Origin of the sequence: Thiobacillus sp. (assembly GCF_030696885.1) — a bacterium.
Lineage (GTDB): Bacteria > Pseudomonadota > Gammaproteobacteria > Burkholderiales > Thiobacillaceae > Thiobacillus.
Map to the genome: position 1 here is coordinate 1 of NZ_JAUYRI010000015.1, position 56,457 is coordinate 56,457.

58 protein-coding genes (1 of these 58 only partly in view) are annotated in these 56,457 nt (G+C 60.7%); 12 read left to right on the plus strand and 46 right to left on the minus strand.

Going from position 1 to position 56,457, the window contains the following annotated elements; translation table 11 throughout:
- From Q8R61_RS07135 to ispH, 5 genes are all read left to right on the plus strand, one after another.
- Positions 1-722, plus strand: a 722-nt coding sequence (locus Q8R61_RS07135) for a bifunctional riboflavin kinase/FAD synthetase (protein WP_305535684.1), incomplete at its 5' end; no start/stop codon positions are given.
- Between the two features lie 113 nt (positions 723-835).
- A complete protein-coding gene (ileS, locus tag Q8R61_RS07140) occupies positions 836-3,664 on the plus strand; it encodes an isoleucine--tRNA ligase (protein ID WP_305535686.1) in 2,829 nt (942 codons plus the stop codon).
- Positions 3,657-4,172, plus strand: coding sequence for a signal peptidase II (gene lspA / locus Q8R61_RS07145; protein ID WP_305535688.1), 516 nt, complete (start codon positions 3,657-3,659; stop codon positions 4,170-4,172). The genes ileS and lspA overlap by 8 nt, the downstream gene beginning before the upstream one ends.
- Positions 4,169-4,606 (plus strand): peptidylprolyl isomerase, encoded by a 438-nt coding sequence (locus tag Q8R61_RS07150; RefSeq protein WP_305535690.1) that lies wholly within the window; start codon positions 4,169-4,171, stop codon positions 4,604-4,606. Before lspA ends, Q8R61_RS07150 begins: the two co-directional genes overlap by 4 nt.
- 13 nt (positions 4,607-4,619) lie before the next feature.
- Positions 4,620-5,546 (plus strand): 4-hydroxy-3-methylbut-2-enyl diphosphate reductase, encoded by a 927-nt coding sequence (gene ispH, locus Q8R61_RS07155; RefSeq protein ID WP_305535692.1) that lies wholly within the window; start codon positions 4,620-4,622, stop codon positions 5,544-5,546.
- Positions 5,547-5,571: 25 nt separating this feature from the next.
- On the opposite strand, the gene Q8R61_RS07160 is transcribed toward ispH, so the two are convergent.
- The 7 genes from Q8R61_RS07160 to Q8R61_RS07190 all read right to left on the minus strand — a co-directional run bounded on the left by Q8R61_RS07160 (position 5,572) and on the right by Q8R61_RS07190 (position 13,585).
- Entirely contained in the window at positions 5,572-6,018 is a 447-nt protein-coding gene (locus Q8R61_RS07160; RefSeq protein ID WP_305535694.1) for a type IV pilin protein, read from the minus strand.
- 24 nt (positions 6,019-6,042) lie between these two features.
- Complete coding sequence (locus Q8R61_RS07165; RefSeq protein ID WP_305535696.1) at positions 6,043-10,356, minus strand: pilus assembly protein; 4,314 nt, start codon at positions 10,354-10,356, stop codon at positions 6,043-6,045.
- A 23-nt stretch (positions 10,357-10,379) separates the two neighbouring features.
- Positions 10,380-10,877 carry a PilX N-terminal domain-containing pilus assembly protein gene (locus tag Q8R61_RS07170; protein WP_305535698.1) on the minus strand — a complete coding sequence of 166 codons (498 nt, stop codon included), beginning with the start codon at positions 10,875-10,877 and terminating at the stop codon, positions 10,380-10,382.
- 20 nt (positions 10,878-10,897) lie between these two features.
- Complete coding sequence (locus tag Q8R61_RS07175) at positions 10,898-11,920, minus strand: PilW family protein (RefSeq protein ID WP_305535700.1); 1,023 nt, start codon at positions 11,918-11,920, stop codon at positions 10,898-10,900.
- Complete coding sequence (pilV, locus tag Q8R61_RS07180; protein ID WP_305535702.1) at positions 11,917-12,357, minus strand: type IV pilus modification protein PilV; 441 nt, start codon at positions 12,355-12,357, stop codon at positions 11,917-11,919. The genes Q8R61_RS07175 and pilV overlap by 4 nt, the downstream gene beginning before the upstream one ends.
- Positions 12,350-12,910 (minus strand): GspH/FimT family pseudopilin, encoded by a 561-nt coding sequence (locus tag Q8R61_RS07185; protein ID WP_305535704.1) that lies wholly within the window; start codon positions 12,908-12,910, stop codon positions 12,350-12,352. Before Q8R61_RS07185 ends, pilV begins: the two co-directional genes overlap by 8 nt.
- Before the next feature lie 153 nt (positions 12,911-13,063).
- Positions 13,064-13,585: a GspH/FimT family protein gene (locus tag Q8R61_RS07190; protein ID WP_305535706.1), complete on the minus strand. Its 522-nt coding sequence runs from the start codon at positions 13,583-13,585 to the stop codon at positions 13,064-13,066.
- 113 nt (positions 13,586-13,698) lie between these two features.
- On the opposite strand from Q8R61_RS07190, the gene thiO reads away from it, so the two are divergent.
- The 3 genes from thiO to Q8R61_RS07205 all read left to right on the plus strand — a co-directional run bounded on the left by thiO (position 13,699) and on the right by Q8R61_RS07205 (position 17,071).
- Positions 13,699-14,802, plus strand: a complete 1,104-nt coding sequence (thiO, locus tag Q8R61_RS07195) for a glycine oxidase ThiO (protein WP_305535708.1) — start codon at positions 13,699-13,701, stop codon at positions 14,800-14,802.
- A gap of 199 nt (positions 14,803-15,001) precedes the next feature.
- Entirely contained in the window at positions 15,002-15,925 is a 924-nt protein-coding gene (locus Q8R61_RS07200) for a mitochondrial fission ELM1 family protein (protein WP_305535710.1), read from the plus strand.
- 6 nt (positions 15,926-15,931) lie between these two features.
- On the plus strand, positions 15,932-17,071 hold the full coding sequence (locus tag Q8R61_RS07205) for a glycosyltransferase family 4 protein (RefSeq protein WP_305535711.1): 1,140 nt from the start codon (positions 15,932-15,934) through the stop codon (positions 17,069-17,071).
- On the opposite strand, the gene Q8R61_RS07210 is transcribed toward Q8R61_RS07205, so the two are convergent.
- The 37 genes from Q8R61_RS07210 to cysS all read right to left on the minus strand — a co-directional run bounded on the left by Q8R61_RS07210 (position 17,055) and on the right by cysS (position 51,226).
- Positions 17,055-18,113 (minus strand): glycosyltransferase family 10 domain-containing protein, encoded by a 1,059-nt coding sequence (locus tag Q8R61_RS07210; RefSeq protein WP_305535713.1) that lies wholly within the window; start codon positions 18,111-18,113, stop codon positions 17,055-17,057. The genes Q8R61_RS07205 and Q8R61_RS07210 overlap by 17 nt on opposite strands.
- Complete coding sequence (locus tag Q8R61_RS07215) at positions 18,110-19,945, minus strand: nucleoside-diphosphate sugar epimerase/dehydratase (RefSeq protein ID WP_305535715.1); 1,836 nt, start codon at positions 19,943-19,945, stop codon at positions 18,110-18,112. Before Q8R61_RS07215 ends, Q8R61_RS07210 begins: the two co-directional genes overlap by 4 nt.
- Positions 19,935-20,873, minus strand: a complete 939-nt coding sequence (locus Q8R61_RS07220; protein WP_305535717.1) for a glycosyltransferase family 4 protein — start codon at positions 20,871-20,873, stop codon at positions 19,935-19,937. The genes Q8R61_RS07215 and Q8R61_RS07220 overlap by 11 nt, the downstream gene beginning before the upstream one ends.
- Positions 20,874-20,887: 14 nt before the next feature.
- A complete protein-coding gene (locus tag Q8R61_RS07225) occupies positions 20,888-21,814 on the minus strand; it encodes an SDR family oxidoreductase (RefSeq protein ID WP_305535719.1) in 927 nt (308 codons plus the stop codon).
- Positions 21,811-22,560: a glycosyltransferase family 2 protein gene (locus Q8R61_RS07230; protein ID WP_305535721.1), complete on the minus strand. Its 750-nt coding sequence runs from the start codon at positions 22,558-22,560 to the stop codon at positions 21,811-21,813. The genes Q8R61_RS07225 and Q8R61_RS07230 overlap by 4 nt, the downstream gene beginning before the upstream one ends.
- The gene (locus tag Q8R61_RS07235; protein ID WP_305535723.1) at positions 22,557-23,357 is read right to left on the minus strand and encodes a glycosyltransferase family 2 protein; all 801 of its coding nucleotides are present in this window, start codon (positions 23,355-23,357) and stop codon (positions 22,557-22,559) included. Before Q8R61_RS07235 ends, Q8R61_RS07230 begins: the two co-directional genes overlap by 4 nt.
- 2 nt (positions 23,358-23,359) lie before the next feature.
- Positions 23,360-24,088 (minus strand): FkbM family methyltransferase, encoded by a 729-nt coding sequence (locus Q8R61_RS07240; RefSeq protein WP_305535725.1) that lies wholly within the window; start codon positions 24,086-24,088, stop codon positions 23,360-23,362.
- A gap of 37 nt (positions 24,089-24,125) precedes the next feature.
- A complete protein-coding gene (locus Q8R61_RS07245; RefSeq protein ID WP_305535727.1) occupies positions 24,126-25,094 on the minus strand; it encodes a GDP-mannose 4,6-dehydratase in 969 nt (322 codons plus the stop codon).
- 9 nt (positions 25,095-25,103) lie between these two features.
- The gene (locus Q8R61_RS07250) at positions 25,104-26,225 is read right to left on the minus strand and encodes a glycosyltransferase family 1 protein (RefSeq protein ID WP_305535729.1); all 1,122 of its coding nucleotides are present in this window, start codon (positions 26,223-26,225) and stop codon (positions 25,104-25,106) included.
- A gap of 20 nt (positions 26,226-26,245) precedes the next feature.
- Complete coding sequence (locus Q8R61_RS07255; RefSeq protein ID WP_305535731.1) at positions 26,246-27,067, minus strand: class I SAM-dependent methyltransferase; 822 nt, start codon at positions 27,065-27,067, stop codon at positions 26,246-26,248.
- Complete coding sequence (locus Q8R61_RS07260) at positions 27,064-27,981, minus strand: glycosyltransferase family 2 protein (protein WP_305535733.1); 918 nt, start codon at positions 27,979-27,981, stop codon at positions 27,064-27,066. The genes Q8R61_RS07255 and Q8R61_RS07260 overlap by 4 nt, the downstream gene beginning before the upstream one ends.
- Positions 27,974-28,912, minus strand: a complete 939-nt coding sequence (locus Q8R61_RS07265; protein WP_305535735.1) for a UDP-glucuronic acid decarboxylase family protein — start codon at positions 28,910-28,912, stop codon at positions 27,974-27,976. The genes Q8R61_RS07260 and Q8R61_RS07265 overlap by 8 nt, the downstream gene beginning before the upstream one ends.
- Positions 28,913-28,951: 39 nt before the next feature.
- Complete coding sequence (locus tag Q8R61_RS07270; RefSeq protein WP_305535737.1) at positions 28,952-30,193, minus strand: glycosyltransferase family A protein; 1,242 nt, start codon at positions 30,191-30,193, stop codon at positions 28,952-28,954.
- The gene (locus Q8R61_RS07275; protein WP_305535739.1) at positions 30,190-30,969 is read right to left on the minus strand and encodes a cephalosporin hydroxylase family protein; all 780 of its coding nucleotides are present in this window, start codon (positions 30,967-30,969) and stop codon (positions 30,190-30,192) included. Before Q8R61_RS07275 ends, Q8R61_RS07270 begins: the two co-directional genes overlap by 4 nt.
- Entirely contained in the window at positions 30,966-31,811 is an 846-nt protein-coding gene (locus tag Q8R61_RS07280; protein ID WP_305535741.1) for an NAD(P)-dependent oxidoreductase, read from the minus strand. The genes Q8R61_RS07275 and Q8R61_RS07280 overlap by 4 nt, the downstream gene beginning before the upstream one ends.
- Positions 31,808-33,037: a class I SAM-dependent methyltransferase gene (locus tag Q8R61_RS07285; protein WP_305535743.1), complete on the minus strand. Its 1,230-nt coding sequence runs from the start codon at positions 33,035-33,037 to the stop codon at positions 31,808-31,810. The genes Q8R61_RS07280 and Q8R61_RS07285 overlap by 4 nt, the downstream gene beginning before the upstream one ends.
- Positions 33,034-33,597 carry a dTDP-4-dehydrorhamnose 3,5-epimerase family protein gene (locus tag Q8R61_RS07290; protein WP_305535745.1) on the minus strand — a complete coding sequence of 188 codons (564 nt, stop codon included), beginning with the start codon at positions 33,595-33,597 and terminating at the stop codon, positions 33,034-33,036. Before Q8R61_RS07290 ends, Q8R61_RS07285 begins: the two co-directional genes overlap by 4 nt.
- Positions 33,594-34,658: a CDP-glucose 4,6-dehydratase gene (rfbG, locus tag Q8R61_RS07295; protein WP_305535747.1), complete on the minus strand. Its 1,065-nt coding sequence runs from the start codon at positions 34,656-34,658 to the stop codon at positions 33,594-33,596. The genes Q8R61_RS07290 and rfbG overlap by 4 nt, the downstream gene beginning before the upstream one ends.
- Positions 34,655-35,428 (minus strand): glucose-1-phosphate cytidylyltransferase, encoded by a 774-nt coding sequence (rfbF, locus tag Q8R61_RS07300; RefSeq protein WP_305535749.1) that lies wholly within the window; start codon positions 35,426-35,428, stop codon positions 34,655-34,657. The genes rfbG and rfbF overlap by 4 nt, the downstream gene beginning before the upstream one ends.
- A 2-nt stretch (positions 35,429-35,430) precedes the next feature.
- Entirely contained in the window at positions 35,431-36,291 is an 861-nt protein-coding gene (locus tag Q8R61_RS07305; protein ID WP_305535751.1) for a glycosyltransferase, read from the minus strand.
- Positions 36,281-37,072, minus strand: a complete 792-nt coding sequence (locus Q8R61_RS07310) for an FkbM family methyltransferase (protein ID WP_305535753.1) — start codon at positions 37,070-37,072, stop codon at positions 36,281-36,283. The genes Q8R61_RS07305 and Q8R61_RS07310 overlap by 11 nt, the downstream gene beginning before the upstream one ends.
- 11 nt (positions 37,073-37,083) lie before the next feature.
- Positions 37,084-38,340 carry a flippase gene (locus tag Q8R61_RS07315; protein WP_305535755.1) on the minus strand — a complete coding sequence of 419 codons (1,257 nt, stop codon included), beginning with the start codon at positions 38,338-38,340 and terminating at the stop codon, positions 37,084-37,086.
- Between the two features lie 230 nt (positions 38,341-38,570).
- Positions 38,571-39,725, minus strand: a complete 1,155-nt coding sequence (gene gmd / locus Q8R61_RS07320; RefSeq protein WP_305535757.1) for a GDP-mannose 4,6-dehydratase — start codon at positions 39,723-39,725, stop codon at positions 38,571-38,573.
- Between the two features lie 111 nt (positions 39,726-39,836).
- Positions 39,837-41,072: an O-antigen ligase gene (locus tag Q8R61_RS07325; RefSeq protein WP_305535759.1), complete on the minus strand. Its 1,236-nt coding sequence runs from the start codon at positions 41,070-41,072 to the stop codon at positions 39,837-39,839.
- Positions 41,073-41,074: 2 nt separating this feature from the next.
- Positions 41,075-41,737 (minus strand): ATP phosphoribosyltransferase, encoded by a 663-nt coding sequence (hisG, locus tag Q8R61_RS07330; protein ID WP_305535761.1) that lies wholly within the window; start codon positions 41,735-41,737, stop codon positions 41,075-41,077.
- Positions 41,738-41,750: 13 nt separating this feature from the next.
- A complete protein-coding gene (gene murA, locus Q8R61_RS07335) occupies positions 41,751-43,004 on the minus strand; it encodes a UDP-N-acetylglucosamine 1-carboxyvinyltransferase (protein ID WP_305535763.1) in 1,254 nt (417 codons plus the stop codon).
- A 1-nt stretch (position 43,005) separates the two neighbouring features.
- Positions 43,006-43,242: a BolA family protein gene (locus Q8R61_RS07340; protein WP_296644136.1), complete on the minus strand. Its 237-nt coding sequence runs from the start codon at positions 43,240-43,242 to the stop codon at positions 43,006-43,008.
- A 15-nt stretch (positions 43,243-43,257) separates the two neighbouring features.
- The gene (locus Q8R61_RS07345) at positions 43,258-44,013 is read right to left on the minus strand and encodes an ABC transporter permease (RefSeq protein WP_305535768.1); all 756 of its coding nucleotides are present in this window, start codon (positions 44,011-44,013) and stop codon (positions 43,258-43,260) included.
- Positions 44,010-44,909: an ABC transporter ATP-binding protein gene (locus Q8R61_RS07350; protein ID WP_305535770.1), complete on the minus strand. Its 900-nt coding sequence runs from the start codon at positions 44,907-44,909 to the stop codon at positions 44,010-44,012. The genes Q8R61_RS07345 and Q8R61_RS07350 overlap by 4 nt, the downstream gene beginning before the upstream one ends.
- Positions 44,906-45,184 (minus strand): lipid asymmetry maintenance protein MlaB, encoded by a 279-nt coding sequence (locus Q8R61_RS07355; protein WP_305535772.1) that lies wholly within the window; start codon positions 45,182-45,184, stop codon positions 44,906-44,908. Before Q8R61_RS07355 ends, Q8R61_RS07350 begins: the two co-directional genes overlap by 4 nt.
- Positions 45,181-45,819, minus strand: coding sequence for a phospholipid-binding protein MlaC (locus Q8R61_RS07360; RefSeq protein WP_305535774.1), 639 nt, complete (start codon positions 45,817-45,819; stop codon positions 45,181-45,183). Before Q8R61_RS07360 ends, Q8R61_RS07355 begins: the two co-directional genes overlap by 4 nt.
- A 65-nt stretch (positions 45,820-45,884) precedes the next feature.
- Complete coding sequence (locus tag Q8R61_RS07365) at positions 45,885-47,246, minus strand: TolC family protein (protein WP_305535776.1); 1,362 nt, start codon at positions 47,244-47,246, stop codon at positions 45,885-45,887.
- Positions 47,243-47,710 carry an outer membrane lipid asymmetry maintenance protein MlaD gene (gene mlaD, locus Q8R61_RS07370; protein WP_305535778.1) on the minus strand — a complete coding sequence of 156 codons (468 nt, stop codon included), beginning with the start codon at positions 47,708-47,710 and terminating at the stop codon, positions 47,243-47,245. Before mlaD ends, Q8R61_RS07365 begins: the two co-directional genes overlap by 4 nt.
- Complete coding sequence (gene mlaE / locus Q8R61_RS07375) at positions 47,711-48,499, minus strand: lipid asymmetry maintenance ABC transporter permease subunit MlaE (protein WP_305535780.1); 789 nt, start codon at positions 48,497-48,499, stop codon at positions 47,711-47,713.
- Positions 48,492-49,304 (minus strand): ABC transporter ATP-binding protein, encoded by an 813-nt coding sequence (locus Q8R61_RS07380; protein ID WP_305535782.1) that lies wholly within the window; start codon positions 49,302-49,304, stop codon positions 48,492-48,494. The genes mlaE and Q8R61_RS07380 overlap by 8 nt, the downstream gene beginning before the upstream one ends.
- Positions 49,305-49,390: 86 nt before the next feature.
- Positions 49,391-49,846, minus strand: coding sequence for a hypothetical protein (locus Q8R61_RS07385; protein WP_305535784.1), 456 nt, complete (start codon positions 49,844-49,846; stop codon positions 49,391-49,393).
- A gap of 12 nt (positions 49,847-49,858) precedes the next feature.
- Positions 49,859-51,226 carry a cysteine--tRNA ligase gene (cysS, locus tag Q8R61_RS07390; RefSeq protein WP_305535786.1) on the minus strand — a complete coding sequence of 456 codons (1,368 nt, stop codon included), beginning with the start codon at positions 51,224-51,226 and terminating at the stop codon, positions 49,859-49,861.
- A gap of 121 nt (positions 51,227-51,347) precedes the next feature.
- Between cysS and Q8R61_RS07395 the strand changes: the two genes are divergently transcribed.
- Genes Q8R61_RS07395 through Q8R61_RS07410 form a run of 4 tightly spaced genes read left to right on the plus strand, consistent with a single transcriptional unit; the run spans position 51,348 to position 54,734 of the window.
- The gene (locus Q8R61_RS07395; protein WP_305535788.1) at positions 51,348-52,316 is read left to right on the plus strand and encodes a tetratricopeptide repeat protein; all 969 of its coding nucleotides are present in this window, start codon (positions 51,348-51,350) and stop codon (positions 52,314-52,316) included.
- Between the two features lie 3 nt (positions 52,317-52,319).
- Positions 52,320-53,474: a murein L,D-transpeptidase family protein gene (locus Q8R61_RS07400; RefSeq protein ID WP_305535790.1), complete on the plus strand. Its 1,155-nt coding sequence runs from the start codon at positions 52,320-52,322 to the stop codon at positions 53,472-53,474.
- Positions 53,475-53,486: 12 nt separating this feature from the next.
- Positions 53,487-53,978, plus strand: coding sequence for a peptidylprolyl isomerase (locus tag Q8R61_RS07405; protein WP_305535792.1), 492 nt, complete (start codon positions 53,487-53,489; stop codon positions 53,976-53,978).
- Positions 53,979-53,984: 6 nt separating this feature from the next.
- Complete coding sequence (locus tag Q8R61_RS07410) at positions 53,985-54,734, plus strand: UDP-2,3-diacylglucosamine diphosphatase (protein ID WP_305535794.1); 750 nt, start codon at positions 53,985-53,987, stop codon at positions 54,732-54,734.
- On the opposite strand, the gene Q8R61_RS07415 is transcribed toward Q8R61_RS07410, so the two are convergent.
- On the minus strand, positions 54,729-55,382 hold the full coding sequence (locus Q8R61_RS07415) for a hypothetical protein (RefSeq protein ID WP_305535796.1): 654 nt from the start codon (positions 55,380-55,382) through the stop codon (positions 54,729-54,731). The genes Q8R61_RS07410 and Q8R61_RS07415 overlap by 6 nt on opposite strands.
- On the minus strand, positions 55,379-56,457 hold the 3' portion of the coding sequence (locus Q8R61_RS07420; protein ID WP_305535798.1) for an O-succinylhomoserine sulfhydrylase. It continues 97 nt past the right edge of the window; 1,079 of the gene's 1,176 nt are visible here — the last part of the coding sequence; the start codon falls outside the window, past its right edge — the gene reads right to left on this strand; it ends in the stop codon at positions 55,379-55,381. The genes Q8R61_RS07415 and Q8R61_RS07420 overlap by 4 nt, the downstream gene beginning before the upstream one ends.

The following is a 56,457-nucleotide window of genomic DNA, read 5'->3' on the forward strand; positions in this document are numbered from 1 at the left end:
TGCTGCAGGGCCTGGGTGCGCGGTATGTGCTGGTGGGCGACGATTTCCGCTTCGGGCGCCAGCGCGCGGGCGACTACGCCATGCTGGACGCTGCCGGGCAAAGCCGCGGCTTTGACGTGGCGCGCATGAATTCGTACGAGGTGCACGGGCTGCGCGTCTCCAGCTCGGCCGTGCGCCAGGCCCTGGCCGCGGGCGACATGGAGGCCGCCGCCCGGCTGCTGGGGCGCCCGTACACGATCAGCGGGCATGTGGTGCATGGCCGCAAGCTGGGGCGCGAACTAGGGGCCACTGCGGCCGGCGCAGGCAACGGGTTTCGCACGCTGAACCTGCGTTTTGCCCACTGGAAACCGGCCGCCAGCGGCAACTTTGCCGTGCTGGTGCACGGGCTGGGCGCAGCCCCGCTGCCGGGCGAGGCCAACCTGGGCGTGCGCCCGACGCTCGACCCGAACGATGTGAATGGCGGACGCGTCTTGCTCGAGACCCACTGCCTGGACTGGCCCGCCGAGCTGGGCCCCGAGGGGGCGTACGGTAAAATCGTGCGCGTGGAACTGCTGCACAACCTGCACGACGAGCTGAAATACGACGGTCTGGACGCCCTGACAGCGGGCATCGCCAAGGACTGCGACAACGCGCGTGCGTACTTTGCGTCGGCCCGTGCGCCACAGCACAGCGCGCCGCTGCACACCGAGACCCGGCGCCAGACCACGCGCGACCGAATTTGAGGCGGCTGCGCCCCGCAGCGCCCGCCACGGCGGGCCCACCCTACCCACTGCCTCGCTCCAATCCCGTTCTTGCTCCGGGCACGCCCCGGAACGCCCCGTTTTAAGGCTCCCTCATGTCCGACGACAACGCCAGCACATCCTCAGCAGCCACCCCGGCCACGGACTACCGCAGCACGCTGAACCTGCCTGACACCCCCTTCCCCATGCGCGGCGACCTGCCCAAGCGCGAGCCGGGCTGGGTCAAGGAATGGGAAGACCAGGGCATCTACAAGCGCCTGCGCGACGCCCGCCGCGGCGCGCCCAAGTTCATCCTGCACGACGGCCCGCCCTACGCCAACGGCCAGATCCACATGGGCCACGCGGTCAACAAGATCCTGAAGGACATGATCACCAAGGCGCGCCAGCTCGAAGGCTTTGACGCACTCTACGTGCCGGGCTGGGACTGCCACGGCCTGCCGATCGAACTGCAGGTGGAAAAAACCCACGGCAAGGCGATTCCCCCGTCGAAATTCCGCGAGCTGTGCCGCGCCTACGCGACGGAACAGATCGAGCGGCAGAAGGCCGACTTCATCCGCCTCGGCGTGCTGGGCGACTGGGACCATCCGTATCGCACGATGGACTTCGCGTTCGAGGCCGAGCAATTGCGCGTGCTGGGGCAGATCCAGCAGGCCGGGTATCTGTATCAGGGCGCCAAGCCGGTGCACTGGTGCGTCGACTGCGGCTCCGCCCTGGCCGAGGCCGAGGTCGAGTACGAGGACAAGACCTCGCCGGCGATCGACGTCGGCTTTGCCGCAGCCGACCATGCCGACCTCGCCAAACGCTTCGACATCGCGTCGATCAATGAGACGATCCAGATCGTCATCTGGACCACCACGCCGTGGACCCTGCCAGCCAACCAGGCGGTGGCGCTGCACCCCGATTTTCAGTACACGCTGGTACGCACGTCCAAGGGCCTCTTGATCCTGGCCGACAGCCTGAAGGAGGCCGCGCTGACCCGTTACGACTTGAACGAAGGCGCCGAGGTCATCGCCCACACCACCGGCCAGGCGCTCGAAGGCGTGCTGCTGTGGCACCCCTTCCAGCAACGCCAGGTACCGGTCATTGTCGGCGACCACGTCACCGCCGACGCCGGCACCGGCGCCGTGCACACCGCGCCCGGCCACGGCCTCGACGACTACGTGGTCGGCAGCCGCTATGGGCTGAAAGTCGACAACCCGGTCGGCGACGACGGCCGCTTTTACGCCAGCGTGCCGCTGGTCGGCGGCATGAGCATCTGGCAGGCCAATCCGCTGATCCTCGAAACGCTCGAGGCCAGTGGCAACCTGCTGGCGCACGAAAAACTTCTGCACAGCTATCCGCACTGCTGGCGCCACAAGACGCCGATCATCTTCCGTGCGACACGGCAGTGGTTTATCGGGATGGATTCCAGGGGCCAGGATTCAGGGGTCAGGGGTCAGGGGGGAATGCTGCGCGAGCAGGCGATGGCGGCGGTTGATGCGACGCAATTCTTTCCATCGTGGGGCCGCGCGCGGCTGGAGGCGATGATCAGGAACCGCCCCGACTGGTGCGTCTCGCGCCAGCGCAACTGGGGCGTGCCGATGCCCTTCTTCACCCACAAGGAAACCGGCGAACTGCACCCGAAGACGCCTGCGCTGCTGGAAGCGGTGGCGAAGCGCGTGGAAGCGGCCGGCATCGAGGCCTGGTTCGCGCTCGACCCGGCCGAACTCTTGGGCGAGGACGCCGCGCTTTACAACAAGACCGGCCACACGCTCGACGTCTGGTTCGATTCGGGCGTGACCCACGCCTGCGTGCTGAAGCGCCGGCCCGAACTCGCGCATCCTGCGGATCTTTATCTGGAGGGCTCGGACCAACATCGCGGCTGGTTCCAGTCGTCGCTCCTCACCGGCTGCGCGACCGACGGCCGCGCGCCCTACGAAGCGCTGCTGACCCATGGCTTTGTCGTCGACGGCAAAGGCCACAAGATGAGCAAGTCGAAAGGCAACGTCGTCTCGCCGCAGAAGGTGATGGACCAGTACGGTGCCGACATCCTGCGGCTGTGGGTGGCGACGACCGACTATTCGGGCGAGCTCACGATCTCGGACGAAATCCTCAAGCGCGTGGTGGAAGGCTATCGCCGGATTCGCAATACCCTGAAATTCCTGCTCGCTAACCTGTCTGATTTTGATCCCAAGGTGCACGCGCTACCGGTCGAGGACTGGCTGGAAATCGACCGCTACGCGCTGGCGATGACGCGCCAGCTGCAGGGTGAACTGCAGGCGCACTACGACGCCTACGAATTCCACTTCATCGTGCAGAAGCTGCAAAGCTTCTGCTCCGAAGATCTTGGCGGCTTCTACCTCGATATCCTGAAGGACCGTCTTTACACCAGTGGCGCCGACAGCAAGGCACGGCGCGGCGCGCAAAATGCGCTCTATCACCTGACGCATGCGCTGACGCGCTGGATGGCGCCGATCCTGTCGTTTACCGCCGAGGAAGTGTGGGCGCAGCTGGCCGGGGACGATTCGGTGTTCCTGCATACCTGGCACAACCTGCCGGTGCCAGTCGGCGAGGCCGACCTGCTCGAGCGCTGGACCCGCATCCGCGCCGTGCGCGCCGAGGTGCAGAAGGAGCTCGAGACCGTGCGCGTCGCCGGCGGCATCGGCTCGTCGCTGCAGGCCGAAGTGACACTACACGCCAGCCCCGGAACGCAAACCCTGCTGGCGCCGCTGGGCGACGATCTGAAATTTGTCTTGATCACCTCGCAGGCACGGATGGCCGCGGCCGACGCTGATCGTGTCGAAGTCACCCCGAGCACAGCCAAGAAATGCGACCGCTGCTGGCACTACCGCGACGACGTCGATACGCATGCCGAGCATCCCGGCCTGTGCGGACGCTGCGTCAGCAATCTCCATGGTGAAGGCGAGGTGCGCAGCCATGCTTAAATCAATCGACCCGGCACTGCGCAAATGGCTGGGCCTCGCGCTCGCCATCATCGTGCTCGACCACCTGACCAAATGGTGGGTGTCGGCCACGCTCGACTACCAGGAGTTCATCCCGGTGCTGCCCTTCTTTTCGCTGGTGCGCGTGCACAACACCGGCGCGGCATTCAGCTTTCTCGCCGACGCGGGTGGCTGGCAGCGCTGGTTCTTCATCGCCATCGGCATCGTCGCCACCGTGATCATCGTGCGCCTGCTGAAACGCCACGCGAACGAGACGCGCCTCGCATTTGCGCTGGCGCTGGTGCTCGGCGGCGCACTCGGCAACGTGATCGACCGCGTGGTGCTGGGCCATGTGGTGGATTTCCTGTATTTCCACTACCGCAGTTTCGCCTGGCCGGCGTTCAACGTGGCCGACACCGCCATCAGCATCGGCGCCGCCCTGTTGATCTGGGACAGCCTGCGCAGCAAGCCTGCCGTGAACGGGGACAAGCCCGCGCAGGAAAAAACATGACCGCGCGCACCGTGTCTCCCGGCGATACCGTCCAGCTCCGCTATGCGCTGCGGCCGCGCGGGGGCGACGATCTCATTTCCAATTTCGACGACGCCGAACCGGAAACGATCACGCTCGGCGACGGCACGCTGGCGCCGATGCTGGAGCAATGGCTGGTCGACATCGTCCCCGGCGAACGCCATGTGTTTCTGCTCGACCCCTGGCAGGCCTTCGGCGACAGCCAGCCCGAACTGGTGCAAACGCTGCCGAAAACCGATCTGCCGGCCGATATGGAATTCGCGGTTGATCAACTGGTCGAATTTGCGATGCCCAACGGCCAGACGCTGGCTGGGCACATCCTGGAAATCGGCGACGACACCGTGAAGGTCGACTTCAACCATCCGCTCGCCGATCTGTGCATCGAATTCGAAGTGGAAATCGTCCGCATCCTGTGACACTGGAACGCCCATGACACCGACCATCCTGCTTGCCAATCCCCGCGGCTTCTGCGCCGGCGTCGACCGCGCCATCGCCATCGTCGAGCGCGCGCTGGAGAAATTCGGCGCGCCGATCTATGTGCGCCACGAAGTCGTCCACAACACCTACGTCGTCAACGACCTCAAGGCCAAGGGCGCCATCTTCGTCGATGAACTCGACGAGGTGCCCGCCGGCGCCACCGTCATCTTCAGCGCACACGGCGTCTCGCAGGCTGTGCGCGAGGAAGCCGAGGCGCGCGGGCTGAATGTGTTCGACGCCACCTGCCCGCTCGTCACCAAGGTGCACGTGGAAGTCAGCAAGATGCGCGACAAGGGTTATGAAATCGTGATGATCGGCCACAAGGGCCACCCCGAAGTCGAAGGCACACTCGGCCAGTCAAAGGGCGGCATGTACCTGGTCGAAACGCCCGAAGACGTCGCCCGCCTGCAGGTCAACGACTCCGACAAGCTCGCCTACGTCACACAGACCACGCTCTCAGTCGACGACGCCGCACGCGTGGTCGATGCGTTGCGCGCGCGCTTCCCGGCTATCGTCGGGCCGAAAAAGGACGACATCTGCTACGCCACGCAAAACCGGCAGGATGCGGTCAAGGCACTGGCGCCGCAGTGCGACGTGGTGATCGTGGTGGGCTCGCCGACGAGTTCGAATTCGAACCGGCTACGCGAGGTGGCGGCGAATCTGGGCGTGCCGGCCTACATGGTCGACAATGCCAGCGAAATCGATCCGCAGTGGGTAACCGAGAAAAAGAAGATCGGCGTGACTGCTGGCGCTTCAGCACCGGAAATTCTGGTGCGTGCTGTCATCGATAGGCTACATCAGCTGGGCGTCGAAACGGTTTCCGATCTGAGCGGTGTACAGGAGAAGGTCGGCTTTCCGCTGCCTAAAGGCTTGAGCTAGCTTTCTATTCAACAGTTCGGCCCGTCTATCTTCCCCAGCATTCCGCTACGGACAAGGACGGAGATCCGGATAGCCCTTGCACCCCTGTATTCGTCAGTGTGAAGTTGGCGCACGCATCGTTTGTCATCGATCCTGTCGGGGTGGCCGTCAGGGTAAAGCTTTGTGAAGCCGCTACCACGGTCATGGTGTATTTTGCTGCGCCATCAACAGGACTCTTGATTCTTGGCAATGCTGCGCTATTGATTGTCGCCCCGGCACTCGTCTGATCATAACGATTGGCCATCGTGTAATTTCGCTCCAGAAACTGTGCATTCTCAAGCATCAGCCCACGCGCCTCCGCCCGGTTCGCGCGCTGCACATATTGCGTGTAGCTGGGATAAGCGATTGCCGCCAGTATCCCGATGATCGCCACGGTGATCATCAGCTCGATGAGGGTAAACCCTCCGGTTTTTGTCGCACGCTGTTTTTTCATGATGGCTTTCCTCTACTGGCTGAATCAGGGTGCGAAAATTTGCCGCCAGGACGTACGGGGTGAGCCGGTCGTGCCTTTTTCGGTCACCACCACAATGCCGCCTGCGGTGCCGCTGCCCACCTTGTACTCCACTTCACCCGCGCTGATGACCGTCGGGGATTTCATCAGCCCCTCGCTCGCGAGCTTTTTCGAGCTGACCGGGTTGGAAGCCGGCAAGCCCGGCGCCGCCGCCCAGGCCGCGTAATCAGCCGCATCGAAGGTCCCGTCCCCGTTGTAATCGAACACGCTGTAGGCCAGCCGGGCGCCTGTCATCGCGTCGAGTTCGGTGATCCAACTGTAACCGCCCTGGTCACATGGCGCGTCAGACGGCACGATCGAGGTGAGAATCACACGACCAAAGCGCAGCAGGGGCACACTGACGATACGTTCACCCAGCGCCGCAGGTGTGTTGGGCGACAGCAGGTCCAGGTACCAGCCGCGTTTAGCGCCCGTCCCGGTGTAGGCCACTGCATTGTCGCTCGCCACCCGGATCTGGCTGCTATCGGTCGCTGTGCGTACCCCTTCGTACACGAAACTCTGCGACTGGAGCGCGCTCCGGCCCGTGATCGCGCTGCCGGAATCGAGGAGCCCGTAAGCCGTCTGGACTGATTTATCGCCGATATCGGTGTTGCCCAGATACTTTCCGGTGCCGAAATAAATCATGTAATCGCCCGCACCACTTGGGGGTGCACCGATTTCCAGCGGCCCGGTAATCGGCTGCGGATTCGAGGACGCGTCGGTGGCCGTAAAGAGAACCATCCTTCTGCCCGCGTTAGTCCAAGTACCCGCATTGGTGGGCGACACGTCGAATTTCCAGACATTCCCCTTCAAATCGCCCGCATAAATGGTATCGATGATGCGGTCTCCGTCCTCATCCAGCAGGGCCGGCTCGGACAGACCGTTGTCCGAGCCAACACCCGTATCAATTTTTATAACGGGCAAACCCAATAACCTGTCCAGCGGCACCAGGTACAGCACTGCCTTGCTGGCTGCGCCATTGCTGTTGTAACCGTTTCCAAATACCGCATACCAGTGTCCATTATTCATGCGCGCGACGTGGGCACGCCCCATGATGTGGCCCAGATCAGGATCCGTGAACTCCCACATCACCTTGGTGGAATCGAAGCTGTCTGGGTCGGTGACATCCAGCGCGAAAACCGCCTTGCCGCCCGCGCCAAGCGTACCCAGCAACACGGTTCTCCACTGGCTATTCAGGTAGGCATCACCCGAGTTGGGCGATCCATCAACATAGAAAACATGCTGATAATTGGGGTCTGACAACAAGCTCAAGTTCGGAATCACTGCATTGGGCACATACGCGAACATCTCGGTACCGCCGCCCAGTGCGGTGGTATTGGCGGCATTGAATGCATGCAGCATGCCGTCGTTGGCGCCGACATACAGCATCTTCTTGCGCGTCACCTTCGTGACCCCCGTCACCCCCGTGCGGAACACGGTATAGGCGGCTTGTTCGGCCGCAGCCAGGCCACTGCCCGGCTGATCGTAGCCGTAACTTTCCGTTGCCACGTAATGGGGATCGGAGTTGACGATATCGCCCAGCAGGGTCGCACGCTGGCGGTAGGGGCCGCCGGGCTTCTCGTTGGATTGATCACCGCGCAGATAATCGAAGACCGCCGAACTGCCGATCGCAGTCTGCTGTGCAGACGTCAGACTGGCCCACAGGAAATCCCGGCCCCCATTCGCGGCCACATTCCATGCCTGGCCATTCCACGTCTTGATGTTCGTGCGCGCACCGGAGGGAATCAAACTGCCGGCCTCCCAGGACGCGGTAGAGACCACACCGCTGGCGCCCAGCGGAATCGCCCTCAGTTCACCGGTCCAGGCCGGGCTATTGAAGACAGCCTGATAAATATGGGTTGTGGTATCAAGACGCGTCGAGTTGCTGGCGATCGCCGAAGCCGACGCATCTGCGTTGGCCGCCTTTTCAAACACTTTGCCCAGCGCGGAGAACAATCCTGCCGGGTTGGTCACCTTGAAGAAGTTGTCGGGGATGCCGTCTGTACCGCTTGCGCCTGTCGCATTGATTTCAGTGTCCCAATTCGAACGTGCGTATTTGGCGGCATACCACAACGGGTTTTCCAGCAGCTTGGCGGTTGATGTGCCGGCTGCAAAGGTGCGTGAGGTGGGGGGCGTCACCGAACCCGGCGCAGGCAGGGTGGTAAAGTTGGCGTTCCCGGGACGCAAAATATCCAGGTAGGTCCCGTCCGCAGCAAAGGTTCCCGTCACCGTATAGCCGAAACGCAGGGCATGACCCGCTGCTGCACGCGTCGCTTGTGCGGTGATCTTGATCTGACCGGCACCAATGGCCGGGGCACACGCAGCGCCCACACAAAAATCGAGCTGGGCCACGCCGTCCATGTCATAGTCATTGCCCCAGGTGGAGTCTTCCCAGGCCGCGTCAAGACTGCCGGAAATGGGCTCGCCGGCGGCGTTGGTCACCAGATTTGTAATTCGGAGATCCGTCAGCGAGCAGACGCGCCAGCCAGACGAGGCCGCGGTTGCTGTGCCCGTTGAATTCGCCTGGCACGCCGGCAAGAAAGTGATGGTTCCCCCTGCAACAGGAATCTCGAACTTGGGCAGGCTTTCGGCGAGAGCGACCGTAAAGGTTGCCATGGGCTGGCGGGCGGCGAAATCCGCGTTGGGATTGGTGCTTGTCGTACCCCAGCGCTGGTCGCGGCTGGGTTGATACAAGGGGCGCAAATCCACCGTCTGGTTGGCGTAAGCCAAACCTGCAATATGGTAGCCGCCTTCCAGGCTGGGCACTTCCGGGCAGATACCGCTTGCAGCGCTCAGATTGGCCAGCACCTTGCCGGTACACTGGTTATCCCCCGAGGTGGGATTGCCGCCAATCAAATACGTACCGCCGTTCACCCCCTCCAATGTCCCCACCTGATCAGTCAGCGCGGTAATATCCAGCCCGGCAATACCGTGGCCCGTCAATTGATCGCGGTCAAACGAGTTGAGGCCGGTGGAAAGCACAACCGTATTCGACAATGCGCACCATTGGTTGCTGGGCAAGGGGTCTGTCCAGGTCACCTTGGGCAGGGAAGGCAAATGGGTTTGCTCATTCGAATCGCTATCGAAAGCGGACATCGGGCCGGATGCGCCCGAGAAATATCGCAAGGTCTCCAGATACATCTCGCCCAGGGGGTTGCCCCAGTCCACGCATTGACCATCGCTGAATGAGGTGATGCCGGGGTTGTTGCAACTGTTCTGATGCTTGCCGGACGAGTAATCCCATCCTGAAATGCGGATACGGTTGATGGTATTGATGATCCCTGTACTGGTGGCTGTCTGGTTGATGAATTGACCGGTGCTGGGGTTGATTTCATTGTCCGCAGCCGTCGCATTATTGGTCAGCCAGGAGGTGTTCTTGCGCAGCACGCCCCCCGATTTGTTCTTGGAGTAGCTGCCGGTCAGCAAGCCGAACTGCACCCGCGCCAGCGCTTCTTTTTCTCCGTATTTCTGCAACAATCCTGTCGGCTTGCGGTTTGTGGCGCCGTACTGCGTGCAGTTGTCTTCGAGCATACCCGGCACACACACTGCCACCCGGACGGTAAAAGTGGCGGTCAGCGATCCCGGCTTGTCCCCGCTGCCGGTGCCGCATTGCGGATGCTCGGTCATCGCCCAGCGCGGATAATCCCCCGTTGCCACCTGGAAGATCGGCTCAGTCGTACTGCTGCGTGAAAATCCCGACCCCAGCGTCACATTGCAGAACGACATGGCGGCATTGCTGTAGGGCGTGTATTTCGCCATATCCGTTGCGCCACCGGCCGGCGCAAATACCTTGGAATAGGCATGGACATCGTTTGGCAACAGCGCGCGTTCGAGCACGGTATCGCCCAGCGCGGCGCCATTGTTATCAGTAGAACGCAGACCGCCGTAGAGGGTTTTACGCAGCACATCCATCCGGGTCATGCTGACCCAGTTGAGGAAGTTTCCGCTCCACTGACTTGAGCAATGGTGGGAGTTGGTTCCGGTTGCGGCGGCGACAGGATTAAAGCGTCCGCTACTGTATGTGTAACACTTCTTCGGGTCGAAATACCCGTAATAATCGACGGTGTCGGTATACGTCGTCTCAAGTGCCCCGTCGCCGTCGAGGTCGCTGTGGTCGTTGTAGGCTTTTTTCGATAACTCGTGGTCGCGTGACATGACCAGCATCACGCGCGGGTCGGGCGGATTGAGAAAAACGGGTTTCTGCGCGATATCGATCGCGAACGCCGGCATGATGCCCAACATCAGCACGATTCCGAGAATGCCTGAGCGAACGTGGTTCATGGCGGTTCCTTTTCTCTTTTCCATCAGCGACGGTAAGTGGTTTGCACATACCTCAGGGTGTTGGGATTACCCCCAACGCCGCGGGCAATGACACGGTAATAGCCCGTTTCCGGGATCACGCCGGCTTTCTTGCTGAAACCGGCGGCAGGGACTGAGGGCAATTCCTCTATGACAAAACGCGGGGCCAGCGCAGCGCCGGCCGGCACACTCGAATACGCCACGGAGTCGGTTGCCCAGTTATGGGTATTCAGCCAGTAGGCGTCGTTGCGGCTCCCGACTGACAGGTAGGCGCCGGTCAGCGCAAAAACCGGCGGCGTGGCCTGGTTCAAAACCTGCTCGCCTGCTCTCAATGCCGCTTCCGCGGCCTGGAAAGCCAGATCGGCGTCGCGCGCATTGCCCGCCATTTTTTCTTCGAGCAGGGTGCCGCGCATCGCCGAGACGACGAGCAGGGTCAGCACCACCATGAAAATCAGCCCGGTAACGAGCGCCGCACCGCGCTGCGAGGAGAGGGGTCGCATCATCTGAGTATCCATCCCGTCATTCATGGCGCGCGATTGCGCACCGCTATGGTGGTGCCGAGCACCTGGAAGAGCCGCCTGTCGCCCACTGCCGCCGTCTCCGGCGCGCCGTTGAAGTTGTAGGTCTGCAGCGAGGGTACGATATTGTTTTCAGGGCTGACCAGCAGCAGACTGATGCGGGCGCTCACCACCTGCGCCCAGTTCGCCCCCACTGCGGTAGCAGCGCCATAGGCATCCGCGGCGCCGTCGCCGTTGGTGTCCCGGCCATACTCGATCTGCATGTCCCAGACGTCCTCGACCAGCTCCACCGTGTCTTCCGGTACGCCTTTAGCCAGATTGGTGCGGTAAAGCGCGCGCTTGCCCGTCGTCGGGTTGGTTCCAATGAAATAGGTGAAGCGAGCCATCTTGAGGACAATGCCGTCGGAGCCATACGAGCCGACCCGGTTGCCGGTGTTTGTGGCATTGGAGTGGGACATGGTGACCGACCCCCCGCCAGATACGGTAGTCGGCCGAAAAATATCGGCATTTTTGCAATCGGTCACCATCAGCACATCGCCCACTACAAAATTGTAGGGGTTGCCGTTTATCTGAATGTTTGCATTGGAAGGGGCCAGGTTACCGACCAGATTGACGCCACCGCCAAAGGCCCCCATGACCGAGATCGTGTCACCTGCAGGGCGGGTAATCGTGGTGCCGGCATAGTTGGCGACGGCTGCCGCGAAATCCTCCCCGGTGATCGCGGTGGCCATCGACATGACGGGGACCGGCGCGTTGGCAATGGTGGTGACCGTGGCATTCTTCAGATTGCCGCAGCCCACATAGCCGGCCATGCGCACGTCGCGCGCCAGGGTCTCGATCGCCAGGCGGCCGTTTTCCTGCATGCGGGACATGCTGTCGGTCAGACGAAAAGACTGGCGGCTGCTCAGATAGACATAGCCGACCGCGGCCACCACGATAAAGCCGATGGTCATCGCCACCATCAGTTCGACCAGGCTGAAGCCCTGCTGGTGGGGACGGTCAAGAGGGACAAGTCTCGGCTTATTCATAGCTGGGTATCCACCCGCAATTGTTGGGCATTGCTGCCGCCTGTTCCGCGTGAGTCATTCCATTGAATGATGACGGTGACCTCTCGATTCGCATCGACATCGACGGAGCCATCGCCGGCCGGGAGCGCATTCGCCAAGTCGGCTTTCCAGTCTGTTATGTCCGCACCCGCCAAGCCTGCCGACCCGGACGCCGCGCCAATCAGGACGTTGTAGTTGTCCGACGATGCGATCGCGGCTGGGCGATTGACCCGCATGCGATCGATCACATCGTAGGCAAGCCAGGTGGCCTGGGTTCGCTGCTGGGCGCTGTGGTTATTGCGGATGCTCGATGCCATCAGACCCGCCAGGCCCAACAGGCCAATCGACAGAACCAGAATGGCAACCAGCACTTCCAGCAAGGTGAAACCGGATTGACGCATCATTTTTTCCTCACGCACACGCCACTGCGGGTGGCCTCTGGACGCGGGCACGACCCGTGTTCGAAATCTGGATATCGCGCCCTTCCACGGCCGCCGGGCTGGGCGGGCACAACGTAAGCGTGCCGACGACCGTCCCATATCCCGTTGCCCTGTAGGCAATAAAGTCGGCGACCCCCGCGCTGCCTGTCAGCGTGGTTGCGCCTTCCAAAGCCCCCCGCACCTGAATGACCGCGTCCGTGCCATCAAACGTCCCGACAGTGCCGCCGTCGGTAAAGACGATCCAGCCTTGAGCCCAGCTCCCGCCCGTGGTGCAGCTTGTGCCGTTGGCGCTTTTGCACAGGCTGACCCCGGTTGCGCGCTTGATCGCCTCGCTACGCGCCAAGCCGATCGCGGTCATGAAGTCATTCGCCTGCGTCGACATGCGGCTATTCAGCACAAACATCCGGTAGTTCGGTATGGCGACCGTCACCAGAATGGCCACAACAGCCAGCGTGACCAGCAGTTCGATCAAGGTAAAACCGCGCGACGTTGCCGGGGCATCAACCATGGGATTCAAGTTCTCTTTTTTCACATTTGCAGGTTAAGTAAAGGGGCTCGACGCTGTCCACCCTTAAAGGACGAATGGCAGAATGAAGCCTACGAACGGCTCCAGCTTTACCCAGTGCGTTCAGAAGATCACGGTAATTAACGTCAGGAACAGGGCCAACTTGAATGTTCGAAACGATCAACAGGAGGTGGACTCAAGCCGCACTCGGCCGGTATTGCTAATAATGACGTCGCGTTGATTGCCTCCCAGGCAAATATGCAGTTTGCCGTTGAACAAATGACCCGAGCCCTGGCTGACGCCATTGGACCGATAGCTGACAAAGTCACTGAAGTTGCTGCCTGCAGTGATTGCACCCGCTGCAAGCGGGCCGTGCACCCACAGCAGTGTGTCGCCTGCATCGATTGCTCCGCGCACGCCGCCGTCGACAAAGACCAGCCAGCCCTGTTGCCAGCTGGCTGCAGTGTGGCAGGCTGGCGAAGCCGCCATGGGGTTGCTGGACTTGCATACGGTGACCCGGGTGCCGCGCTTGATCGCTTCGGAACGCGCCAACTGGAGTGCCGTCACAACATCGTTGGTCGCCGCTGCCAGCCTGCTGCTGTTCACGAGAAATGCATAGCCGGGAGAGGCAATCGCCAATAAAATTGCCCCCACCGCCAGCACAACCAGCAGTTCAACCAGTGTGAATCCACGTTTATCCATTTTTCATCCCTCCCCCGTTGTATTCAGGAGATTCAGCTTGGCACGCTGGCGGGGACGCATCTATACAACTTTAGTCGTAGGCGCCGCCTGTGCATGAGCCTGACCCATCCGGCGTGAAAACCTCGGCCGTCATCCTGGGTGCAGGCGTTTCCGGCCTGAGCGCGGCGCTGATCCTGCTCAAAAGGGGCTATACCGTCGCACTGCTGGAACGCGGCGCCGTGGGCGGCGAATCCTCGTGGGCGGGAGGCGGAATCCTTTCGCCGCTGTTGCCGTGGGCGTATGGCGAGGCGGTTGCCGCACTGGCCTTGCGCTCGATGGCGGGCTATGCGGACTGGGTGGCGGACATCGAGAGGCATTCGGGGCGCGATGCCGAATTCTGGCGCTGCGGCATGCTGGCACTGGATGTTGCAGCGCCGGACCCGGCGCTGGCATGGTGTGCCGCACATGGCATGGCGGCGCAGCGGGGATATCCCCAAAGCGTGTCGCTGCCGGCCGGCCTGTCAGCCCGCGCACCAATCTGGCTGCCCGGGGTGGCTCAGGTGCGCAACCCGCGCCTGGTTGCGGCGCTGCGCGCGGCGGTGGTGCGGCACGGCGGCACGATCCACGAGCACTGCCCGGCCACCGGCGTGCTGGCGCAAGGCGGCCGGGTGACGGCGGTGCTGACGGCAACCGGCACCTTGCCGGCGGATCAGGTGGTGCTGGCAAGCGGTGCCTGGTCCGGGACGGGACTAGCCGGCCTGGCGGCCGTGCCGAACATACGTCCGGTTCGCGGCCAGATGCTGTTGTTCAAGCTGGCGCCGGGTGTGCTCGAGACGATTCTGTACTGCGACGGGTTGTATCTGATCCCGCGCCGCGACGGCCATGTGCTGGCAGGCAGCACGCTGGAGGACGCCGGTTTCGACAAGTCGACCGACGGCGCCACGCGCCTGCGCCTGCACGCCGACGCGGCCGCGCTGCTGCCCGCGCTGGCGACGATCCAGCCGGTGCAACACTGGGCCGGGCTGCGTCCGGGGTCGCCGGACAATATCCCGGTCATCGACCGCCATCCGGATTTCGATAATGTGTTCGTCAACACCGGTCATTACCGTTATGGCGTGACGATGGCGCCCGCTTCGGCGGAACTGCTGGCCGATCTGATGGAAGGCAGGACACCCTCCCTCGACCCCGCACCCTACCGCTGGCAGGCTGCGCTGGAACGCGGATGGCACGACGCTTGATGGCACAATGCAGGCTGGCGGTGCCCGGCCTGGCAGGACAGGACGATTTACACGCCAGACTCCACCTACCAAGCTGCGCGATCATGACACGCATTTTTCCCCCAGCGGCCGCCGATCAAGGCGCGGCACGATACAGTACCCGCCCTCGTGACAACCGCATTGCAACGCGGCTGCCGACCGGATGATGCCGGACGCGCCCATGCCCGACCCCGGCCGCGCCGCGACGCCGCGGGTGGTTTGGATCGTCAGCGACGGCAAGCCTGGACATCTCAACCAGTCGCTCGGCCTGGCCGAGGCGCTGGCGCGCGCTACGCCCACCACGATTCACACCCTGCCCGCGCTGCCGGCTTGGCGCGCCCTGCTGGCGCTGCTGTTGAAACGCGTTCCCGGACCCGCCCTGCCCGCGCCCGACCTGATCTTGGGCGCCGGCCATGCCACCCACCTCACGCTGCTGGCGGCGCGGCGCGCGCGCGGCGGCCGCACGGTGGTGCTGATGAAACCCAGCCTGCCACGGCGCTGCTTCGACTTGTGCATGGTGCCGCGTCACGATGGTCTCGCGGGGGATGCGCATACGCTGGTGACCGAGGGGGCATTGAACCGCATCCGCCCGGCCGCGACCCACGATTCGAGCCTAGGTCTGATCCTGGTGGGCGGCGTATCCAGGCATTTCGACTGGGACAGCGATGCGATCCAGCTGCAGATCAAGAGCATCCTCGCGCGCACGCCCGACACACAGTGGACGCTGACGACTTCGCGCCGCACGCCGGCGGATTTTCTGGAGGCGCTGCCGACCTTTCCCAACCTGAGCGTGACGCCCCACACCGCCACCTCGCCCGAGTGGCTGCCCACGCAGTTGGCCCGTTGCGGCACGGCGTGGGTGACGCCCGACAGCGCCTCGATGGTGTACGAAGCCTTGACCGCAGGCGCCGAGGTCGGCGTGTTCGATCTACCGGTCAACCCGAAAAGCCGCGTCGGCTGGGCGATTTCAGAACTCGCCGATGCGCAGCGCATCACCCGCTTCGTCAGCTGGTGCGCTCATGGTGTCCTACATCCCGATGTACACCCGCTGGCCGAGGCGGACCGCTGTGCGGGCTGGATACTTGAATGGCTGGAGAACACATAAAAACGCATGACTGAAAACAAAAAACTGACCGTCCTGCAACTGGTGCCCGCGCTGGAATCGGGCGGCGTCGAACGCGGCACCCTCGAAGTGGCCCAGGCCCTGGTCGAGCATGGCCACCGCGCGCTGGTCATGTCGGCGGGCGGGCGGCTGGTCGCGCCGCTGGACCAGTGTGGCGCAGAACACCATACCTGGCCGATCGGCACAAAATCGTTCAGCACGCTGAGGCTGGTCGGCAAGCTGCGCAAATTTCTGCTGGAGCAGAAGGTCGACATCGTCCATGCGCGTTCGCGCGTGCCGGCATGGATCGCCTGGCTGGCCTGGCGCCGCATGAACCCGGCCACGCGGCCGCGTTTTGTCACCACGGTGCACGGCATGTATGGGGTCAACCGCTACAGCCGCATCATGACGCAGGGCGAACGGGTGATCGCGGTGTCCAACACCGTGCGCGATTACATCCTGCGCGAATATCCCGACACGCCGGCGGACCGCATCCAGGTCATCCACCGCGGCGTCGACGAGCAGGCGTATCCGTACGGCTGGAAACCCGACCTAGTGTGGCAGCAAGCATTTTTTGCCCAGTTTCCGCAGGCCGCGGACACGCTGCTGCTGACCCTGCCCGGCCGCATCACCCGGCTCAAGGGCCACGAGGATTTCATCGAACTGATCGCGCGGCTGAAGCGGCGAGGGCTGCCGGTGCACGGTCTGATCGTCGGCGGCGCAACGGCTTCCAAGCAGCGCTATCTGCAAAAGCTGCGCTATCGCGTGCGCAGCATGGGGATGGCGGCCGACATCAGCTTTACCGGCCAGCGCGACGACCTGAAAAACATTCTGGCGATTTCCAGCCTGGTGCTATCGCTGTCGACCCAGCCCGAGTCGTTCGGCCGCACCACGCTGGAGGCGCTGCGGCTGGGGGTGCCGACAGCAGGCTACGGCCACGGCGGCGTCGGCGAAATTCTGCGGACCATCTACCCTGCAGGGCTGTTACCGCTCGGCCGCATCGACGACGCCTGCCAGCGCATCGCGCAACTTTTGCAACAGCCGGAACCCGTTCCGGCTGGGGCGTTTTTCCCGCTGCAGGCGATGCTCGACCAGACCCTGGGCCTGTACGCGGAACTGGCGCAGTCGCCCGTCAGGACCGTCCGCTAAGTGCGGCGGGCAGGTGCAGCAGCCGCCCGCGCAGCTTCCCAACCAGATCGCGCAGCGCCACCGCCGGGCTCGACCGTCGCATGGCGCGGCGCGACAGCAGCACGGCCCCGGCTTCGGCGGGCGCATCTGCCCGATGCAGCCGGGCGATTTCACGCGCGGCCACGGCAAACAGGTTGTAATCGAACATCACCCGCCGCCGTGCTTCGATCAATGCCGGCAGGCGCTTTTCATATTCGTTGCTGGCGATCGCCGTGCGGATGATGTCGAGCGCGCCGGCGGGGTCGCGGATGTCGATGCGGATGAAGCTATCGGCGGGAAAATAGTCTGCCGCATTCGGGCAACCGTAATAGAACGGCAGCGTCAGCCCAAGAAACGGGTCGGCAAGTTTCTCGGTCCAGTGATGCGCGCCAACGAAATTCTCAATGGCAACGTGGTAGCGGTAGGCCCGCAGGCAATCGGCCTTGTCGTCGAGTGCGCGGGGCGTTTCACGACCGAAGGTGTCGAGCTCGGGCATGTGTTCGACCAGCCAGCGCATGAAACGGGCACGCCGGTAATGCAGGGTATGGCGCATCGCCTTCGGCGAATACACCATCGAAACCTCATGGCTTTTGTCAGCGGGGGACTGCGCGAGCATGCGGTCGAACGGCACGATCTCGCGGCTGCCGACGCCATAAAACCAGTGCAGCGCCGGCTGCGCATGAATCCGCTGCGGATGCGGCAGCGCCCATGCTGGCTGGCTGGTGAGCACTGCGCCAAACTGGCGGGTGTAGCTGTCGCCATAGATCTTCACCGACGACGGCTCGGTGGTCACCAGCAGGGTATGCGCGCGCGGGCAGGCCAGCGCTTCCTGTGTGGTTTTCTTCGGCTCGCCCGCGCGCGCGGGCAGGTCGTCGTATACCAGCAGCCAGTCATAGTCGCGCGCATCCCGCTCGAAGACGAATTCGCACGCCCCCCACACGGGCACGTCATGCGGAAACTGATGCAGCCAGATTGCGTCCGGCAGCGTGCTGAGCACTTTCACGCGCAGGCGCGCCGTGGTCATGACATCCCCGACTCGGGCTGGTACTCCGGCACCCAGGCTTTCAGTTGGCGCTTGACCGTTGCTTCGTCATGCAGACCATTTCCGTCGAGCCAGGCCATGCATACGGCAAGCCAGGCGGCGTCGGCTGCGCGCGCCTGGGCCACCCGAAGCTTGGGATGAGGTGTCGGCAGCGTGGATTCGTCGTCGGCCAGCAGTTCTTCGTAAAGTTTTTCGCCGGGGCGCAGGCCGGTGTAGTCGATGCGGATCTGACTCTCATCTGCCCCCGACAGGCGAATCATCAGCTTGGCCAGCTCGGCGATCTTCACCGGCTCGCCCATGTCGAGCACGAAAATCTCGCCGCCCTCGCCCATCAGGCCGGCCTGCAGCACCAGCTGCGCTGCTTCGGGGATCGACATGAAATAGCGCGTGATGTCGGGGTGCGTCACTGTCACCGGGCCGCCCGCCTCGATCTGCTTCTGGAACTTGGGAATCACGCTGCCGGATGAGCCGAGCACATTACCAAAGCGCACCGACACGAAGCGGGTGCCGCTCGCTTGCTGCATCGCCTGGCACGTCATTTCGGCGAGCCGCTTGGTGGCGCCCATCACGTTGGTCGGGTTGACCGCCTTGTCGGTGGAAATCATCACGAACTTGCCGACACCATGCGCCTGCGCCGCTGCGGCAACCACCTGCGTACCCAGCACGTTGTTGCGCACCGCCTCCCACGCATTGGCGTTTTCCATCAGCGGCACGTGCTTGTAGGCGGCGGCATGGAACACCACGCTCGGGCGCTGCGCGGCCATGACCTGATTCACCCAGGCGGCGTTTTTGGCGTCGCCGATCACCGGCACGATCTGCATCCCGGGATAACGCTGCGGCAGCTCCTGCTCCATCGCATAGAGCGCCAGTTCCGATTGTTCGAACAGCACCAGCTTCGCCGGCGCATAGCGCGCAATCTGGCGGCACAGTTCCGAGCCGATCGATCCGCCCGCTCCGGTCACCATCACCACCTGACCGGTCAGCAGCTGGTGCAGACCGCTGTCATCGAGCTGGACCGGGTCGCGCCCGAGCAAATCGTCGAGCTCGACACGACGCAGGCTGGCTACCGACACCCGCCCCGCCACCAGGTCTTCCAGCGACGGGATCGTCATCACATTCAGCCCCGCATCGGCACAGGCCTGGGTGATCCGTCTGCGCACCTCGTGCGCGGCCGACGGCAGCGCCAGCACGATATCGTCGACTTCCATCTTCTTCGCCACAGCCGCGACGTCGTCCAGCACACCCAGTACCGGAATCCCCTGCACCAGCCGCCCCTGCTTGTCGCGACTGTCATCAAGCAGCCCGACCACGTGGAAACCAGCCGGATTACGAGCCAGCTCGCGCAGCAGAAAGTCGGCAGCCGATCCGGCGCCCGCCACCAGCACCGGCTTGCTGTCCGGATGCAGCACGCTGGCCAGACGATGTTCCTTCCACGCACGGTAGGCCAGCCGGCTACCACCCATCAGGACAACCAGCAGCAAGGGATCGAGGATCAGCACCGAACGCGGCACCACCGCACTGACGCGGAACAGCACAAGCACCAGCGGAATCAGCAGCGCTGCCAGTCCGACGGCAAGAACGATGCGCTTGAGATCGGGCAGGCTGGCGAAGCGCCAGAGGCCGCGGTACAGGCCGAAGCGCCAGAACACCACAGCCTGCAGCGGCACCACCCAGGCCAGCGTGGACAACGCCGCCGCCTGGTACTCGGGCGGCATCGACAGATTGAAGCGCAGCCAGTAGGCCGCCAGCCAGGCGAGGGTCGCCACCAGAATGTCATGCAGGATGATGGCGAGGGTGCGTGGACTAAAGTTCATTGCGGGATCGATACCAACGAAAATCGATGGCGGTAAAAATCACTATATAAGGTGCGGCCGACAGTATAAGCAGCCAAACAAGCTGTTGTGGAAAAACCAGGTGCGCGAAGGCCAGCGCAGCCATCACCAGCATCAGCGCATAGGCGGCCAGCGCCAGCTGGCGATGCGACGCCCCCAGCAAGACCACGCGCTGATAGTAATGGGACCGATGCGCCCGCCAGATTTTCTCGCCACGCAGCGCGCGTCGTCCCAGCGTCACGCTGGCATCCACGATAAAGGGCGAAAACACCAGCAACGGAAACAGCCACGGCCACACCCCCTGCATGGCGCCCAGAATGCCGAGCGTAGCCGCCAGAAATCCCAGCGGGATCGACCCCGCATCGCCCATGAACACCCGCGCAGGTGGAAAATTGAAGCGCAGGAAGGCCAGCGCCGCCGCGGCAATCGCTGCACAGAATGCAGCCAAGTCCGGCGCATCGCCCAGCCATGCCGCCAGTGCCAGCGCGCCAAATCCGATGGTGGCCATGCCGCCCGCCAGTCCGTCTGAGCCATCCATGAAATTAAAAAGGTTGGTCACCCAGACCACGGCCAGCGTCGCTCCGACCAGCGCCCAGCCGCTCAATCCGATCGCCAGCAGGCACGCTGCCGCCGCAACAAAATGCGCCAGGAAGCGCAGCGCCACCGGCAAGCCGCGCAGATCGTCCAGCAACGACAATGCGGCCAGCGCAAACGCGGCCAGCATCACGGGGAATAGCGCTGCGTCCGCCAGCCACAGACTGGCCGCCCCGACCCCGGCCAGGATGCCTAGACCACCGATGCGCGGCGTCGGCGTCGCATGCAGCGAACGCTCGTTGGGATGGTCCATCGGCAGGCTGCCGCGCCGCAACAGCCAGGCGAGCGTCAGCCAGCAAGTGATGAACGCGGACATGACAGCGAGCCCGTTCATTTTGCTGCAGCCACCGTCGCCGCCAGTCCCGCTTCCATTGAATAGGGCGGCGTCCAGCTCAAACGCGAGCGAATCAACGAACTGTCGACCCACAGCGAACCTGTCAGCCGCGACACGGCCGTGCGCTTGCCCAGAAGCGTCCCCATGAATTCCAGCACGCTGACCGGCACCCACAGCAAACGTGCGGGACGCTCCATGGCATGCGCTACCGCACGGACCAGGTCAGGCGTCGAGACGGCCTCGCCGTCGTCCAGCAGGAAGGTCTGCCCCGCGGCAGCCGGATGCTCGACACACAGCCGGATCGCATCCACAAAGTTGCCCAGATACAGCAGGCTGCGGCGATTGCGGATCGCCCCCAGCGGCAGCGGCCAGCCGCGTTCCACGGTGCGCAACAGGCGCAAAAAGTTCGCTTTCACCCCGGGACCATATACCAGCGGTGGCCGCAGGATGACGACCTCCAGCCCAGTCTCCGCGGCTATCTGCTGCAAGCCCTGCTCGGCTTCCCACTTGGAAATCGCATAGGCATCCTCTGGCGCAGCCGTATCGGTTTCACGATACGGCGTAGCACGCCCTTCTCCATTGACCTTGATGGTGCTGATAAAAACGAAGCGCTTCACCTCTGCACGAGCTGCCTGGCGGGCGAGATTGAGCGTGGCTTCGGTGTTGATGGCACGGTACCGTTCAAGCGGATCCTGTTCCGTATCGTTCATGACGTGGACGCGTGCGGCGAGGTGGACGACGGCATCGCAACCGGTGAGCGCGACCGCCCAGTCGTTCGTGCCGCGTATGTCACCCACAACAACTTCTCCCGCAAGGCCAGAACCACGACGCACGGCTGGAATCGCGACGTGACCATGCGTACGCAGATGTATGCACAACGCGCGACCGACAAAACCATTGGCGCCCGAAACCACAATCCTCATCGATGCAAGAACTCGAGCAACTTGGCCGGGTATTTTGAAAGGATTTTCGGCAGGCTGGTCTGGATGCCGTTCTCCCGGCAGGCCCGCAACACCTCCCGATTGAGCAGGATGGTATTGCGCCATCCTCCCGTGCTGACTCCGCCGGTTCGCATCCGCACCAGCACTTCCGGAAGGTGGCGGTAGCGCAGCGTCCCGCCATGGAACATGCGCGCCACCAGTTCGAAATCGCCGGCGATCCGATAGTCGGTCCGAAAACTGCCGAAACGTTGATACACCTGCTGCCTTAGAAAAAGCGCCGGATGTGCTGGCATCCATCCCCATGCAATGCGCTCGGGGCAGAATCTTTCCGACCGGTAGCGACGCACGGAGCGGTCTGGTCGAGTTGGGCTGACAAACTCGGCATCGCCAAACAGGGCGTCGAGTTTCTCCGCGTCCATGATCGCGGACACCCGCTCCAGCACCCCCGTATCGGCATACACGTCATCGGCATTGAGAAAACCGATGGTCTCTCCTGTCGCCAGCAGAAGGCCTTTGTTCATCGCATCGTAAATCCCCTGGTCCGGTTCTGAAACCAGTCGGGCCACACGCTTGCCATGACGCTTGATGACATCCAGCGTGCCATCCGTTGAGGCGCCATCCACCACGATATGCTCAATGCCTGGGTGGGTCTGAGTTGCGACTGACTCCAGCGTGTCAGCGATAGTGTTAACAGCATTGAAGCAAACGGTGATGACCGAGACCTTCATTTGCTCAGCCCGGAAGCGCGGCGCCTAAGGCCCCGAATTACATATCCGAAATGGCCGTTAGCAAGTGTCAGAAACAATCGCCGCGCACGGTAAGCGTTCTTTTTCCATCCTGGCATTACTCTGCCATTAATAATGCGGCGGTATTCGGCATCGAACAGAGGCTGGCTTCGGCTGGTCTTGGTTGCATCGTGATAACGCAAGGCGCCCAAACAATAAGGCAGATGTACAGCCTGATTCGTTTCTCTCAGTACACGCAAGAACCATTCGTAATCAAAGCCATAATGCAGCGACTCATCGAGAAAACCGATTCGCGAGTGCAGACCACGTCGCCAAAAGGCAGCCTGATTGGTTAATACCATGCCTTCAGCGAGCAACGCCTCATAGGTTGGCCGTACATATTTCATCTCCCGAATCACCCTGTCCGATTCATCGATCAGATTGATGTCACCGGTTATCAAATCCACCTTTTGATAGCGCTTGGCTGCCACCGCAACACGCTTGAACGCGTCTGGGTAGAAAATATCATCTGAATTTTGCCAAGCCACCCAGTCACCCGTAGCCCGCTTTAACCCTTTGTTGATGGCATGGGACTGCCCCTGATCTTCTTCACTAACCCAGAACGCAAGGTGGCTTTCGTACTTGCGGATGATGTCCACACTGCCGTCGGTAGACCCGCCGTCGATGACGATGTATTCAAGATCAGGATAATCCTGCTCCAACACCGACAAAATCGTACGTTCCAGGAATTCAGCCTGATTGAAGCTTGGTGTAATGATTGAAATGCGTGGCCAGTCCAAGTTCATTGCCTAAAGAACAGTCCGTTCCACTGCATGGTTCGCCCATTTATCGGATCGACGAATGCGGGCTCGAGCGACCACAACACGAAGCCCGCGCTCTCCAGGCGCTCGACGCATTCCCGCCAAAGACGCTGCCCTTGATACAGAGGAAGAAGGGACAATTCCATCAGGATTCCACTCACCTTAGGCAAGGATGTCATTGCCCCGTCGAGAACCTGCCATTCGTAGCCCTGAGTATCAATCTTCAATAACGGGGCGCGTGAACCGGCGAAATAGTCCTGCGACATGGAGTCGACGGTGATCAGAGGAACCCGTTCACGTCCAATGTAAGCTGACTGCGGTGCCGCCGCACTGTGTGCCGCCAGCATGGGAAGGACTGAGCTGCTAACTGAGTTCCCTGAAATATTTATATCGATTTCCCCCATGTGATCACCCAGTGCACAGCGTGGATGCACCAACCAGGCGCGATCGTGCTTGCTCAACGTCGACAGTTTGTCAAAAGCCTGCGCCAAGGGCTCGAAGGAGACAATCCGGCCCTGATACCCGCCTTCACGCAACTCCATGGCAAACTGGCCTTCATTGGCACCGATGTCAAATATCAGATCAATTTCAAAGGCGTGTATCGCCGCCATGAGGCGTGCCAATGGTGACGCTGTGGGATGGTAGCGATGCGCCTCGATCCCCAACGTATGCAGCAATTTCTTAATTTTATGTTTGGGAAGATTCAGCATCACGCACTCAAAGTTAAACGACACATATTTCAGCCTGCTATTTCACCTCGGCCAATTGCAACTCATAACGGACCATCTCGCGGATCACATCGCGCATCTTCTTCTGGGCTGACCACCCCAGAATGCGCCGTGCCTTCTCCGCGTTGCCACAGTTGTATCGAATCTCGGATGGGCGAAAAAGGCCCGGGTCTTGAACCACATGCTGACGCCAGTCCAGGCCCAATTGGGAAAAAACTGATGCAACGAACTCTTCGAGGGAATTGGACTCCCCCGTTGCGATCACGAAATCCTCTGGATGATCGATCTGCAGCATCCGCCACATCGCATCCACGTATTCAGGGCTCCATCCCCAGTCACGCTGAATCGCCATATCCCCAAGCGTCAGCTTTTCAGCTGCGCCCTGGGAAATGCGCACAGCTGCCCGCACGATCTTCCGCGTCACAAAACGAGTCGGCCGCAGTGGCGACTCATGGTTGAACAAAATCCCGGTGCAAGCATAAAGCCCGTAAGCAGACCTGTAGTTGTCGACCAACCAGTGAGCTGTGGACTTAGCCACTGCATAGGGACTGCGCGGATGGAAATGCGCATTTTCGTCAGCAGCTCCAGCTCCGATATCGCCAAAGCATTCGCTGGACCCCGCGTTATAAAACCTGACCGGGGTGCCAAGAAATCTGATGGCCTCGAGGAGATTGAGTGTGCCCGTCGCGATACTCTCGAGCGTTTCCGCTGGTTGTTCAAAAGAGAGGCCAACTGAACTTTGCCCCGACAAATTGTAGATCTCGTCAGGTTCACTCTGGCTGATCGCCTGCAGCACACTTCTGAAGTCGTTGGCTGCCATGGAAACTGTCTTGATGCGACCAAGTATTCCAAGGCGTGACAAGTTGGCGAACGAGGAGGCCTGTGCATCACGCGATGTCCCCCAGACTTCGTAGCCCTTATCCAGAAGAAATTGCGCAAGATAGGCCCCATCTTGCCCAGAAACTCCGCATATCAAAGCACGTTTCATCTTTCGCCCTTAAACAAGACGCCGATACACGCCCAGCGTTTCCTTGGCACAATGATCCCATGAGAAACAAGCGAGGCGAGCTCGGCCCTTCTCAATCAGCACCTTGCGATGGCTTTCCGAACTCACCACGCGTTCGATTGCCTCCCGCATCGAATCAACATCGGCTGGGTCGAAATACTCGCCTCCATCTCCCACCACCTCGGGAATGGAACTGGTAATACCACAGATGACCGGACAGTCGTGCGACATCGCTTCCAGGGGTGGTATTCCAAAGCCCTCGTATAGCGAAGGATAAACGAACGCATTCGCGCGGGCATAGAGTTGGGACAGTAACTGATCACTTCCGCCCAATTGGATCACCTGGCCGCTATCCAGGCCCAATCGCGTAATCCTCTCCTGTTCGTCCGCACTCAATGCGCCGCCCCCGAAACAGACTAGCTTGAATCCGGCACGAAGTTGCAGGGATGACGCATAAGCCTCCAACAGGCCGAGAAAGTTCTTGTACCCTCCACGATTCCCCACATAAAGAAGGAAGGGCTCGTTAGTTACGCTTTTCTCATTCATGAGGCCATCCTCCCCGCCCTTCATCAAGTCGAATCCGAGATGGATCACGGAGGTCTTTTCCGGCGCCAACCCAAGAATTTCGATGGCATCCCGTCGTGTCGATTCTGAAATGCAGATCACATGGTCTGCCCGCTTGGCAGCCACGGCCTTGTGCCTGGTTGTCTTGTCAGCAAGCGGAAAGTCCGACGGAAAACGCTCGTGGATCATGTCATAAATGGTGAGCACGCGGCGCGCTCGACGTGGTCCGAGCGGATAGGCCAAGTAATAGGTTTCATGGACGATATCGGGAAACTGGGTGCGAAGCACAAGATCCCCTAGAACGAGGCCCACCCCCCGAAGAAACAGGCGAGGGTAGACCGATTCGAAGCGGTCGGCTCGAGGCCCACGAAATCCCGTCACGATACCTGGCGGCAAGTGTTGCAGATAGGCATTGATATGCAGCGGTGCTGCAATTGAGACTTCAAGCCCCGGAGTCTGCGCCAAGCGGGAAGCAATCTCGCAAAAATAACGCGATACGCCACCATAGGTCTGCGCACAGAATATCTGCGAATCGTATCCGATCTTCATTGGTTCAAAATCAAGCCGGTTTAGCCGATTTTCTGCAGCATGAGTTCATGGTCGCTAAGCGTCTTCGATCCCAACCTCCTGCGTATCCACCAGGGAGCAACCCGCGACACCCATCGCCCGGTTGCGATTCGCAGCATGGATTCATCAATCCGGCGATCTGAAAAAATGTGGATCCCATTAGCACTGAAAAAATGCAGGCCCAGTTTTTCCCCAAGTGTTTCCAGCGTCCGACGCTGGAAAAATCCGATATGTTGGCCGGTAGCAAACGCGTAGTACCACCACGACTCGGGTGCAGGTGGATCACCGGTATACAGTTCAGTCGTGAAAATCAGCGTCCGGGCGCCGGAAAACGCCAGCGTTTCCTTGATGAACGCAGCCGGATCAGTTAGGTGTTCAAACACCTCGATTGCCGTGACGGCATTGCACGGACCCTGCTCTGGTTTGTATTCAAAGCCCGGAACAAGCTGGTTGCTGCAGTATTTGTCAGCCCAATAGAAATCAAACCCGAAATCACGCATCAAGCGGGTCAGCATCCCGTATCCGCCCGCGGCGTCGAGATAAAGTCCTTTTCCGCGCTCGCCCAGAACCCAGTAAAGCACGCCGGCCAACTTGCTTGCGACGGCAAGATTCCGCATCACCAACCCGGTATCGGCGGCAGCAATGGCACTTGAGTAGGCCTCATTCAGCCAGTGTGGATCATGGGCGCGCAGGTAGCCACATTGATCACAGACTTCATAGTCAGCCTGATACCTGCAGAGGACCTGTGCTGAAAAACAGTGTTTCATCGGCCCAGAACAGACCGGACAGCCGACACCATCGCCACCATGGATTTCAGCGGTCATCTGAGCAGGCCTGCGAGCTTGTTCCGGATTCGCTTTGCCAACGGAATCTGGAAACACTTTTTTTCACTGTATGAATCCGCCTGCATGTTTCTGATGACGCCGACAGGATGCTTCAGCGGAAACACAACAGGCTGGCTTGCCAGATTGGCCAATTCACTGTCACCGGTGGTATGCGTGGCATTTGCGTCAAATCCAATATTTGAAATCAGGTTCGTAGCCGGCAGGACCGTCGACCTGCCTTCTACCCAATTGGCAAACACCCATTGGTAATCCCACGTGTCGATCTCGCCACGATACACACGCTCAAAAATCTTGTTCCAGAAAGCTGCTTCGCGCTCATTCCCCAACATGTCTGCCAGCCAACCCTCTTCCCGGATGCGCGGCCATTTGGCCATGGACACATCGTAACTACCAGCCCAACGATCACGCCAAGTGGCCCATCCCCAAATATGGACATACTTCGAGAAGTAATAGCTGTCGTCATTGCGACGTCGACCGAACTGGAAATTATCACCGCTGATCAGTCCGATGCGCTGATCATGGCGATAACGTTCCAGAAGTTCCTGGCAATATCTGAAGAAAGTCGGGGCGGGCAGGCAGTCATCTTCAAGAATGATGGCCTCTTCAACCTGCGCGAACACCCAGTCGATGCCACTGGAGACCCGCCGCTTACACCCCAGGTTGCGATCCGAGAAATTCCTAACCACCTCGCAATCCCAATCAACCCGATCGATGATCGCCCTTGTCGCGGCACATTTCTCCGCTTCTCCAGCCCGATTTTCTCGAGGGCCATCGGCCACCACCAGGAGCTTGGGCGGTCTGGCTTTTGCGATCTCGGCAAAAACGCGTTCCGTTGTATCCGGGCGGTTGAAGATGATGAAAGCAACCGGGGTTTTCAACTGCCAATCAGACATTCAGGGTCTTCCGGAAATAGGCCACGGTTTCCTTCAGTCCGTCTTCAAGAGCAACTTTCGGCTCCCAGCCGAGTTTCTCTTTCGCCAAAGTGATATCTGGCTGACGCTGCTTGGGATCATCTGTCGGCAGCGGGTGAAACGCGAGTTTCGATTTACCGCCCACCAGCTTCAACACATTCTCGGCCAGTTCAAGCATCGTGAACTCACCAGGGTTACCCATGTTGACGGGGCCAGTGAAGCCAGGCTCGCTGTCCATCATGCGGACAAAACCTTCGATCATGTCATCCACATAGCAGAAGGAACGGGTTTGCCGTCCATCACCGTAGATGGTGATGTCGTCGCCCTTCAAGGCCTGAACAATAAAATTGCTGACGACGCGCCCGTCATTCGGATGCATGCGCGGCCCATAGGTGTTGAATATACGCACGACCTTAATGTCTAGGTTGTGTTGCCGCTGGTAATCGAAGAACAGCGTTTCGGCACAGCGCTTGCCTTCGTCATAGCAGGAACGCGGACCAATAGGGTTGACGCGCCCCCAGTAGCTCTCCTGTTGCGGATGCATTTCAGGATCGCCATACACCTCACTGGTGGATGCCTGAAAGATCCGTGCCTTCACACGCTTGGCCAAACCCAGCATGTTGATCGCCCCATGTACGCTGGTTTTGGTGGTTTGGACCGGGTCATGCTGGTAATGAATGGGCGAAGCCGGGCAAGCCAGGTTAAAAATCCGGTCAACTTCAACATAGAGCGGGAACGTCACGTCATGGCGCATCAACTCGAAATACGGATGACCAATCAGATGCGCAATATTGGTTTTGCTGCCCGTAAAGAAGTTGTCTACACAGAGCACATCGTGGCCATCCTTGATGAGACGATCACACAGGTGGGAACCGAGAAATCCCGAACCGCCGGTTACAAGCACTTTACGCATCACAATCTATTACCTCCCAAAGTTGAAATAGGCATACCACTAGAAACCCATCCTTTGCTTGAGGATAGCTTTAATGAGGTCTCTGCTAGTGGTCACCATGCCTTTTCGCTGCTTCTCGAGCAACAGGTGGGCCACCAGCGCTGCGTCGTCGATATTATTGACGCCCACGTCCGTTGATCTTTCAACTGCCACCGGTCGCGGCGAAATCAGATTAACAAGCACGCGGTTAATCATTGAAAAAACATCGGAATGTCGAGTTTTTTTACGGTAACTCACCTGCCTAATGTTTACGCCAAAATTGACAGCCATCTTAGCGACAGCATTTTTTATAACATCCTCGGTTCTTTCATTCGAATTTGCGGTTGCAGCAGCAAGCATGGCTTCGTAATTAATATGGTATGGCTCACACAAATCCGGAAAAGCCTTTTCAAGTTGGGCATAGGCCTCAGCCGCTATCACTTCATAGCTGGGGCAATTAATAAACCCTTCACTGAACTCGATGTCATTTTCCTGAAAAAACTTGGTTGCTTCGGAAGCATCCCCTACTGGGTGCATCGCAGACGCCCCATTGCTCTTGCTCGACGCTCCCGCTATGGAAAACGGCCTGTAAGAAAATGCATACTTGTCGATGAAAATTGCTGTCGCAAATGCCGAGTAGGCATCGGGCGTAATTGAGCGGAAATACTGCCCATCCTTGTATGCCTTGTCGATAACCCGCTTGTGGACAAACCCACAGTAAAGATTCGGCAAATCAAAACAGTAAGGAACCTGGAAATTAAGTGTCTTTTCTAGCCACTCGCTCGATCTGCGGATCTCCACGTGGTTCCGCAAACCTCCAAAGGTTAAACGACTGGCAATCTGTTCGTCAGGAAAGTCGGGCCACACGTACGTTGCCTGGCTGCATGAGACCGCATCGACCTGGAATTTCTTTACGATTGAATCTACATAATCGATAGCACCGGGCATGATTCCATCATCGGAACCAATGAACATGACAAATCCTTCTGTCACATGCCCCAATGCGAACTCGAAATTTCCCGACATGCTCAATCGTCGCCCGGGATTGATGTAGCGAATGCGCGGATCATTGAAGCGCTCTACAATTTCCTTGGTGTTATCGACGCTGCAATTATCGCTAACAACAATTTCGTAGTATTTATAAGCCTGCCTCAGGCAGGTTCGCAGAGTTGCCTCCAAAGTCTCCGCACGATCCCTTGTCGGGATAATTACTGTGTATTTTTCCATCGGTTCAAATCGGATCAAACGGGTGGTCAGCTTCATCCCACGCGTTTCAAGTATCCATCGGGGGCCACAGTAATTAGCAACTTGTGTTGAATGCCTTTGTCGATTTCGAATTCAGAATGGCTTTTGATGTACTCCCAGACAGCAGTTTTTGGGTTGTTCCCCGGCCCCCATGGGCGATCGGGGTACATATCGGCGGGCAGGTCCTCGACGATGGTGTCGAACACCACGCAATAGCTTCCTATTGAAGTCAGTGGCGCATACGCCTCCAGTTCAGCCAAAACGTGCTCGTGGGTGTGATTTGAATCAAGGCAAACAAGGATTCGGCTGTAGCCCGATGCTATTTGCTTGACCTGTTCGATGATTTCTGGCGCGATACTCGAGCCTTGGATCATCTGGATGCGAGAGGCCATGGGGTGAGCTTCGATGGCAGCCCGGTTGTGGGCACGGATGTCGATGTCGATGCCCAGCGCCTTGCGTTGGGACTCCTTGGGGTTGAAGCTCATGCCGGACTCGATTGCATCACACATGTCGAGTTGCGCTAGCATCGAGGCGCTGAAGACAAGCGAACCGCCATGGGCGATGCCAGTTTCAATAATCAGATCAGGCTTGATCGACCAGACCAGTTCCTGCATGGCAATCATGTCTTGCGGATACTGAATGATTGGCCGCCCCATCCAAGAGAAATTGTATGAGTATTTCGGTTGGGTGCTTGCGCGCACAAAGTCATCTGCAGCGCGCTGAATCTCCGAGTTTGGATAAGAAGCAACTCTAGATCGACATTCTTCCTGGAATTCGTTGTATTTGTTTGTCATGTGGCCTGACCAATAAGCGTTGAAAGTTTCGTTGAATCACCCCAAAAAGCCATAGGCTCGTAATCAGGATAAGGGTAGTAGCCGAGATTGAGCCTGATCGCCCAACCATTTTCCTTAATCCAGCCCTCTACAAGTCCACGAACAGAAATTGGGGTTCCTGAGCAGACGTTGACAGCACCGACATCTTGCATTGCAAAAGCCAATGAAACCAGGTATCTAGCAGCTTCATCAACACGCAGATAATCGCGCAATTGCTCCCCGCCAGACATATCGAAAGCCGGATCACCCCGCTCAACCGCCTGCCTTAGCTGCGGCAACAACGAGTTTTCCGCCTGCCCTTCGCCATAGAGATAAAAGAGACGCGCCCAAGTCAAATGGAACGGGTGGATTTTCCTGAAGTATTCAAGCTCGGACCGAAGTGCATCCTTGGCAAAGCCATAGGGATTACTCGGATTCGGCGCAACGCTTTCGCTCAACGGCCCGGACTGCATGCCGTATTCAAAACAGGTACCCGCAACTACTAAGTTCTGCAAACCGGCTTCTATTAGCCCTTTAAGGAAACGGTATTGCGCCGGTAGTTCCGTCTCAAAGTGATGCAGGGACTTGTAATTGGGCAAGCCATCCCATGCCAAATGAATCAGCACATCAGGGCACCCCAAGACCTCGAAAGCGTTGGCAGGCGCATCATGCAAATCCAGTGAAACGACCTTGCCCGCCGGGAGCGCCAGGGTTCTCGTCGACGATGGCCTGACGACCGCAACAACCTCGACGGCATGTTCCGCCAACTCAGCGACCACATGCCTGCCGATGAAACCCATTGCGCCTGTGACAGCAACTTTCATGACACGGTCCGCAACTCAGGGACTGCGGTGACAAAGCGGCCACCCCAAGCCCTGATGTAGTCGAGTTGCCGCATGACTTCATGCTCGAGGTTCCACGGCAGGATGACGACGAAATCCGGCTTTTCCTTCTCAAGCAGCGATTCGTCGACGATGGGGATCCGGCTGCCTGGCATGTATTTCCCCTGCTTGGCTGGGTTGCGGTCCACCACAAACGAAATGAGATCAGGGCGAATGCCGGCGTAGTTCATCAGGGTATTGCCTTTTGCTGCGGCGCCATAAGCGGCCACGCGTTTTCCATGGCGCCTGGCTTCCACCAGGAAGGCAACGAAGTCATTCTTGACACGGTTGGTCTTTTTCTGAAAATCTGCGTAATAGCCGGCAGTGAGCATTCCCGCGTCTACTTCGCGTTGCAACAGTTCATCTACCCGGGTGCTGCGCGACTGCTGCCCGGTGTCGCTTCGCTGGGCAAATACGCGCAGGCTGCCGCCGTGGGTGGGGTGTTCTTCCAAATCGAACACGCTGAGGCCATTGGCAGAAAAGATGCGCTCGACTGCGGTGAGCGAGAGATACGAAAAGTGCTCGTGGTAGATGGTGTCGAACTGGTTTTCCGAGACCAGCTTGAGCAAGTGGGGAAATTCGAATGTAGCCACGCCCGGCGGCTTCAGCAGCAAGGCAAAGCCCGCCACGAAGTCGTTGATATCCGGCACATGGGCAAGCACGTTGTTGGCGGCAGTGAGATCGGCCTGCTTGCCCTGGGCAGCAAGTTCCTTGGCCAGACGCACACCGAAAAAGTCCTCCACAATCGGGATTCCTTTAGCCCGCGCCGCCGCGGCAGTGCTTGCAGTGGGCTCCACCCCAGTGCAGGGGATGTTGCGCGCCTTGACGTATTGCAGCAGGTAGCCATCGTTGGCGGCGACCTCGATCACATGGCTGTCAGCAGTCAGGTTGAAACGCGCCGCCATGTCCGCGACATAGCGTTCGGAATGGGCCAGCCAGCTACTCGAAAAACCGCTGAAATAGGCATATTCGGCATCGAAGAGTTCATCTGCCTGGGCAAAATCTTCTGTTTGTGCCAGCCAGCACTGTTCGCACACCAGCACACGTAGCGGAAACCATTTTTCCGGCATATGCAGGGTCTGCTCGGTTAGATAGGCGTTGGAAGGCGGCGCGCTGCCAAGGTCCACCAGTGGCAGTTTGAGTTCCGCCCCGCAGTGACGGCATTTCATAGGGTCAACCCGGCAAAGTTGTCATCCAGAAAGGGATGTGAAGCGTCGCGCGGCGACAGGCCGGCAACCGGGAGCGGCCATTGGATGGCAAGGCGGGGGTCCTGCGCATTCAAACCGCCTTCCGCCCCAGGCTGGAAAGCGGCGGTATGGAAATACAGCATTTCGCAATCGTCGGTGAGGGTTTGAAACCCGTGGGCAAAGCCCTTCGGGATGACGAGGGTTTTGTGGTTGTCCGCGCTGAGCAATTCAGCATGCCAGCGCAAAAAGGTCGGCGAATTATGGCGCAGGTCCACGGCAACATCAAAGACTTCGCCACGCAGGCAGCTCACATACTTGATCTCGGCATGGGGCGGATGCTGGAAATGCATGCCGCGCACCGTGCCGCGGCTCGCCGTCAAAGTATGGTTGATCTGCGCAATGTGCCTGCCCGGGGCGAGCGCATGCAGTTCCTCGCTGCAGAACAGGCGCTCCAGATAGCCCCGGCTGTCGCCAATGGGTTTGCGTTGCAGGACCCGCAGGCCCGAAAGAGGCGTATCCAGTATGTCGAAGCGGGCGCTCATGCCTGCCCTGCCGCCATCCTGTACTCTTGGATCTGCCGCACGCTGACGGCGGCCATGTCGCTCCCTTCCCTCCAGGCCTGATGCCAGGCCAGCGTCATCCCAAGCGCGGTGTGCAGATTCCAACGCGGACACCATCCAAGCCTGGCCTTGGCCTTGGAACTGTCCAGCTTGAGGGTATTGGCTTCATGTGGCTGCGGCGAGGCATCGCATTCCCAGGCAGCACCGGGTACCTGCTGGCAGAGTCTTTCGACTATCCATTGCACCGGCCTGGCGTCAACTTCCGCCGGGCCAAAATTCCACGCCTCGGCAAAGCCCTGCCCTTCGGTAACCAGCTTTTCAGCCAGAACAAGGTAACCCGACAACGGCTCCAGCACATGCTGCCAAGGGCGCGTGGCCAAAGGTGAGCGGATGACAAGGGTCCGCCCTGCATCCAGCGCCCGCAGAAAATCAGGAACAAGCCTGTCGGCCGCGCAGTCGCCCCCGCCGATGACGTTGCCGGCACGAGCGCTGGCAAGATGCACTCCGGCAGGTTCCAGGAAGGAGCGGCGGTAGGCCGCGGTCACCAGCTCGGAACAGGCCTTGCTGCTGGAATAAGGATCAAAGCCTCCCAAGGCTTCGTTCTCGCGGTAGGGCCAGACCCATTCACGGTTCTCGTAGCACTTGTCGGTCGTGACGTTGACCACAGCTTTCACGCCGGGTGTCTGGCGCACCGCTTCAAGCAGGTTGACCGTCCCCATGACATTGACGGCATACGTCTCCACGGGCGCCACATAGGAATAGCGCACCAGCGGCTGGGCGGCCAGATGGAAAACGATGTCGGGCCGGGCCGCCTGCATGGCCCGGGTAAGCGAATCCGCTTCACGTATGTCGGCTATCGTGCTGCGGGCCAGACGGTCTTGCAGGTTCGCAACCGTAAACAGGTTGGGTTCCGTGGGAGGGTGCAGTGCATAGCCATGTACTTCGGCGCCCATCTCGGTCAGCCACAGTGTCAGCCAACCACCCTTGAAGCCGGTGTGGCCGGTCAGGAAGACGCGCTTGCTGCGCCAGAAGTCCGGGTTCATTGCCACACTTTCCACGGCGCCCTGCCGGACACCCACAACTCTTCAAGTAGGTTCTTTTCCCGCAGCGTATCCATGGGCTGCCAGAAACCATCATGCTCGAACGCCATCAGTTGCCCCTCTGCCGCCAGGCGCGTCAGAGGCCCTCCCTCCCAGCTGGTCTGGTCTCCGGCGATCAGGTCGATGCACCTGGGCGATAGCACGAAGAAGCCGCCGTTGATCAGGCCGCCGTCACCTCGCGGTTTCTCGGTGAATCCCGAAACAACGGCGCCCGCCATCTGCAGCGCACCGTATCGTCCAGGGGGCTGAACCGCAGTGATGGTTGCCCATTTACCGTGCTGCTTGTGGAATGCGATCTCACGCGAGATATCAACGTCCGACACCCCGTCACCGTAGGTAAAACAGAATGCCTCTTCATCCTTCAGGTATTCGGCCACTCGCTTCAGGCGCCCTCCCGTGAGGGTTTCTTCGCCCGTATCGACCAACGTCACACGCCATGGCTCGGCCTTGCGCTGGTGGACCTCCATCTGATTGTGTTCCATGTCGAAGGTGACATCGGACATGTGCAAAAAATAGTTGGCGAAGTATTCCTTGATCAGATATCCCTTGTAGCCGCAACAAATCACAAAATCATGGACCCCATGGGCGGAATACATTTTCATGATGTGCCACAGGATCGGCTTGCCGCCGATCTCGATCATGGGCTTAGGCCTGAGATGGGTCTCTTCGGAAATGCGGGTACCGAGGCCCCCGGCCAGAATTACAGCTTTCATGCCTATGTCCCCATCCCCATTCGATGGCTGAGTCTTTTGGCCTTTCTCAGCAGTCTGTCAATTACAGTTAACGGCCTGTATCGGCTGCCGCCCATCCGCAGCCAGGCCTTGTAGTTGCTGTCCCACTGGTCGTTTTGAAGGCCGTTCCAGAATTTGGGTTGCCCATACGCATGGATGATTTTGGCATGCTCAGCGTGGACGGGATCAGTCGGGTGCGGGGAATAGACTTTGACATCAATGGTATCCGGCTGCAACCGGTATTCCTGGAGCATGAAATCAAAAATGGCTTGCTCTGGCATGTACAAGATTTCCGCGTATTTTTCCAGTTTTGCGTAGCAGAATTGGTGCATCTCCTTGTAATTTTTCAGGTTATCCTGAAACACGAATATGCCAGCACTCACCCCTTCAACGTCCATGTCGTATTCGTCAACAGCTTCGTGCAATTGCCCTCTGACCGGAAGGCCCCCCGGCACCATCTTGATACCCGGGACACAGGTTGAAAAAAGCTCTGATATATCCGATTTGATAACTATGTCATAGTCTGACCACATGACATTCTTATAGTCATCCAAAAGCCTGAGGCACTCAAACTTAGTAAAAACCATCTTGGTGAACTGCCTCACCGCCCTTGCATCGAGCACCCTGCAACTTTTCAAAGGAAAGTCATAATGAATGAAGCGGGTTGGAAGAATTGTCCCGAGTAACTTTCGATCCTTTTCCCTGATGCCATCATGAATGATGACCACTTCATCGACCAGGCCAGGGGAAAGCCTTCTGATGTCCATCATCACGCATGCGACCGCGAAGACATGGTCGGCAGTCAAGCCGAACACGACGGCATTGTTCTTTTTTTCAATACCCATCGTTTGCCGCTCTGGCAATGTAGCGTTTCTGGACCCAGAAGGAATCAGACTGCACACCGTCGTCCGATAAGGAGAAATAAATCAATTCGAAATTGTTTTTCCTCAGAAGTTGTTCGATGTCCCAATAAAGCTTTTGGCCCTCCCAGTATTGCCGATATTCCCCTTCAACTTGTATCGCCTTTACCCTTGAGAGTTCGTCACCAAAGCCTTCCAGAACTTCGTAATTGACGCCCTCCACATCGAGTTTGAGAAAGTCGACGGTTTCGATTTTGTTCTCTCGGATGAAGGTATCCATCCTGACCACGGCAACTTCGATATCAATAAAATTCTGGCTATGGGTCGTTAGCCCTTTTTTAAGCGAGGAGATGCCGCTGTTTTGGTATTCGTTATTTTCCACGTCAATGGCGTGAAATATCGCTCTGCCATTGTGGTTAGAAATCGCGATGTTATAACTATTAAAGTTGTAGAGTTCCCTTACCGCTTTGATGATTTCAGAATGCGGCTCGAAAACAAAAATATCGGGCTCTTTCAGCCCAAAACGCTTCCTCAAGTATTCGGCATCTTGAGCATAATTTGCACCGATTTCAAATACGTTCGACGGTTTGAACGTGCAGAATTTATCCGTGAGGTCGGCGTATAGCGCCATTGCCCTGCCATCGGACACCGCTTTCGGGTGCAGCCTGATCTTCACACGTGGCCTTCTCTTGAAAGCTATCTCTGTACCAGTTGCTACCTCGGCCAAACTGCGAATCTTTTTCAGCAAGAAGACAATAAATTTCATAGGGAAGGGCTTTATTTCCTTTTAAGAAAAATTCCGGTTTTTAAGTTGAGGATAAACAAGGAGAGCAGTGTCGCCCCCACAGCCGTTGCCAATGTAGCGAACGCCGCCCCCATACCTCCGAACATAGGTATTAACATGAAATTGAGCAGCAAATTCGAAGAAACAGCAAAAACCGACACCAAAAATCCAACTTTCAGCAGCCCTTCTATATAAAACATCTGGTTTAAAACGAAAAACACCAAATAGGGCACGCCGGTCCAGATATAAATTGCCAGATAATTCCCGGCGGAAGCGAATTGCTGGCCGTAGACAAGATGAACAATGTGATTGGACAGCAGGGAAATGATTACAGCCACAGGCAACACGCCTGCAGCCATTAGTTTGGTGGTCTGCAGAATTCTCCGCCGATACAGCTCCTCGCTTTTTTCTTTTGCCGCGATGATAGCAGGGTAGATCGACGAACCAATAATGCCCGGAACGATCAGCCATACCTCTGCCAAACGCACTGCTGCAGAATAGTTGCCGACAACCGTATTATTGACCATCGATCCGAGCATCACCTGGTCCATTCGCATATTGATCATGGAAGCCATGGATCCAAGAATCAGCGGCCAGCTTTCCATAAGCAAACCTTTTGCACGCGACAAGTTTGCGCTCCAGCGCGACAGCGCTCCAGCTTTCCTCGAATAGATCAACAGCAAGAACACTCCGGCCAATACAGTTTCTGCCAATGCGGCCCACACAAAAGCCAGGAGCGGCGCCTGGTTCAGGATCAGGACGACCCTGACTGCCGCCAAGGCGAGGAAGACGCAATGTTCCGCCCATACGGTGTACTTGGACTTAACCTGAGATTCAAACCAATACTTCACCACCTCGGCTGACTTGAATACCAAGGCAAATCCCAATATTGCGACCATTGTCCTGGCGAGATCGTCAGCCGGGCGCATGATGCTGATGGCAGCGACAGCCAGGACAAAAGCCAGGAAGCCGCCAATCAGTTGCAATACGAATGCCGTACCCAGGGTGAGGCTGGTCCCCTCGGGCTTCCGCACCAGGTCTCGCACGACGATGCCGTTCAGCCCCAGCCCGGCTAGCGCTCCGAACAAGGCGACAATGGCCATCGCGTAATTCATGGCGCCAAATTGCTCGGGGCCCAGATAACGCGCCACCCACACGCCGACAAGCAGCCCCACCCCCATACGGAGAATCTTGTCGCCCAACAGCCAGCCCGTATTGGTGAGCATTTTTTGCAGATTTGGACGGTGCACGATTCTTGCCCACAGGGGGGCTGACAGGAGCTTGAGCCAAGCGGGGATCACCTTAATGAGAGCCCCCCAATTGGCTTAGCCCAAGATGCATGAGTTGCGCCAAGGATCTCACAATGATCTTTTAGCCACTGTAGTCAATCATGAATTCCACGAAAGCTCACCCTCACCGCTCACAATTACTTGGAGGAGAGCAGACGATACAGCGATATCCAACAGCGTTGTCCATGGCCCTACTCGTGGTAGTCCATGGCCTTGTAGCCATGCTTCTTCACCAGCTCGTCGCGTTCGGCCGCCTTGAGGTCCTCGCGCACCATCTCGGCCACCAGTTCGTCGAAGCTGATCTTCGGGGTCCAGCCGAGCTTGTCCTTGGCCTTGCTGGGATCGCCCAGCAGGGTTTCGACTTCGGTGGGGCGGAAGTAGCGCGGGTCGACGGCGACGATGCATTTGCCTGCTGCGCCCTCACCCCCTGCCCCTCTCCCGGCGCCCTCACCCCCAGCCCCTCTCCCCGAGGGCGAGGGGGGCACAAGGTAACCCTTCTCGTCGACGCCCTGCCCTTCCCAGCGGATGTCCATGCCGAGTTCCCTGGCGGCGGCGTTGACGAAGTCCCGGACCGAGTACTGCACGCCGGTGGCGATGACGAAGTCTTCGGCCTGGTCCTGCTGCAGCATCAGCCACTGCATTTCGACGTAGTCCTTGGCATGGCCCCAGTCGCGTTTGGCGTCCATGTTGCCGAGGAAGAGACACTCCTGCAGGCCGAGCTTGATGCGGGCGAGCGCGCGGGTAATCTTGCGGGTGACGAAGGTTTCGCCACGGATCGGGGATTCGTGGTTGAACAGGATGCCGTTGCAGGCATACATGCCGTAGGCCTCGCGATAGTTGACGGTGATCCAGTAGGCGTACAGCTTGGCGCAGGCGTAGGGGCTGCGCGGGTAGAAGGGGGTGGTTTCCTTTTGCGGGATTTCCTGGACCAAGCCGAAGAGTTCGCTGGTGGACGCCTGATAGAAGCGGGTTTTCTTTTCCAGGCCAAGGATGCGGATGGCTTCGAGGATGCGCAGGGCGCCGAGGGCATCGGAGTTGGCGGTGTATTCGGGTTCCTCGAAGCTGACGGCAACGTGGCTTTGCGCAGCCAGGTTGTAGATTTCGTCGGGCTGAACCTGCTGGATGATGCGGATGAGGCTGGAGCTGTCGGTCAGGTCGCCGTGGTGCAGGATGAACTTGCGGCCGGTCTCGTGCGGGTCCTGATACAGATGGTCGATGCGGTCGGTGTTGAACAGCGACGTACGGCGCTTGATGCCGTGGACTTCGTAGCCCTTGCCCAGCAGGAATTCGGCAAGGTAGGCGCCGTCCTGGCCGGTGACGCCGGTGATGAGGGCTTTTTTGGTCATGATTGCTGTAATGGGGGCTACTAAAATGAATCGAGGCGATAAGTTGCCAATTATCCTACCCCGTCCGAAAAACACCTACAAAACGTGTCAGATAGGCATAGGCAACCCAACTCATGGATTTGGAGCATCAGCCAGCCGGTCACGCGCGAACGAAATCGCAATCAGCCAGCCGAGCAGCAATGACCAATACGCTGAATAAAGAGCGGTGTGTGTATTAAAGGGAAACAACCAGACAAACGCTCCCAGCCATGCGGCCCACGTTAGCGAACGGCCGGATACGCCTCGACTAGCCCGGATCAGGATCACAAAGACCCCCACCAATCCTGCAAGGCCGATCATCCCGGTTTCCGACCCCACCTCAAGCAAGAGCTGATGAGCGTAGATCATGCCTGTGCCATCGGGGCTGACATAAGGATCATTCGCTTCTGCATACTTGGCATAGGCGTAACGATAGCTTCTCACCCCGGCTCCGTTGAGCGGGTGATTTTCCAATACCGTCGCTGCGTTTTTCCACAAATGCAGCCGTAAAGAACTGGCTACGTTGAGGCTTTCGTAACTGAAATCCAGGGCACCGATCGACTGATCGACACGCTGTGCAAACTTGGGGTTGGCCTGATAAGCACCTGCGCCTGCCACTGCCGCAATCAGCACAATGGGGCCCAGAAGCTTCAGCGGGTGGAATCCCAGCCGCCGTGCATACACCCATACCCACATCACGGTGGCGAGAGCAAACACGACCCAGCTTTCGCGATTGCTCGCCAGCAGCACGACGGTCGCCGTACCCAGCCAGGCCAGCGCCAAATGCCATTTTTCCCCATTGCGCGAGACATATTCCCACACGATGGGCGACAGCATGGCAAGGGTGAGGCCGAGTTTCCAGTTCTTGGGGCCGAACAGGCCATTGAGGCGGTCGGGGTAGGCATAGCCCAGCAGGTTGTAGCCGACCACCGCCTGAATCAGCGCATCGACCACCCAGAACAGCAGCAGCCACGCCGCCAACTTGAGCAGGCGCTGGCGCGGGAGTTCTTCGCGCAGCATCCAGATCAGGAAAATGCCGGCCAGGTAGATGCGCGGGTAGGTCAGCGTGGTGCTGAGCGATTTCTCGAACCACAGCGAATCGGGCACCGACAGTGCCATGGGAACCCAGACGCACAGGAACAGCAGGCTGAACGTCCTGGCGCCGCCTTCCCATACGGCCTCTTTACCGTGCTTCCAGATCAATACGCCGCCGAGGATGGCCATGATGAACATGGGCAGTTCGGACGAGCGACTGAAGGGCAGAAGCAGCAGGAACGACCAGGCGAGGACGACGGGTGTCCACGCGGCTGGATTGAATACGGCCTGCACGACTAGGCTGCGTCGCGGTTGCCGACTGCCGTTGAAAACGCATCGATCACCGGCTGGATCAGGCTGCGCTTGAGCTTCAACGCGGCCTGGTTGACCACCAGCCGCGAGCTGATGTCGCAGATATGTTCCACTGCGACGAGGTCATTGGCCTTGAGGGTGCCGCCGGTGGAGACGAGGTCGACGATGACGTCGGACAGGCCGACCAGCGGGGCCAGCTCCATCGAGCCATACAGCTTGATCAGATCGATGTGCACACCCTTGGACGCAAAGTGGTCGCGCGCTGCGTTGACGTATTTGGTCGCAACACGGATGCGCGCGCCCTGCTTCACCGTGCCGGCGTAGTCATAGCCTTCGCGCACCGCAACCATCATGCGGCACTTGGCGATCTGCAGATCCAGTGGCTGATAGAGGCCGTTGCCGCCGTGTTCGTTCAGCACGTCCTTGCCGGCAATGCCGAGGTCGGCGGCACCGTATTGCACGTAGGTCGGCACGTCGCTGGCGCGCACGATGATCAGCCGCACGTCGGCACGGTTGGTGCCGATGATGAGCTTACGCGAGGATTCGGGGCTTTCGGACGGCGTGATGCCGGCCGCCGCCAGCAGCGGCACGGTTTCTTCAAAAATGCGGCCCTTCGACAGGGCCAGCGTGATGCCTGAATAGCTCATATGCAATGTCTGCTCAATGCACGCGCTTGATGCGCGCCCCCAGCTGGGTCAGTTTTTCCTCGATGCGTTCGTAGCCGCGGTCGAGATGGTAGATGCGTTCGATGGTGGTCTCGCCCGCCGCGACCAGTCCAGCCAGGACCAGACAAGCCGAGGCGCGCAGGTCGGTGGCCATGACGATCGCGCCGTCGAGCCGCGGCACGCCGCGCACCAGGGCGGTATGCCCGGACACTTCGATATTGGCGCCCAGCCGGCGCAGTTCCTGCACGTGCATGAAGCGGTTTTCGAAAATCGTTTCGGTGACGCTGGCCGCCCCCTCGGCGATGGTGTTCATCGCCATGAACTGCGCCTGCATGTCGGTGGGGAATGCCGGGTGCGGCGCGGTGCGCACGTCCACGGCTTTCAGTTTTCCGTCGGACGCGACCTCGATCCAGTCGTCGCCCACGCTCACCTGGGCGCCCGCCTCGCGCAGCTTGGCGATCACCGCTTCAAGTGTCTCGGGCTGGGCGTGGGTGGCACGCACACGCCCCCCTGCCATGGCGGCGGCGACCAGAAAGGTGCCGGTCTCGATGCGGTCGGCCATCACGGCATAGTCCGCGCCGTGCAGCTGATCGACGCCGTGGATGGTGATGACGTCGCTGCCCGCGCCTTCGATTTTTGCGCCCATTGCGATCAGGCAGCGCGCGAGATCGACCACTTCGGGTTCGCGCGCGGCGTTTTCCAGCACCGTGGTGCCGTCGGCCAGTGCGGCGGCCATCATCAGGTTTTCGGTGCCGGTCACGGTCACCATGTCCATCACGATGCGCGCGCCCTTGAGACGCTTGCAGCGGGCATGGATGTAGCCATGCTCGATGCTGATGTCGGCCCCCATCGCCTGCAGGCCCTTGATGTGGAGGTCGACCGGGCGCGAGCCGATGGCGCAGCCGCCGGGCAGGCTGACCCGCGCATCGCCGAAGCGCGCCAGCGTCGGTCCCAGCACCAGGATGGCGGCACGCATGGTTTTCACCATTTCATACGGCGCCTCCTTGTGCGGGATGGATTCACCGCACAGGGTGACGTGGTTCTGGTCGTCCAGCGTCACCCGCACGCCCATGTGGCCGAGCAGCGCCAGCATGGTGCTGATGTCCTTGAGGTGCGGCACGTTGGCGAGCTTCAGTGGACCGGCCGACAGCAGGCTGGCGGTCAGGATCGGCAGTGCGGCGTTCTTGGCGCCAGAAATGCGCACTTCGCCGGCCAGCGGGTTGCCGCCGTGTATCAGCAGGGCATCCATTTCAGCGGGCAGCCCAGTCTTCAGGGGTGTAGGTCTTCATCGACAGCGCATGGATCTGCGCGTGCATGCGGGTGCCGAGCGCGTCGTACACCAGACGGTGCTGCTGGATCATGTTCTTGCCGGTGAAAGCCGGGCTGACGATGACCGCCTGGAAATGTTGGCCGTCGCCGTCGAGTTCGATGTGGTCACACGGCAGTTTCTCGGTGATCCAGCCTTTGATGTCGTCGGGGGTAACCATGCTTGTCGTGCCTCTTCAGTGTCTGAGTTTGTAGCCGCGCTTGAGCAGCACCAGGGTAATCGCGGATATTGCCACAAAGCAGGCACTGGCGACCAGCAGACCGAGCCAGGGGTCGCTGTCGGAGTGGCCGACAAACGCATAGCGAAAACCGTCGATCAGGTAGAACACCGGGTTGGCGTGCGACACGCCTTGCCAGAAGGCAGGCAGCGAATGGATCGAATAGAACACCCCGGACAGGAAGGTGAGCGGCAGGATCAGGAAGTTCTGGAACGCCGCCAGCTGGTCGTATTTTTCCGCCCAGATGCCGGCCACGATGCCGATCGCCCCCATGATGGCGCAGGCCAGCAGCGCATAGGCCAGCAACCAGCCCAGGTGGGGCGCCTGCCACGGCGCGAACCACAGCGTCACCAGCCACACTCCAAGGCCAACCACCAGACCACGGATCACCGCCGCCCCCAGGTAGGCCAGGAAGAACTCCAGATAGGACAGCGGCGGCAGCAGCACGAACACGATGTTGCCCTGCATCTTCGACTGGATCAGGCTCGACGAGCTGTTGGAAAACGCGTTCTGCAGCATGCTCATCATCACCAGCCCCGGCACCAGGAAGCTGGTGTAGGAGACGCCGGGATAGACCTCGATGTGCGCTTCCAGCACGTGCGAGAAGATCAGCAGATAGAGCAAGGCAGTGACCACCGGGGCGACCACAGTCTGCACCATCACTTTCCAGAAGCGCAGCATTTCCTTGTAGAACAGTGCCGAAAGCCCGCTCATGTCCGTTTCATGATGTCGGTAAAGACATCCTCCAGGTCGGGTTCCTGCAGCTGCATTTCGATCACGCGGATGCCGGCGACGCGCAAATCGGCGAGCAGGCTTTCCAGCTCGGCATACTCGCTGAAATTGATGCGCCAGCTGCCGTCGGCGCCGGCTTGCAGGCGGCCCTGCCAGGCAGCCGGCGCAGCTGCGGCATCGATCCGCAACTGCGCGCAATGCTCGTTGGTCAGCTGCAACAGATTGCGCGTCGTGTCGCAGGCGACCACGCGCCCGCTTTTCAGCATGGCGATGCGGCCGCACAGCGCCTCGGCTTCTTCCAGATAATGCGTGGTCAGCAGGATAGTGTGCCCCTCGCGGTTGAGGCGGCTGATGAATGCCCACAGCGATCGGCGCAGGTCGACGTCGACCCCGGCGGTCGGCTCGTCGAGCACGATGACCGGCGGCTTGTGCACCAGCGCCTGCGCCACCAGCAGGCGGCGCTTCATGCCGCCCGACAGGCTTTGCGTGTTTTTGTCCGCATGCTGGGCGAGATCGAGGTGATGCATGATCTCGTCGATCCAGCCGTCATTGTGCTTCAGGCCGAAATAGCCGGACTGGATGCGCAGCGTCTCGCGCACGTTGAAGAAGGGATCGTAGACCAGCTCCTGCGGCACCACGCCCAGCGCGCGGCGCGACTGGCGATAGTCGCGCACCACGTCGTGGCCCATGATTTCAGCGTGGCCGGCATCGGCGCGGGTGAGCCCGGCGAGAATGGAAATCAGGGTGGTCTTGCCTGCCCCGTTGGGGCCCAAGAGGCCGAAGAACTCGCCTTGCTGGATGTCGATCGAAACGCCGTCGAGTGCCTGGGTGGTGCGAAAGCGCTTGCGCAGCTCGCTGACCCGGATCGCAGGGGTCATGCCGGCAACAGCTCGGCCACTCCGTACAATTCGGCCAGCGTGGTGAAGCTTTCGGGCAAACCGGTGCAGGTCAGCGTATGGCCCGCTTGCCTGGCCTGCCGCATGGCACTGAACACCAGCGCGAGGGCGGCCGAATCGACACTCTCGACCGCACTGAAATCCAGCGTGGCCAGACCGCTTGCAATGCGCGGCTGCAATTCGCGCAACAGGCCGCCGACACTGTCGACGGTCACTGCGCCGCCGATATGGCAGCAGCTGTCATCGCAGGTGATCACGATCCGGAACGCGGGGCCGGGGCCGGGCTGGCCGCGCCATGCGCGGACTGCTCGGCCATCGTCTTGATCAGGCCGTCGATGCCATGTTGGCGGATGGTGCTGGCAAAAGACGCGCGGTAATTGGTCACCAGGCTGACGCTGTCGATCGTCACGTCATAGACCTTCCAGCCGAACGAGGTCTTGTACATGCTGTAGTCAATCGGAATCGGCTGCCCGCCCGGCTGGCGGATCTCGGAACGCACGGTCACATCGGTGTCAGTCGGTTTCAGCGTCAGCGGCTTGAACTCGACCGTCTGGTTCGAAAACGCGGTCAGCGAACTCGAATAGGTGCGCACCAGCAGGTTGCGGAATTCCGTCACCAGTTCCTGTTTCTGCTTGGCGGTGGCGCGTGGCCAGTTTTTGCCGAGCGCAAGCTGGGTCATGCGGTTGAAGTCGAAATTGGGCAGGATCTTGGCTTCCACCAGCTGGTGGAGCTTCGCCCGGTTGCCGTTCTGCAGTTCCTTGTCCCGCTTCAGAATTTCCAGCACTTCCTGGGTGGTGGTGCGCGCCAGCACGTCGGGCGCGGTGTCGTTGGCCAGTGCGGGCGCATTGAATCCCAGCAGCAGCGCAAGCAACGGCAAAAATGATCGCAACATGTTCAGCTCTTCCTGTATGTAAAATCGGGGTTAAAGAGTTCGGTCCTGCGTTCGACGCCGACCGTTTACTTCAGTTCACCCGTCAGGCGCGCCAGCTGCGCCACATTCATGTTGTAGTCGTTGATCGTGCGCAGATATTCGGTCTGCGCCAGCGTGTAGTTCTTGATCGCGTCAGCCACCTTGTCGCCGCTTTCGAGCCCGGCTGAAAAATCAGCCAGCGAGGCCACCATCCAGCGGCGCGCCGCGGCAGCGCCTTCGGCGAGATCGCGCTGCGCCTCGAAATTGGCCTGCGCATGCGCATAGGCTTCGCCCACTTCGAACGGAATCCCGGCCAGCGCAAAGGCCTTCTTGTGATTCAGCGCTTCCAGCTCGGCCTGCGCCTGGTTGACGCGCGCACTGGTCACGCCAAACACCGAATCCCACTTCACGCCAACCACTGGCGTGATGCCGCCGCCGTTGAAGGGGTCGCTAAGATAGGGATTATCGAGTCGCTCGCGCTGCGAAGCATAGTTGAACTGTCCGATCACGCCAGCATAGACATCGGGCATGCGCTCGGCCTTTTTGGCGGCCAGCAGGGCACGGCGGGCGCGCAGACCGGCTTCGAGCTGCTGCATTTCGGGACGGTCCTGCAACGCGCGCGCCTGGAAATCGGACAGCTCGATCTGCGGAAAGCTGACCGGCACGATGCGCTCGTCGGCCACCTTGAGGTCGGATTGTAAACCGACGCCCGTCAGCACTTTCAAGCCGTCGAGGCTGATTTTCTCGACCGCGCGCGCCTGGTGCACGTATTTGGCCAGCAGGCCGCGGGCCGTTTGCAGCGCATACAGGTCGGACTGCTTCGATTCGCCGCTTTCCTCCTTGAGGTTGCGTTCGACCGAGGTGATGGACTGGTTCAGGCGACTCTGCATGTCCACCAGGAAGAAGCGGATATCGCGCGCGGTCAAGTAACCGAAATAGGCGCGCTTGGTGTCGTATACCGTGTCGGTACGGCTCTGCTTGAGTTCGCCGCGCTTGAGGTCGATATTGCCCTGCGCCGCCTCACCATAGCGCTCGACCTTGCCAAAGGTGTAGAGCGGCTTGATCAGCGCGAAGTCGAGGTGGGTCCATTCGGAAATGCGGTCGAGCTTGCCGCCGTCGGTGCGCGGCGTGGTGCCGCTGTAGGCGCCGTTCTGGTAGAACCCGCCCTCGACCCCGGGCGCCAGCCCGATAAAGGCATTGGCGGTGACGCGCCAGCCGGCATTGCCCTGCACTTCTTCCAGCATGCCGCGCGCGGCTTCGACCACCTGCTCGCGCTCCTTGATGCGTGGATCGGCCGCCAGGCTCATTTGCACGGCCTGCTGCAGGTTGATGGTTTCTGCCTGTCCGGGCAGCGCGGTCAGCAGCACGCCGGCTGCCAGAAACGTCTGGATGAGTGGCTTGATTTTCATTGTGGCGCCCCTTCTTGAGCTTTACCGTAGATAAAGTGTCCGATCAGATTTTCCAGCACCACCGCCGACTGGGTGAGGAAAATCCGGTCCTGGTCCTTCAGGGCCTGGGGGTCTCCGCCCGCCTCCAGACCGATATATTGCTCGCCCAGCAGCCCCGACGTCATGATCGCGGCCGAGGTGTCCTTGGGAAAAGCATAGCGCTTGTCCAGCCGCAGGGTAACGGCGGCTTCGTAGGTTTCGTTGTCAAAGCGGATGTCCGCCACCCGCCCCACCACGACCCCTGCGCTTTTCACCGGTGCGCGCGGCTTGAGGCCGCCGATGTTGTCGAAACGCGCAACGACCTCGTAGCTGCTCGATGTTTTTACGGCACTCATGCTGCCGACCTTGAGTGCGAGGAACAGCAGCGCCACGATGCCCGCAATGACGAATAATCCCACCCACAAATCGAGTACGGTTTTGTTCATTTAGCCCAACCCCCGGAACATGAATGCAGTCAACACGAAATCCAGCGCCAACACGGCCAGGCTGGAAGTCACCACGGTGCGCGTGGTGGCGCCCGACACGCCCTCCGCGGTCGGCGGCGCGTCATAACCCTCGAACAGCGCGATCGTGGTGATGGCAATGCCGAACACCACGCTCTTGATCACACCGTTCAGAATGTCCTCTTCAAAGTCGACCGCGCTCTTCATCTGCGACCAGAACGCGCCTTCGTCAACCCCGATCAGCTGCACGCCGACCAGATAGCCGCCGAAAATGCCCATGGCCGAGAACAGCGCCGCCAAGAGCGGCATCGAAATCACGCCGGCCCAGAAACGCGGCGCCACCACACGGGCGATCGGGTCGACCGCCATCATTTCCATCGCCGACAGCTGCTCGGTCGCCTTCATCAGCCCGATTTCCGCGGTGATCGCAGACCCGGCACGGCTGGCAAACAGCAGCGCCGCCACCACCGGCCCGAGTTCCCGCACCAGCGACAGGGCCACCAGCACCCCGAGCGCCTCTTCCGAGCCGTAGGTCTGCAACGTCTCGTAGCCCTGCAGGCCGAGCACCATGCCTACGAACAGGCCCGACACCAGGATGATGATCAGCGACAGCACCCCGGTGAAGTACATCTCGCGAATGGTGAGACCGAAGCGGCGGAATGCAGTGCCCGAGTGCAGCAGCACCGCCACGAAGAAACGCGCCGCGAAGCCGATGCGCCAGACGCCCTGGATCGTGCGGTTGCCGAGATTTTCGATGGATTGCTTAAGCACTCGCCCCTCCCAGTTGTAAATCTTCGGCGTAGGGCGGCGCCGGGTAGTGGAACGGCACCGGACCGTCGGGCTCGCCATGCACGAACTGGTGCACGTAGGGCAAATCGGACGCGCGAATCTCGTCCGCCGTGCCTTCGGCGACGATCATGCCTTCCGAGACGAAATACACGTAATCGACGATTTTCAGCGACTCCTGTACGTCATGCGTCACCACGACGGAGGTCAGCCCGAGCGTATCGGTCAGGCGCCGGATCAAGTTACCGGTCACCCCCAGCGAAATCGGGTCGAGCCCGGCAAAGGGTTCGTCATACATCATCAGCATGGGTTCCAGCGCGATCGCACGCGCCAGCGCCACCCGCCGCGCCATGCCGCCGGACAGCTCGGCCGGCATCAGGTGCGCCGCGCCGCGCAACCCCACCGCATGAAGCTTCATCAGCACCAGGTCGCGGATCGCATCTTCCGGCAGGTCGGTGTGCTCGCGCAACTGGAACGCCACGTTGTCGAACACCGTCATGTCGGTGAACAGCGCGCCGAACTGGAACAGCATGCCCATCTTGCGGCGCAGCCGATACAGGCCCGCTTGGTCGAGCTCACCCAGCGACTCGCCAGCCACGCGCACGTGCCCCTCGCCGGGCCGAATCTGCCCGCCGATAAGGCGTAAGAGCGTGGTTTTGCCGCAACCGCTGCTGCCCATGATGGCGATGACCTGGCCGCGTCGGGCGGTCAGGTTGATGCCCTTCAAAACCGGCCGGTCACCATAGCCAAATACGACATCCTCGATTTCGACCAGTGTGTCGTGTTGCAAGAAATCGGGCCTGTGCTTTTTATTGATCGGCCATTTTACCGGAGCGCCGCGGCCTGCCGTCATTCACGAACTGCGGCGCGAAAATTTTAGTAGCCCATCACCTGCCTCAGGGTATCGACCTGCTCGAGCAGGTCGATATTGCCGCTGCGGCTGAATACGAACAGGGGCTCCCCGCTCGCCGCCTGCCGGGTGATGCGCTGCGCCAGCAGACGCAGGTCGGGCGCCTCGTCCAGCCACCAGACGTGTTCGGCCTGCCAGGCCGGCGTGGCCGCCAACACCCGCGCGGATTCGGGTATGCGGGGACTTGACTCGGCTGGCTCCAGCACGAAATGGAATTCATCCCGGGTGTCATACAGCCAGTGCGCCCAAGTCGCCTCGGACGCGGCCTGCCAGACGGCAGCCGGCAGGAAAACCGCTGTAAATCGCGTGTTGTAATAAGACAACAGCCAGTCGTCCGGCAGATCGTCGGGGTACAGGCGGCCCCGCCAGGCGGGATGCTGCCAGTCCACGGCGCCGATCAGGACAAGCGCGCGCGCGGTCATCGGGCTGGCGCCTCAGGCGCGACGCCAGGTGGTGCCGCCCGCCCCGTCTTCCAGCACGATGCCGGCTGTGGTGAGCACGTCACGGATGCGGTCAGACTCGGCGAAGTCCTTTGCCTGGCGCGCGGCCCGGCGCGCCGCGATCAGGGCGTCGATGTCGCTTGCGGACAGGCTGCCGTCTGCGCGCCCCGCCTGCAGGAAATCGGCCGTATCGCGCTGCAGCAGGCCGAGCACGCCACCGAGGCTGCGCAAGGCCTGCGCCGCCGCAACATCGCCCCGGTTGGCCTCGCCGGCCAGTTCGAACAGCACCGCGAGGGCTTCCGGGGTGTTGAAATCGTCGTCCATCGCCGCACGGAAGCGCTGTGAGGCGGGCTGGGTCCAGTCGGGCGGCGGCGCCTCCGACGGCGCGTGCTTCAGCGCGGTGTAGAGCCGTGTCAGTGCGCCTTTGGCGTCGTCAAGGTGGGCATCCGAGTAATTCAGCGGGCTGCGGTAATGGGCGCGCAGGATGAAGAAGCGCACCACTTCGGCGTCGTATTGCGCCAGCACTTCGCGGATGGTGAAGAAATTGCCCAGTGACTTGGACATTTTTTCATTGTCCACCCGCACGAAACCATTGTGCAGCCAGTAATTGACGAAGGTGCAGCCGTGAGCCCCCTCGGACTGGGCGATCTCGTTTTCGTGATGCGGAAACTGCAGATCCTGGCCGCCGCCGTGGATGTCGAAGTGCTGACCGAGCAGGTCGGCGCTCATCGCCGAGCATTCGATGTGCCAGCCGGGGCGGCCCGGCCCCCAGGGCGACTCCCACGCCGGCTCGCCCGGCTTGGCGGCTTTCCACAATACGAAATCCATCGGGTCGCGCTTGCTGGGGTCGACTTCGACCCGCTCGCCGGCGCGCAGCTCGTCGAGGCTCTTGCCGGACAGGCGGCCATAGGTCGGGAAGCCGCGCACGCTATAGTAGACGTCGCCGTTGGGCGCCGGATAAGCCAGGCCCTTGTCGATCAATTGCCCGATCAGCGCCAGCATCTGCGCCACATAGTCGGTGGCGCGCGGCTCGTGGTCGGGCGGCAGCACGCCGAGCGCGCGTTCGTCGGCGTGCATCGCGTCGATGAAACGCCCGGTCAGCGCGGCCGGGGTTTCCTTATTTTCCTGCGCGCGCCTAATGATCTTGTCGTCGATGTCCGTTATGTTTCTTACGTATTCGACCTGATAACCGCTCGCGCGCAGCCAGCGTGTCACCATGTCGAACACCACGAACACCCGCGCATGGCCCAGGTGACACAGGTCGTAGACGGTCATGCCGCAGACGTACATGCGAACCTGGCCGGGCACCAGCGGGACGAAGGCTTCCTTGGTACGCGTGAGGGAATTGGTAATGTGCAGCATGGATGCGAGCGGGCTACGAACAGAATGGCGACTGGCGGGAATCAAGCGGCTCGCCCACTGTCTCAGCCGGGTCGATAATTGTTAGAATGCCTGTTTCCCCAAGATGATTCGAGCATATCACATGGCCCTGCCACGTTTCTTAGCCGCTGTTGCCACCTGCATCATTCTCGTCAGCGCGCCGGTACTGGCCAATGAAGTCCAGGAAATCAACCAGCAGTTCCGCAAGGGCGACCTCGCGGGCGCCCTTGACCGCGCCAACCGCTATCTGGTCAAAAACCCGAAAGATGCCCAGGCACGCTTTCTCAAGGGCCTGATTCTCGCCGACCAGGGCAAGACCAACGATGCCATCACCGTGTTCACCGCGCTGACCGAGGACTATCCCGAGCTGCCCGAGCCCTACAACAACCTGGCCGTGCTGTATGCCTCGCAAAGCAAGTTTGACGCCGCGAAGAACGCGCTGGAAATGGCGATCCGCACCCATCCCAGCTACGCCACCGCGCACGAGAATCTGGGCGACCTCTATGCCAAGATGGCGTCGCTCGCCTATGACAAGGCGCTGGCGCTCGACAGCAAGAATGCCGCCGCGCAGACCAAGCTGGCGCTGATCCAGGACATGATCGGCGGTCAGCCGCGCAAACCCGCGGCCACCCGCCCCGCCGCTGCCACCAAGCCTACTGCGGTAGCCGCCGCCGCGCCCAAGCCCGCCGTTGTCGCGGCCAAACCGGTCGCCGCGCCGGCTGCCGCCCAGCCCGCAGCGGCGAACGCGGGCATCGAAGCCGCGGTCACCCGCTGGGCGCAAGCCTGGTCGGCGCGCGACGTCGATACCTACCTGGCCGCCTACGCCGGCAATTACGCGCCCGCCGGCATGACGCGCAGCAGCTGGGAGGCCCAGCGTCGTGCCCGCATTACCGCGCCGAAGGAGATCGACGTGCAAATCAGCGATCTCAAGATCGAGCAGCAGGGTGATACGGCCAGCGCCAGCTTCCGCCAGGCCTACCGTTCCGACCGCCTCACCTCCACCGTCACCAAGACGCTGAAGCTGGCCTTGCAGGGCGGCGCCTGGCGCATCGTCGGCGAGACTTCCCGATAAGCCATGTTCCGCGCCTTCCTGTCCCTGCTGCTGATCGCGCCTGCGTTTAACGCCGCCGCCATGGACGCCGACCGCCAGATGGCCAGCAGCCTGCTGGCGATTTCGCAAAGCCGGATGCCGGAGGCGCTCACCGCGGTCGATCTGCTCACGCAGCAGCACCCGAATTTCCGGCTGGCGCAGCTGATCAAGGGTGACCTGCTGCTGGCGCGCGCCCAGCCCCTGCAGACGCTGGGCAACACCGGCGGCACCCGCAATGCCGACCTGGAGCAGCTGCGCGACGAAGCCCGTCAGCGGGTGCGCGCCCTGACCGACCCGCTACCCAATGACAAGGTGCCAGCCTACCTGCTGACGCTCGGGGACCAGTACCGCCATGCGCTGGTGGTCGACGCCAGCCGCTCGCGCCTGTATGTCTACGCCAACCGCGCCGGACAGCCGATCCGGGTGGCCGATTTCTACATCACCATTGGCAAGGCCGGCACCGGCAAGCAGAAGGAAGGCGACAACCGCACGCCGATCGGCATCTATTCGATTTCCAGCTTCAAGTCGCCGCGTGAGCTCACCGACTTTTACGGCAGCGGCGCCTTCACTTTGACCTATCCCAACGAATGGGACAGGCGTCAGGGCCGCAACGGCCACGGCATCTGGATACACGGCAGCCCGAGCAATACCTACAGCCGTACGCCGCGCGCCAGCGAAGGCTGCGTGGTGCTGGCGAACGACGACCTGAAACGGCTTGGCCAGTACATCGAAATCGGCAACACGCCGGTCGTCATTGCCGAGCAGGTCGAATGGGTCGCCCACGACGTGATCAATGCACGCCGCAACGACCTGTCCGCTGCCATCGATCAGTGGCGGCAGGACTGGGAAAGCCGCGATGTCTCGCGCCTGCTCGATCACTACAGCGCGTCGTTTCGCGCCGGCGCGCAACCCCTACCGGCCTTTGCCGCCAACAAGCACAAGGTCAACGCCGCCAAATCCTGGATCAAGGTCGGGCTCGACAACGTCAGCCTGATGCTCTACCCGGAGCGCCCGGATTTTGCGCTGGTGAGCTTTGTGCAGAACTACCAGAGCAACAACCTCAGCGACCGCACCGCCAAGCGCCAGTTCTGGAGCCGCGAGAACGGTCGCTGGAAAATCATCCACGAAACCTCTCTTTAGGACTCCGCATACATGGTCAAGCTGCACACCAATCACGGCATCATCACCCTCGAACTCGACGCCGAAAAAGCCCCCAAGACAGTGGAAAACTTTCTGCAGTACGTGCGCGACGGTTTTTTCGACGGCACGATTTTTCACCGCGTGATTGACGGCTTCATGATCCAGGGCGGCGGCTTCGAACCCGGCATGACGCAGAAGCCCACCCGTGAGGCGATCGAGAACGAAGCCGGCAACGGGCTGAAGAACGAGGCCTACACCGTCGCCATGGCACGCACGCCCAACCCCAATTCGGCCACCGCGCAGTTCTTCATCAACATCGCCAACAACAGCTTCCTCAACTTCACCGCGCCCACGCCGCAGGGCTACGGCTACGCCGTGTTCGGCAAGGTGGTCGAAGGCACCGAGGTCGTCGATGCGATCAAGAAGGTGAAGACCGGCAACCGCGCCGGGCACCAGGACGTGCCGATGGAAGACGTCATCATCACCAAGGCGGAAATCGTCTAAAGGCCCGTGAGCCTGATCGCGTCGGACAAAACGGGGCGCACCTATTTTGTCGCCGACCTGCATCTGACGGACGAACGCCCGGTCGCCACCGGGCGTTTTTTTCGCTTTCTGCTGGAAGACGTCGCTGGCACGGATGCGCTCTACATTCTGGGCGACCTGTTCGAGGCCTGGATCGGCGACGACCACGACGAGCAGGTGGCGCATGAAACCGCGCGCGCCCTCAAGCTACTGACCAATGCCGGCACCCCAGTGTATTTCATGCACGGCAACCGCGATTTCATGCTGGCGCAGCGGTATGCCGCCCTGTCGGGCATGACGCTGCTCGCCGATCCGGTGCGCATCGACCTCTATGGCGTACCGACGCTGCTGATGCATGGCGACACCCTGTGCACCGATGACACGGCCTACCAGGCCTTTCGCCGCCGCGCGCGGCACCCGCTGACCCTGTCGATGCTGCGGCGACTGCCCTACGCCCTGCGCCGCCGCCTTGCGCGTCAGGCGCGCGCCAGCAGCGAATCTGCCAAGGCCGCCAAGCCATCGGAGATCATGGATGTGAATGCCGATGAAGTGGTACGTGTGCTGCGCGAATACCAGGTCGGCCGCTTGATTCATGGGCACACCCACCGGCCGGCGCAGCATGTCCATGCCGTCGACGGCCACAATTGCGAACGCTGGGTGCTGCCGGACTGGTATGCCCGCTGGGGCTACGTGGTGTGCGACGCCGCGGGCTGTACGCTCAAGACCGAGGATTTATGACGGCGCGTCAACCCGCGGCATGCTGTCCGGCACCCGAAACAATTCCGGCCGCAGCGGCTGCTTCGATTCGCTTTCGAACTGCCGCGTGCGCCCGGTGAACTCGCGTTCCTCCAGCGGCAGGCCGAGTTTCAGCGTGGTGCCCGACTCCCACACCTGATTCGCCAGATCGCAGTCGTGCTGGAGTTCGGCCGGCGTATCCTGCCACACGCGGTATTGCATCGGGGCCAGAATGGATTTCAGTTCGGCCATCGCGCGCGCTGCTTCCGGCGCGGCACGCGCTGCCGCCACCCCTTCATTGCACACCACGCCCTTCACCGTCAGCCTGAAACGCTGGGTGCCGGGCGCGCCGGCCTGCACATCCAGAACGGGTTTCCAGCCGGCCGGCCGGGGCGGCAGCTTGCCAGCGCTGAACACCATCGCCTGCTGGTTGCCGCGCATCACGTTGATAACTTTTTGCTGGCCCCGGTCGAGCAGGATGAAGTCGCCGTCGTCGTTACCGTCGTCCAGCCGCATGAAGTCCGGCGTCAGCAGGATGCGCGTCAGATAGGGTGGATCGCCCGGGTCCTGATCGACATAGCGCACGGCCGTCATGTCGGCGGCATGGGCCGCACCCACGGCGAACACGCACAGCATCGCCCACAGCCTCATGCTGCCAGTCCCCGTTGCAGATCCGCCTGAATATCGGCCACCGATTCCAGCCCCACGGCGATGCGCACCAGGCCGTCGCCGATGCCGGCCGCCGCACGCTGTTCCGCCGTCATCCGGCTGTGCGTGGTGGACGCCGGATGGGTGATGGTGGACTTGGTGTCGCCCAGGTTGGCGGTGATCGACAGCAGCTTGGTCGCGTCGATCAGTTTCCATGCCGCCGCCTGGCCGCCCTTCAGTTCGAACGCGACAATACCGCCGCCGGTCTTCTGCTGCGCCATCGCCAACTTATGCTGCGGATGCGACGGCAGGCCGGGATACAGCACGCGCGCGACCTGCGGCTGCGCTTCCAGCCATTGCGCCAGCGCCAGCGCGTTGCGCGAATGCGCCTCCATGCGCAGCGCGAGCGTCTCCATGCCTTTCAGGATCACCCAGGCGTTGAACGCCGACAGCGTCGGCCCGGCGGTACGCAAAAAGGTGTAGACGCCTTCCATCAGGGCCTGGCTACCGAGCACCGCGCCGCCGAGCACCCTGCCCTGGCCGTCGAGATACTTGGTGGCGGAATGGATGATGATGTCGGCGCCGAGTTCGAGCGGCTTTTGTAGCGCGGGCGAACAGAAGCAGTTGTCGACTGCGAGCCAGGCGCCGGCTTCGTGCGCAATATCTGCCAGTGCACGGATGTCGCTCACTTCGGTCAGCGGATTCGACGGCGACTCGACGAAGAATAATTTGGTGTTCGGCTTCACCGCCGCGCGCCACTCTGCCGGATCGGTCGGCGAGACGTAGGTGGTCTCGACGCCGAAGCGACCGAGGATGTTGGAGAACAACTGTACCGTGGAGCCGAAAATCGATCGCGAGGCGACCACATGCTCGCCCGCCTTCATCAGGCCCATCACGGTGGCCAGAATCGCCGCCATGCCGGACGAAAATGCCACGCAGCGCTCGGCGCCTTCCAGCGCGGCCAGCCGCGCTTCCATCATCTGGACGGTGGGGTTGGTGAAGCGGGCGTAGATCGGGCCGGGCTGTTCGCCCTTGAAGCGCGCGGCGGCTTCGGCCGCGTTCTTGAAAACGAAGCTGG

What these genes read in the sequence shown, in the direction of transcription:
- ileS (WP_305535686.1), top strand. Translation starts at nt 836, where the DNA reads ATGTCCGACGACAACGCCAGCACATCCTCAGCAGCCACCCCGGCCACG.
- lspA (WP_305535688.1), top strand. Translation starts at nt 3,657, where the DNA reads ATGCTTAAATCAATCGACCCGGCACTGCGCAAATGGCTGGGCCTCGCG.
- Q8R61_RS07150 (WP_305535690.1), top strand. Translation starts at nt 4,169, where the DNA reads ATGACCGCGCGCACCGTGTCTCCCGGCGATACCGTCCAGCTCCGCTAT.
- ispH (WP_305535692.1), top strand. Translation starts at nt 4,620, where the DNA reads ATGACACCGACCATCCTGCTTGCCAATCCCCGCGGCTTCTGCGCCGGC.
- Q8R61_RS07160 (WP_305535694.1), bottom strand. Translation starts at nt 6,018, where the DNA reads ATGAAAAAACAGCGTGCGACAAAAACCGGAGGGTTTACCCTCATCGAG.
- Q8R61_RS07165 (WP_305535696.1), bottom strand. Translation starts at nt 10,356, where the DNA reads ATGAACCACGTTCGCTCAGGCATTCTCGGAATCGTGCTGATGTTGGGC.
- Q8R61_RS07170 (WP_305535698.1), bottom strand. Translation starts at nt 10,877, where the DNA reads ATGATGCGACCCCTCTCCTCGCAGCGCGGTGCGGCGCTCGTTACCGGG.
- Q8R61_RS07175 (WP_305535700.1), bottom strand. Translation starts at nt 11,920, where the DNA reads ATGAATAAGCCGAGACTTGTCCCTCTTGACCGTCCCCACCAGCAGGGC.
- Q8R61_RS07190 (WP_305535706.1), bottom strand. Translation starts at nt 13,585, where the DNA reads ATGGATAAACGTGGATTCACACTGGTTGAACTGCTGGTTGTGCTGGCG.
- Q8R61_RS07200 (WP_305535710.1), top strand. Translation starts at nt 15,002, where the DNA reads ATGCCCGACCCCGGCCGCGCCGCGACGCCGCGGGTGGTTTGGATCGTC.
- Q8R61_RS07205 (WP_305535711.1), top strand. Translation starts at nt 15,932, where the DNA reads ATGACTGAAAACAAAAAACTGACCGTCCTGCAACTGGTGCCCGCGCTG.
- Q8R61_RS07210 (WP_305535713.1), bottom strand. Translation starts at nt 18,113, where the DNA reads ATGACCACGGCGCGCCTGCGCGTGAAAGTGCTCAGCACGCTGCCGGAC.
- Q8R61_RS07215 (WP_305535715.1), bottom strand. Translation starts at nt 19,945, where the DNA reads ATGAACTTTAGTCCACGCACCCTCGCCATCATCCTGCATGACATTCTG.
- Q8R61_RS07220 (WP_305535717.1), bottom strand. Translation starts at nt 20,873, where the DNA reads ATGTCCGCGTTCATCACTTGCTGGCTGACGCTCGCCTGGCTGTTGCGG.
- Q8R61_RS07225 (WP_305535719.1), bottom strand. Translation starts at nt 21,814, where the DNA reads ATGAGGATTGTGGTTTCGGGCGCCAATGGTTTTGTCGGTCGCGCGTTG.
- Q8R61_RS07230 (WP_305535721.1), bottom strand. Translation starts at nt 22,560, where the DNA reads ATGAAGGTCTCGGTCATCACCGTTTGCTTCAATGCTGTTAACACTATC.
- Q8R61_RS07240 (WP_305535725.1), bottom strand. Translation starts at nt 24,088, where the DNA reads ATGCTGAATCTTCCCAAACATAAAATTAAGAAATTGCTGCATACGTTG.
- Q8R61_RS07245 (WP_305535727.1), bottom strand. Translation starts at nt 25,094, where the DNA reads ATGAAACGTGCTTTGATATGCGGAGTTTCTGGGCAAGATGGGGCCTAT.
- Q8R61_RS07250 (WP_305535729.1), bottom strand. Translation starts at nt 26,225, where the DNA reads ATGAAGATCGGATACGATTCGCAGATATTCTGTGCGCAGACCTATGGT.
- Q8R61_RS07255 (WP_305535731.1), bottom strand. Translation starts at nt 27,067, where the DNA reads ATGACCGCTGAAATCCATGGTGGCGATGGTGTCGGCTGTCCGGTCTGT.
- Q8R61_RS07260 (WP_305535733.1), bottom strand. Translation starts at nt 27,981, where the DNA reads ATGTCTGATTGGCAGTTGAAAACCCCGGTTGCTTTCATCATCTTCAAC.
- Q8R61_RS07265 (WP_305535735.1), bottom strand. Translation starts at nt 28,912, where the DNA reads ATGCGTAAAGTGCTTGTAACCGGCGGTTCGGGATTTCTCGGTTCCCAC.
- Q8R61_RS07270 (WP_305535737.1), bottom strand. Translation starts at nt 30,193, where the DNA reads ATGAAGCTGACCACCCGTTTGATCCGATTTGAACCGATGGAAAAATAC.
- Q8R61_RS07275 (WP_305535739.1), bottom strand. Translation starts at nt 30,969, where the DNA reads ATGACAAACAAATACAACGAATTCCAGGAAGAATGTCGATCTAGAGTT.
- Q8R61_RS07280 (WP_305535741.1), bottom strand. Translation starts at nt 31,811, where the DNA reads ATGAAAGTTGCTGTCACAGGCGCAATGGGTTTCATCGGCAGGCATGTG.
- Q8R61_RS07285 (WP_305535743.1), bottom strand. Translation starts at nt 33,037, where the DNA reads ATGAAATGCCGTCACTGCGGGGCGGAACTCAAACTGCCACTGGTGGAC.
- Q8R61_RS07290 (WP_305535745.1), bottom strand. Translation starts at nt 33,597, where the DNA reads ATGAGCGCCCGCTTCGACATACTGGATACGCCTCTTTCGGGCCTGCGG.
- rfbG (WP_305535747.1), bottom strand. Translation starts at nt 34,658, where the DNA reads ATGAACCCGGACTTCTGGCGCAGCAAGCGCGTCTTCCTGACCGGCCAC.
- rfbF (WP_305535749.1), bottom strand. Translation starts at nt 35,428, where the DNA reads ATGAAAGCTGTAATTCTGGCCGGGGGCCTCGGTACCCGCATTTCCGAA.
- Q8R61_RS07305 (WP_305535751.1), bottom strand. Translation starts at nt 36,291, where the DNA reads ATGGGTATTGAAAAAAAGAACAATGCCGTCGTGTTCGGCTTGACTGCC.
- Q8R61_RS07310 (WP_305535753.1), bottom strand. Translation starts at nt 37,072, where the DNA reads ATGAAATTTATTGTCTTCTTGCTGAAAAAGATTCGCAGTTTGGCCGAG.
- gmd (WP_305535757.1), bottom strand. Translation starts at nt 39,725, where the DNA reads ATGACCAAAAAAGCCCTCATCACCGGCGTCACCGGCCAGGACGGCGCC.
- hisG (WP_305535761.1), bottom strand. Translation starts at nt 41,737, where the DNA reads ATGAGCTATTCAGGCATCACGCTGGCCCTGTCGAAGGGCCGCATTTTT.
- murA (WP_305535763.1), bottom strand. Translation starts at nt 43,004, where the DNA reads ATGGATGCCCTGCTGATACACGGCGGCAACCCGCTGGCCGGCGAAGTG.
- Q8R61_RS07340 (WP_296644136.1), bottom strand. Translation starts at nt 43,242, where the DNA reads ATGGTTACCCCCGACGACATCAAAGGCTGGATCACCGAGAAACTGCCG.
- Q8R61_RS07345 (WP_305535768.1), bottom strand. Translation starts at nt 44,013, where the DNA reads ATGAGCGGGCTTTCGGCACTGTTCTACAAGGAAATGCTGCGCTTCTGG.
- Q8R61_RS07350 (WP_305535770.1), bottom strand. Translation starts at nt 44,909, where the DNA reads ATGACCCCTGCGATCCGGGTCAGCGAGCTGCGCAAGCGCTTTCGCACC.
- Q8R61_RS07360 (WP_305535774.1), bottom strand. Translation starts at nt 45,819, where the DNA reads ATGTTGCGATCATTTTTGCCGTTGCTTGCGCTGCTGCTGGGATTCAAT.
- Q8R61_RS07365 (WP_305535776.1), bottom strand. Translation starts at nt 47,246, where the DNA reads ATGAAAATCAAGCCACTCATCCAGACGTTTCTGGCAGCCGGCGTGCTG.
- mlaD (WP_305535778.1), bottom strand. Translation starts at nt 47,710, where the DNA reads ATGAACAAAACCGTACTCGATTTGTGGGTGGGATTATTCGTCATTGCG.
- Q8R61_RS07385 (WP_305535784.1), bottom strand. Translation starts at nt 49,846, where the DNA reads ATGACCGCGCGCGCGCTTGTCCTGATCGGCGCCGTGGACTGGCAGCAT.
- cysS (WP_305535786.1), bottom strand. Translation starts at nt 51,226, where the DNA reads ATGCTGCACATTACCAATTCCCTCACGCGTACCAAGGAAGCCTTCGTC.
- Q8R61_RS07395 (WP_305535788.1), top strand. Translation starts at nt 51,348, where the DNA reads ATGGCCCTGCCACGTTTCTTAGCCGCTGTTGCCACCTGCATCATTCTC.
- Q8R61_RS07400 (WP_305535790.1), top strand. Translation starts at nt 52,320, where the DNA reads ATGTTCCGCGCCTTCCTGTCCCTGCTGCTGATCGCGCCTGCGTTTAAC.
- Q8R61_RS07405 (WP_305535792.1), top strand. Translation starts at nt 53,487, where the DNA reads ATGGTCAAGCTGCACACCAATCACGGCATCATCACCCTCGAACTCGAC.
- Q8R61_RS07415 (WP_305535796.1), bottom strand. Translation starts at nt 55,382, where the DNA reads ATGAGGCTGTGGGCGATGCTGTGCGTGTTCGCCGTGGGTGCGGCCCAT.